Consider the following 55,526-nt stretch of genomic DNA (forward strand, 5'->3'; position numbering starts at 1 on the left):
GATGCCGGCGATTACACCCTCGACGCGCTCATCGCCGGGTCGGGCCGCCCCGGCACGGTACCCCGCCTGATCGTCTGGCCGGAAGGGCTGCTCCAGCAGTTGCTGGAAAACGGCTATCCCGCCTATGTCTATGATCGCCGCTGGCCGGTCGACACCCGCCGCCGCATCGCCAGCATCCTGGGTCCGCGCGACATGGTGATGACCAACGCCACCACGCTGACCTTCAACGCGCGCGGCGATATTGACGGCGCCGGCAACTCGGTACTCGCCATCACGCCGGAGGCGCGGATTGCCGGCCGGTACGACAAGGCGCATCTCGTGCCCTTTGGCGAATATCTGCCCTGGTCCTCGCTGCTGACCCCGCTTGGCCTCGCGCGCCTCGTCCCCGGCGATATCGACTTCGTACCCGGTCGCGGCCCGGCATCGCTCGACTGGCCCGCTTACGGCGCCATCGGTATCCAGGTCTGTTACGAGATTATCTTCTCCGGCGAGGTCGTCGACCGCGCCCATCGCCCGCGCCTGATCTTCAACCCCTCCAACGACGCCTGGTACGGCCGCTGGGGCCCGCCCCAGTTCCTGGCGCAGGCGCAGTTGCGCGCCATCGAGGAGGGATTGCCCGTGGTCCGCGCCACCCCGACCGGCATCTCGGCGATCATCGCCGCAGACGGCCGCGTCGTCGCCCGCATTCCCCATGAGACGGCGGGCGCGGCGGAGGCGCCGATCCCCCCCGCCCTGCCGCCGACACTCTTTGCCCGGCTGGGCAACCTCCTGGCCGCGCTGGTCGCCATCGCCCTGTTCGCCATCGCCGTTGCCATCCGCCGCCGCGGTCGTTAGACGCACATATAAAGCTATCTTTATATCCTTATGAGGACGGGTATGCGCAGTTCCTACATCTTCACCTCCGAATCCGTATCCGAAGGCCATCCCGACAAGGTCGCCGACCAGATTTCCGACGCGATCGTCGACCTGTTCCTCTCCAAGGACCCGGAAGCGCGCATCGCGTGCGAAACGCTGACCACCACCAACAAGGTCGTGCTGGCCGGCGAGATCCGCTGCAAGGGTGTGTTCGAGAACGGCGCCTGGGTCGATGGCGCGCTCGACGAGATCGAGCGTACCGTGCGCGAGACGGTCAAGCGCATCGGTTATGAGCAGGACGGCTTCCACTGGGAAAGCTTCGACTTCTCGAACAACCTCCATGCCCAGTCGGCGCATATCGCGATGGGCGTGGACGAGAGCGGCAACAAGGACGAGGGCGCCGGCGACCAGGGCATCATGTTCGGCTACGCCACCGACGAGACGCCCGGCCTGATGCCCGCCACCCTGTATTACAGCCACAAGATTCTGGAAAAGATGGCCGCCGACCGTCACTCCGGCGCTGCTCCCTTCCTGGAGCCGGACGCCAAGAGCCAGGTGACGCTGCAATATGAACAGGGCGTGCCCGTCCGCGCCACCGCCCTCGTCGTATCGACGCAGCATTCCGCCGACCTGTCGAACCCCGAAGGCCAGGCCAAGCTGCGCGACTACGTCAAGGGCGTCTTTGCCGAGGTTCTGCCCGAGGGCTGGCTGCCGGACGACAAGGCGATCTACGTCAACCCGACCGGCCTCTTTGAAATCGGCGGCCCCGATGGCGACGCCGGCCTGACCGGGCGCAAGATCATCGTCGACACCTATGGCGGTGCCGCGCCGCACGGCGGCGGTGCGTTCTCGGGCAAGGATCCGACCAAGGTCGACCGCTCGGCCGCCTATGTCGCGCGCTATCTCGCCAAGAACGTCGTCGCGGCCGGCCTCGCCAAGCGCTGCACCATCCAGCTCTCCTACGCGATCGGCATCGCCGAGCCGCTGTCGGTCTATGTCGACCTGCACGACACCGGCAATATCGAGGAATCGAAGCTGGAGCATGCGCTGCCCAAGCTCGTTCGCCTGACCCCCAAGGGTATTCGCGAGCATCTGAAGCTGAACGCGCCGATCTATTCGAAGACCGCCGCCTATGGCCATTTCGGCCGCGATGCGGAGGGTGCGCTGTTCACCTGGGAAAAGACCGATCTGGTCGATGCGCTGAAGGCCGAACTGGCCGACTGACCACGGTCCCCGACCGCTGAACGCAAGGGCTCCGACCGCCAGCCGGTCGGGGCCCTTTTGCTATCCGGTCATTTGGCGATGCGCCGCCAGATCCTCGGCGCCCACCGGTCGACGATCAGCCGCGCTGCCCGTTCCGACACCCAGCCGATCGCGCCGCCGACCACGACATCGCTGACATAATGCGTACCCCGCGGCGGTTGCAGGGCGGCGACGACCCCGGCGGCACCCTGCGTCGCCAGCCCCGCCAGCGGCGCGTCGCGGGCAACCGCGTTGGCCACGGCGACGGCGCCCGCCGTATGCCCCGACGGAAAGGAGTTGAGCGGCGGCGTATCCTTCTTGCCCGGCTCGAAGACCGGCTTGCCAATCTTTTCCGCATGGTTCGGCCGCGCCCGGACCACGCTGCGCTTCACTGCGCTCTTGATGCCCGTCGCGATCAGATGCGCGGTCAGCATGCGCGCGCCCGTCCGCGCCAGCACTGGCCGGCGCAGCACGACGCCGGCCACCAGGGTCACGACGGAGATCGCGATCAACGGCGGCTGATCCGCAATCTCGCTGGCGCCCCCCGCCACCCGCACCAACAGGGTATCGCGGTTTTGCGCCACATCGTGCGTCGCCTCGGTATCCGCCTTCAGCAGCGCCTTGCCCGCCTTCTTGGCATCCTTCTTCTTGCCCATCGCCGTCCTTCCCGATGCTGATCGCCGCCCGTCACTGTCCGATCGGCGATGCAACCGCCGGTGCGGCCACTTTGCTCCGGCGCATCATCGGATTAAGGGCGGCGGCCATGAACGATCCCGTTGCCATCCGCCGCCTGTATGGCCGCCGCCAAGGCCACAAGCTTCGCCAGGGCCAGGCCGCCCTGGTCGAGGAATCCTTGCCCACCTTCAGCGTGCCCGAAACCGGCCCCATCGACGCACACACGCTGTTCGGCGACGATCGCCCGATGCAACTGGAGATCGGTTTCGGGGCAGGCGAGCATCTCGCCGGACAGGCCGAGGCGGCGCCTGCCACCGGCTTCATCGGCTGCGAACCCTTCCTGAACGGCGTCGTCGGCGCCCTCGGCCATATTCGCGACCGCGATCTCGCCAATGTCCGGCTGCACATGGGCGATGCGCTGGAGGTGGTCGAGCGCCTGCCCGATGCCAGCCTGGAGCGTGTCTATCTCCTCCACCCCGATCCCTGGCGCAAGGCGCGCCACGCCAAGCGGCGGATGATGAACCACGGCCCGCTCGACGCGATCGCCGCCAAGCTGAAACCCGGCGGCGAGTTCCGCCTCGGCACCGACGATCCTACCTATTGTCGCTGGTCGATGATGGTGATGAACGCGCGCACCGACTTCGTCTGGCAGGCGCAGACCCCGCGCGACTTCCTTGAGCGTCCCGCCGACTGGCCCGAAACCCGCTACGAGCGCAAGGCCCGTCGCCAGGGTCACGAGGTCTGGTATTTCAGGTATATCCGACGCTAGGCTGCGGGTTACAGATGCCCCGCCCCTTGTAGGCTGGGCATTCGACTTCCCGCTGTTTCCTTGATGTTCCCCCCGCTTCCCGCTACGGTGATTGCTACGTGATTGCTGGCGGGGCACGAAATGCCGACGGGAAAGGTCAATAAGAGGACGGTCGATGCGCTCCGCTCGGGGCCGTCGGCCGCGTTCCTGTGGGATGAAGACCTGAAGGGGTTCGGGGTTAAGATTACCCCGGCCGGCGCCCTGTCCTATGTATTCCAGTATCGCATGGGCGGGCGCGAGGCGAAGACCCGCCGCTACTCCATCGGCTCGCATGGCTCACCCTGGACGCCGACGACCGCACGCGCTGAAGCCGAACGGCTGGCGATCCTTGTCGCCCAAGGCACCGACCCGACCGAGGCCGAACAGAAGCGCCGCCGGGAAGCCGTGGACTTGGCGTTCAGCGCCTATGCCGATCGCTTCTATGCGTCCTGCAAGGGCGACGGGTGGCGGGGCTTGGTCGAGCGGTCGCTGCGCCTCCACGTGAAGCCCGTGCTGGGCAAGAAAGCACTGCCAGCAATCACACGCGCCGACGTGGTGGCAATATTCGATGCCATGCCCCCGGACCAGCAAGCCGGCAGGCGCAATGTCTTTGCAATCCTCCGGCGGCTGTTCCGCTGGGCGATCACCCGCGGCGATCTGGAGCGCTCCCCGATGGAGGGTATGGAAGTGCCGCCACCGGTACGAGCGCGCGATCGTTGGTTATCGGACGAAGAATTACGGCGGGTGTGGAATGCCGCCCCCGCGTGCCATCGCTGCTTCGGTCCGATTGTCCGCCTGCTGATTCTGACCGGCCAACGGCGCGAAGAGGTGACGGGGCTCGACTGGAGCGAGATCAATCGGTCAGCGCGGTTGTGGCGCCTACCGGGATCGCGAACCAAAAACGCTGAGCCCAACACCGTCCCACTCAGCGACCTCGCCATTGCCGAGCTGGATGGATTCGCGCGTGGGGAGAAATGGCCGAAACGCGGGCCGGTATTCACCACATCGAAGGGCGGCGCGTTCATCGCGCATTCCAAGGGCAAGGAGAAGCTGGACGCGATCGTTGCAGCCGGCGGTAAAGACGCCCTGCCCCCTTGGCGACTTCATGATCTGCGCCGCACGCTGGCAACCGGCATGCAGCGCTTGGGGGTACGATTCGAGGTGACCGAGGCGATCCTGAACCACGTCGGTGGTTCTCGCTCTGGCGTAGCTGGAATCTACCAGCGACACGATTGGCGGGACGAGAAGCGTGCTGCGCTTAATGCGTGGAGCGAACATCTTCGGCAAATTTTAGCTGAGACCGATGAAACAAACGTGATCCCGCTCGCCACCCGGCGGGCGTGATGCTGGGGCGGCTAGGGTAGCTCCCGAACGGCTGGATTCCGCCCAGTCTGCCGCCCCTTCCACAATGCGGACGCTCTGCGGAGGGCGCGTGTACGACCAAGGACCAAGCCGGAAAGTGCGCCATCCAGGCAAGATGCCGGGAGCGATCAAGCTGAACGAGTGCGTCGAGGATCTGAAGAATCTTTGCAGACGCATGACCGTGACCGATCGTGATCGGGCAACGCCCACTTGGTTCCGTATGTCGCAACTCGTTGCCGGGATGAGCTTTCACAATCCCGACGATCGCGAACCCTATTTGCGAAACCTATACTTGGGGGAAGCTGCTCAACGCATAGTTGAAGCAGGCCTATCTACAGGGACCCTCCCCGTATGGACGGATTTCGATGGCCGATTCGTCGAGATCGATGCCGAAAAGTTTTTCGGCCGCAACATGTGGAACAGCACCCACACCGTGCTGACCGGTAAGTATATCCCCCTCAACGTCTGGGACGACGAACTGCGACGCGATTTCGACCGCGCAGACCTATGGATTTGCGAAGGTGACCTGAGTGCCATTCGCAAGCACCTCTTGGAACACCGCGGTCGCCATTTCGGCAGCGAACTGCCTCAGGAATGGCAGGATTTCGCTGACCATGTGTTCGGTACGTCGACTGATCGTGGTGTGACTGTGTCTCCGAACTCAGCGCTAGGCGAGTGGACATTACCAGAGACGATAATCTGGTTCGCATCCGTGGACGAGGCCGCGGTGGCTGAACAACGGACATCAATAGATCGGTACGTCGGCAGCCGTGCAAACCCATGGCCAGCGATCCGCGTCGGCCTGAGTACGGCAATCGCACAGCGCTTTTGCCAATGCGGCTCTAAGCCGATCGACTGCTGGTGTGAAGACGATGCGAACAAGTCGCTGAAGGCTGCCTGCGTTGCAGGAAAGATTCGTGTCACTGGTGTTCCGGCCGGAGGTGGCGAGCGCCAAGTGGTACCGTTCGAAGCATTCCAAAACGCCGAGCTGATCGTGGAGGATGGCGGAGCACTATACCGTGAGCCGAAGCTGGGGGGCCAGATGCTCTTTCGCGACCTTCGGTTCCCCCGCGACGAAGTACAGAATTTAGAACGCGAGGACTCGAATTCCGCAGTTCCAGCCAGCGTGTCAGATCATAGCGGAGCGCCTGGGCGACCGAGCTCGATGCACATTATTCTGGCCGAGTTCGAGCGCCGCATATCCGCCGGCGAAACATGCCAGCGCGTAAGTCATGAGGCCGCCGAACTCTTCCGTTGGTTCGAAGCTCAGGCGGATTACAGGAAGATGGCGCGGGCGACTGCTAACACGATAGAGAACCAGATACGCGCTCGGTTTCGAACCCTGAAAACCCCATGAAATTATCGACGATGTCAGTTTTCGTGCTCAGTTTTTCGTGATCTGCACCCCTCTCATCATCCTCCCAGCACCCGGACAATCCCGCGGTGCCAGGAGGCACGATGCACAAACTACTCAACACCGACGAAGCCGCGCCGCTGATCGGCGTTAAGCCCAAGACGCTGATGAACTGGCGTGTTCTTGGGGTCGGACCGAGCCATATCCGAGCGGGCCGGAAAGTGGCCTACGACGTCGCCGACATCGAGGCATGGAAGGCGGAACGTCGCGTTCGCTCCACCTCGCAGTCGATCGCGGCGTGATCAGCCATGTCCACAAAGCAGGCGGCACGCGGCCGTAAAACGCGAAAGACCCGCACCGCGCCAACGGTGCAGGTCTCCACGAATTACTTCAACAACAGCACGAACGAGAATAGCCTCACCGAACGTCGAGTTCAACAGGTCATCAGCATGGCCGGTGTTGCACCGTGGTACGCCCGCATCATCGCATCGCTGGCGTTCGGGGCTGCGGCATGATGATGGCAATCCAGGCGAAAGGTGCGCTGCTCGGCATGATCGGCCGACTGGCCGAGGACATGCCCGCGGAATTCGAAACCGGATTTTGGGCCGACGTGGTCGATCCCATCGCGACCATGATCGTGCGCGTGCGCGGCGCCCTGACCGAAGAAGAACGGATGCTGTTGATCGCGGTGGCCGCAAAAGCGCTGAAGGCCGCCAGCGAGGAGCAGGAAGCGCTCAATGAGGCGGCGGCGGTGATCCACCGGGCAGGAGGTGCGGCATGACCGTCGCCACCTTCCCCAACGTCATCGTCCGCGCGCTGGTGGTCGAACAGCTGAACGCTGACCAGTGGCACGTCGTGGTTCAGGGCGCGGAGGTTCCGCGCGGCTCGCTGGAGTCGTGCGGGACGGGCGTCACGTCCTTCGCTGCGGCGGCGGGTGATGCCGTGGAGCTCGCTGAGCTGACCGGCCTGCCTGTGTTCGTCGCCGGGTATCAGGAGGCGGTCCGTCCGCTCAACGCCTTCCCGTCGGACAAGGCGTTCTGGCGGCAGCGGTACCGCCGCCGTTCTTCGCTCGATCACATCCTCTACGGATCGATCGGGGGTGAGGCATGACCGCGGTGCACAAGCTCCAGCCGGGGCTCCAGCGTGCGGTCGTGCTGCGTCAGGTCAACGCCCGCCAGTGGCGTGTCGAGGGCTATGAGCGTCACGCCGGCGGCTGGCGCTATACATGGCTACTGTGTCCGACGACGACGAAGGCGCGTGCCCAGATGGCGGCGCTGACGATCTCGCAGGACATGGGACTGCCGATGGCCGAACAGCCGCTGTGGGAGCAGATGCGCTTCGTCACTGGCACGCTCGGCAGGTCCGCATGGAGGGCTCGCGCATGACCCGCCCCAATGAGGAAATCACCCGCATGATCGCGGACGTGCGCAACCGCTGCTCCGTCTCGTCGATCGCACAGGCCGCAGGCGTCAAGCTGAAGGCTACGTGGGAGGGGTGGTCCGCCTGCTGCCCCTTCCACGAGGACGGGACGCCCAGCTTCACCATCTTCGCCAACGACCGCCGGTTTCAATGTTTCGGCTGCGGGTGTGAAGCCCGGGGCGATGTCATCGATTTCGTGCGGCGGCTGCACGGTGTCGGTCTGCGAGAGGCGATCGCGATCCTCAGTGGCGAGGCGGCATCCGGGCGGGTCTCGCAACCGAAGCCGAACGCCAAGCCCAAGGCCGACACCCAGGCGGCGGCGCTGCGGATCATCGACGGGTCCAAACCGATCGAGGGCACACCGGCGGATGCCTATCTGCGTCACCGTGCCATCACGATGCCCCTGCCGCCGTGCCTGCGGTTCGCGATGCTGGCGCCGCCCAAGAACAGCGCCGTCCTCGAAGCAAACGGCCCTGCACCGATGCCGGCACTCATCGCCATCATCAGCGGGAAGGACGGCAAGCCGGTCGGTATCCAGCGGATCTATCTGACTGGTGACGGCCGCAAGGCCGCGAGCAACGACGGCAAGGTGAAGTTCTCCCTCGGCTCGGTGGCGGCCGGCGCGGTTCGTCTCGGCGATGTCTGCGGCGGCGACGTGGTCACCTCGGGCAGCGTGGAGGACGGTTTGTCCCTCATCCAGATGGGGGCTCCCGCCGTATGGGCCGCGCCCGGGGAAAGCATGCTGCACCGCATGTGGCTGCCCGACGAGGCGCGATCCGTCGTGATCGGCGCCGATGCCGATGCGGAAGGGCGGCGCGCGGCAGACAGGGCGGCAGCGGCCTTCACGATGGCCGGGCGCGAGGTGCGGATCATCTATCCGACCGCGCCCTGCAAAGACTTCAACCAGGAACTTCAGGAGTCGGCAGCATGACCGCTTCTTCATTCGCGAAGCGCGTTGCCGCTGCTGCAATCCACGCTTCGCCCACCCAGATGCCGCCCAACACCGTCGCGGGCACGATCCGGCCGACGATCGCGATCACCGCGGGCGACATGCACAATGTCGCCACCAAGGGCGAGCGGGCGCTGATCATGGCCGGTGCCCCCTTCTACATCCGCGGCGGCTCCATCGTGCGGCCCGTCATCGACGAGGTCAAGGATGCCCGCGGCCTGGCCGTGAGCCTCGCCCGGCTCGTCGAGGTGCAGGACGGTGCCATGTTGGACCATCTCGGCCGTGCGGCGGCATGGGAGAAGTTCGACGGCCGCAAGCAGGCAAACGTCCCCACTGATCCGTCCGCCGCCGTGGCGAAGACGATCCTGTCCCGTGATGGCGAATGGACGTTCCCGCGCCTGGCAGGGGTGATCACCACGCCTACGTTGCGGCCTGACGGCAGCATCCTGAGCGAGGCCGGGTATGACGAGGCGACGCAGTTGGTGCTGCTCAACCCGCCCGTGCTTCCCGCCATGCCCGACGAACCGTCGCGTGACGATGCGGTTCAGGCGCTCGCCACCCTGTCGGCCTTGCTGGCTGACTTCCCCTTTGTGGACGAGGCCAGCCGGTCGGTGGCATTGTCCGCGCTCATCACGCCCGTCGTGCGCGGTGCGATGGCGGTGTCTCCGATGCATGCGGTGACCGCTACTGCACCAGGGTCGGGCAAGAGCTACATCGTCGACATCGCCTCGGCGATCAGCACCGGCGAACGGGCCCCCGTCATGTCGGCGGGGCGGACCGAGGAGGAAACCGAGAAGCGGCTGACCTCCGCGATCCTCGCCGGCCAGGCACTGGTCCCGATCGACAACGTCAACGGCGAACTCGGCGGCGACTTCCTCTGCCAGCTCGTGGAGCGGCCCATGGTCAACGTCCGCCCCCTTGGTACGTCGACGCTCGTCAAGGTGCCCAGTCGCGCCTGCTGCTTCGCCACCGGCAACAACATCCAGTTGGTGGGCGACATGACCCGCCGCGTTGTCCTGTGTTCGCTCGACCCGAACATGGAGCGACCGGAGACGCGGCAGTTCTCGGGCAACCCGTTCGCCGCCGTCATAAAGGATCGTGGCAAGTACATCGGTGCCGCACTCACCATCGTGCGGGCCTATGTCATAGCCGGCTGCCCCGACACGCTGCCCGCGCTGGCGTCGTTCGAAGACTGGTCGCGGCTGGTTCGCTCCGCACTGGTGTGGCTCGGCTGCGTCGATCCCCTCCAGACGATGGAGAAGGCGCGCGCCGAAGATCCGGTCACCAGCGCGCTTAGCGCCCTGTTCAGCGCGTGGTATCAGGCCACCGGGTCGCGGATCCACACTGCGTCCAGCATCAAGGGCGTGACGCAGGAGATGGACCCGTTCCAGAACCTGCTGCACCACGACCTGCGCCAAGCACTCATCGACGTCGCTGACGACCGCCGCGGCGACATCGATACTCGTCGGCTCGGGCGATACCTCGGCAGCTATGCCGGCAGGATCGTCGCAGGCTTCAAACTGGTGGCAGACCATGATGCCCACATGAAGCAGCGGACGTGGCAGGTGGTGAAAGCGGCGTGAGGTTTGCGGGTAGTGCGGGTATCTGCGGGTATTGTCCCAGTCGTCGCGTGGAAACTGTCAGGTGACACTTCCTATAGGGCGGCTGGAAACATACCCGCCGTCACCCGCACTACCCGCAACTCATTTTCCTGCGGGCAGCCTGCGGCTCAGCATGGCGGCGGTAAAGTCGAGGCGGCCACAGCCCTACACAGGGGCATGACCAAGCCCCGTAACCCAACCGAAAAAACGGAGGACGGCCGCTTCAAGCCTGGCAACCCCGGCAAACCCAAGGGTGCGCGGAGCAAAGCGACCCTAGCGGCCGAGGCATTGCTTGACGGTGAGGCAGAGAAGCTGACCCGCGTGGCGATCGACAAAGCGCTGGAGGGCGACCCCGTAGCCATGCGGCTCTGCCTCGAACGGTTGGTTCCGCCTCGCAAGGATCGGCCTCTCGCCTTCAACCTTCCACCGGTCGGAGGCGCAAAAGATCACCCTGCGGTGCTGGGGGCGGTACTGGACGCGGTGGCCGGAGGCGACCTGACCCCGTCTGAGGGCCAGGCATTCGCTGCTCTGATGGAACAGCACCGGCGGGCGATCGAAACAGCCGAGATCGTGGAACGCCTTGAAGCACTGGAAGCACGGGGGGCGAAATGAGGATCGCAGACCGCATTGCCCGGCTGGAACGCGCCGGTGACGCAGACCCGCGCATGACCGAAGCTGAACTCGATGCTGCGGCCGACCGGTACGAAGCCGAGTTGCGACAAGACGGTGTGCCTAGTGGCGGCACGATCACCGGCGCCCTTGCTAGCTGGCGCGAGATGGTCGAGCATACGGGCGAGGCATGGCTCCAGCGCGTCTATGCCGGCATGACGCCAGCGGACCTATACGCATGACCGCGGCTCTGACCCGGCGCTTGGCTGCGCTGGAGGCGAAGCAGCCTCGCCAGAGCGGACGCCGTTTTCTGCTGATGCCGTGGGACATCATACCCGAGCAGCAGGACGGCGACATGATCGGCTACTACAACCTTGTCGCCGCCGGACCGGACGGACCCAAGCGGGTCGACTATCAGCGAACGGGCATCCACCCGAAGGATGATGCGGCTGGGTCGTGGAACCGGCACCTCCACTTCGGGGAGCCGCTTCATGCGTGACTTGTCGCGCCGACTGGCTGCGCTGGAGATGCAGCCGTCCAACCGTGGCTTTCGTCGAGTCGTGATCGTGGCCGAAGGTCAGCCTGCGCCACCGGATAACGAAGACATTCACATCATCCGCATCGCCGGTGTGGAGCGGGACGGGAATGGTGCTTGGGTTCTGCCACGTGACGGACGCGATCCGTTGGCCCATTCGGCACCGCCGTCTGCCTCAGAAGGGATCGGCCGGCATCAACCAAGCTAATGGAACGGGCTCTCCGCCTGATAACGGCGCGCTACGCCACCGACGAAACTCGGTGTGGCGAGACCTGAATTTTTCACCGTCAAGTTCGGGTGTGATTCCCCGCTTTCCCAAAACTCCGACGAGTTCCTCTAGAACCGCGTCCTCCTCCCGAACGAAGCGCGAGGCGAAGCAGCGCCAAACGCTCCAACCGGCCCGCTCCAGCATCCGTTGTCGCGCCATATCCTCAGGCCAGCGATCCGGTCCATGAAAGGCGTCACCATCACATTCGATTGCCAAGCGGCGATCGTCGGCACCTTCAACCACCAAGTCAATCCGCTTGGTTCCGACCCGAACCTGCGTGTCGACGCGATAGCCTCGCTCCACCAGCCTGTCGAACATCGCTTGCTCAAATCCAGATTCACACCGTGCGCGACGATCTTGAACCAGCGTGCTCTCACCCGCGAATGGGGCTTGGAAATGCTCTATCAGGCTACGGCGGAGCTTATCGGATGGACGCAAATCCTCTGCTTGAACCGATCGAACCAAGATCATGCGGTCCCGCGCGCGCGAAGCGGCTACGTTGAAGCGCTGTTCATAGCCGAGCCCCGATAGCCCGGAACTGTCACGATCCGCGACAAGTGACACAAACATGATGTCTCGCTCGTCGCCCTGAAACGCTCCCGGCTCACCGACCCGAATATCGTGCCGGATCATGATTTCTGCGCCCAGCACCTGCTCAATCGCCGCCATGATTGCGCCTGCCTGCTCTTGACCCAGCAACGTGGTGACGCCGATACTGCGTTCGGACATACTTGGATCGGCGGCAATTCGGCCAATCTCATCGACGATGCAGTCGACCTCGGGTGGGTTGATCTTGCCTTTCCGGTACCCGTCCTCAACGAGGATATCGATCAATGGTGGATCGAGGCGCTCGGATGCGGATGGCAAACGAAGCGGTACGAGCTGGTGGCTATAGAACTGCGCCTTCGAATATTCGATGATGGGCGCGACGCAGCGGAAATGCTCCTTGAGCATGATCGCGCCGCCGGCAAAGACCACCGTCCCCAGATCGTAAAGCGAGCGATCCTCGCGCATGGTTGCCCGGTAGTCAGCCACCTGTCCGCCCAAATGCCGTTCGGCTAACATCGAAAGCCGAGCCTCTTGGCGGAAGCCCGCGTCTGGACTGACCTGACGGTCGTCGCCAACAATTAATATCTGCCGCGCACGGAGCAACGCCGGCAGTGCTGCAACAGTCGATTGCGATGCTTCATCGACGATCACCAAGTCGAATAGTCCAAGCTCTGCCGGCAACGACTCCGATACGCGGTAATGGGGCATGATCCAGCACGGCAGCGCGTTCTTGGCTCGATCGGCGGCGGCACGCGCATCAGCGCGGTGGCGACCTGCTCGAATGCCGGTGCCTCTTCCAATCTTGCGCATTGCCTGAGCGTATGCAGCGAGCGCCGAGCGGACCTGATCGGTTGCTTGTTCAGCGAGGCGGCACCAAGTGCGAGTCTCGATCGCCTCTTCATAGGAGCGGCGCAGTCGCTCCTCTAGCCCCGTTCTCTCCTCCGATAATGTGCGTAATCGGCCATGTACGTCTATGCGGTCGATCCACGTCGATAGCCGGCGTAGAGTCCAACGTGTCCGCCAGTCGCCAGGCGTGGCATTGTCTTCGACGCCATCCACAGGTTCATGTCGCAATCGTGACGCCCAGTGGCCGGCCCCACTCCGCTCGATTGCGGCGGTGACTTGACGAATGACTGCGAACGCAGGCTGCAAAGCATGAAGTTCGGCCGCATCGTTGAGGGAGGCAGACCACCGCGCATCGATATCTTCCCGATCGGCGGTCCCTTCGCCAATCATTCCAATGACTGCACGCAGAGCTTGGCCAAACGACCCAGGTACCGCAGCCAGATTATCTCTGACGGCCTGAAGAGACGCACTTGCGGCCTCCAGTCCTAATCGACGGTGGTGCTGGTTCAACACGCGGCGCAGCGCGTCCGTGCCCCCAGCTATGTTTCCGCTCCAGCTCGGCAGAAGGCGGCGGACCTCGGCGTTCGCTTCCTCCTCAGCCGCAATTATCCCACGAATTCGGTCGAGTTGGCCTAGCTGCCGCCGCATCGCATCCGCACCAGCTAGCCCTTGAACATCTACCCGATCTAGTCCGGCATGCACAGCCGCGTGATTCCAGATGGATGCAAGGCGATCAGCGTCGTCCAACGCCCGCACATATCGCTCAACGTCAACCCAAGCGGCTGTGTCAGCCGGCGCGCGCCCCGCAACACGCACCTCCGACAGCCATGCTTTCGTCTGGCGTGCAAAGATGGATTGGAAAAGCCCCATCTCCTCTCCACGCGCAAGCTTAGCCAGTTCATCCCGGAACCCTTGGTCGGAAATTGCGTCGGCTTTGACGGCTACGGGCAGGGTAAGGAAATGGCGGCTCTCGCCGACCATGTGCTCGACCTGTCCCACTAACCCGCTCAAAGCTCCTATTGCGGCATCATCTGGGTCAGACCGGAGCCGGGCGAGCACCGGATTTGACCAGCCTAGTCCTGCATCTGCGATAGCAGCCTGCTGCGTGGCAAACGCGTCAAGCGTCCGCTCTAATGCCTTAAGAGCCTCGACGTCGGTGCCATGTACAAGGTCGGCGTCTGAACTGATTTCGCGGCGAAGCGCCTCCGCCTCGATCAGCGTGTCGTGAAGGGCTAGCACCTGTCCGCTTGACGGCAAGTTGGCTGGTGGAACCGGCAACTCCAAAGCTTCCAGCCTACCGCCAACTTCCTTACGGGCAGTGCGCAACCGCGCAATGGCGTCTTCGTCGAAATCAGGCTCGTGCGCCGACACCACATCAAGTGGATCGACAATCCATCTGCTTCTGTCACCCGCTGCGACCACGCGTCTTGCTGCATCAACAGGCTCAACTAATGCACCGTCAACGAGGGCGGGGGTCATTGCCTGTCGCCCGATCGCGTCAACCTCATGATCAATCGAGGCAAGCGCTCGGTGAAGGCCGTCAATTTGTTTGTCTAGTTCCTGTATTTGCTGCCGAGCCTCGCCGATTCGCGTCCGCTGAAGCCGATCAGCGATGATGTCGACCGATTCTTGGAACTGCTTTAATCCATCGCGGTCGCTTTCCAGTAGACTGACCGCGAGCGGGCGAACCGCCTCAGGTAGTTTGTCACGTAATACCTTGAGCGCGGGTGCCTTCTGGGAGGTAACCAGTACCCGTTTGCCCATGGCGAGATAGTGGCTGACAATGTTGGCGATGGTGTGAGTTTTGCCAGTTCCCGGTGGTCCCTGTACAACTACGCCAGGTCGCGCAGACAGCCGTTGGATGACTTCCACCTGTTCGCGATTGAAAGGCTTTGGGAAAAACAGGTCATCACCTGATCCGTCCGCCGACGTAACGCCGGGTATCGTTGATACCCCCCGCATTGGTGGGTAGCTCTCGTCGGCAACCGACATATCAGGTGCCTGAAGCAGAACGCGGACCGCAGCCGGAATGGCGCTGGCATCACCTAGGGCATCAACGGCGCTACGAAAGCGCCGAAGATCGTCCATCAACTGGGTTGCGCGGCGTGGCCGCTCGAATAGCACCCAGCCATCGTCCACGGTGAGCGTATCACTATCCGGCGCACGGCGATCACCGAGATCAGGCAGGTAGCAGGCATCAGCATGAAGGAGCGCCACCGCGCGGCGCAGCACGGGTGCAAAGCTGGCTTCATCGAATGGAGACAGTCCATTGCCTTCCAATCCGGTAAAGAAACTATCGGCTGTGGCTCGAAAGGCGTTCAACCCATCTGCCTGCAAAAGGTCTAACGCGTCCGTTTCAATTCCGGGTGGCGCCTCGCTACGTGGACGGATCTGGATGGCATGGCTTACTTCATCGAGCGCCAACTCCACTGCTGCTATGAGCAGCGGATAGCGCAAGTCACCAGCGGCCTGCCGCCAACGGGCAATGCCGATACCCCATACTAATTCAACTGGCTGCTCGCCTGCGCCGTCAAGCTGCTGACGGAGAGCGAACAAAGCGTTATAAAGTTCGATCGATGATCGTCGCGGCCGCTCTTCCAGCGCCCACGGATTCCAGCGCTCACGAATATATGCTCCAAGTGCCGCCACCAATTCTTCACGCCGTGGGTGATCTATCAGGCGCATTGTATGAGGACCATCGCCGCTGATCGGTGCATCGAATGAGGATTTGACGGCTGCGTTCTGAGCCTCATCCTTCAACGCAGGAACTTGATTAGGGTCGGTGCCGACGTCGGCCCAAATTTTCAACTCAGCATCGTCAATAGGTGGCGGTGGACAGCGGACCAGTCGCTCCACCGTCATCCACCGATGATCGTCGCCATCGAGCACGTCGAGGTGAACGCCAGGCAATTTGATGGCATCGGCCCGGAAACGTCGAAAACCACGATGATCTGCAACGTCCCAAGCGACGCTAAGCCGATCGCGCTCGGTCGCTTCAACATAGTCAATGAGGCTTTTCAGCCGGCCGCGTTCTGCAAATTCGTTCACCACAGCAAGCTGGCGCAAAGGGCTCCGGCTCGCAAGGTGGAGAGACATGAGCTTCGGGCTGGATTTGGCATTCAATGTGGCCCGGCAGAACTGAAGGAGGATGGTGTTGCGGCTTGGCCGACACGGTCACTGTCTGCATAGTTGGCGTGATCAAGCTGTCCAGCAGGTCCGGATTAGGGAACGGCGAGCAATGCAGAACATGCAGCAGGGCGGCAATGCCCCGATATTAGCATCATGCCCGATGGTTCGGTTTCGCTGGAGCGGAGCCGAAGGCCGTGGCGTTGAAGCAGACGTTTCAGCCTACTTGCTGACCGCCTCCGGCAAAGTCCGCGATGATGGGGATATGATCTTCTACAACCAGCCAGTTGGTGCGGGTGGCGCAATCCGCTTCGATCCTGCCGATCAAGGCAGCTTCAAGCTTGATCTACCTGCGTTACCTGACGCGATTCAAAAGATCGCGTTCTGCCTCACTATCGATGAAGCACAGAGCAAAAGTCACACCCTAGCGCTGCTTGAAGGCGCCGAAGTAGTACTCGCCGATGGCAACACACCCGCGCTGAGCTTTCGCCCATGGCTTGCCGAGGCGACCGAAGCCGCCATGATATTGGCCGAAGCTTACCGTCGGGACGGACAATGGAAATTCCGGGCTGTCGGTCAAGGGTTCAACGGTGGCCTTGCCCCGCTTGCACGATCCTTCGGAATTGATGTGGCTGACGAACCGGTAGAACCATCGCCTCCCGCCGCCCGGCATTTCGAACGTGTTTCGCTCGATGAAGCCGATGATGCTGTAGCCTTAGTTCCCGGCGAGACGGGCTTCGGTGAACTTCTAGCCACCCTTAACTGGTCGCGAGGGCGACGCGGCCGGCAAGAGCAAAACGAGGGCATCGACCTTGATCTCTGCTGCCTCATCGAGATGAATGATGGTCGGAAAGGCGCGGTCCAGGCTATTGGGAATATGCTTGGTGCGTTTGATGTGCCCCCCTTTGTCCTTCTGTGCGGTGACGATCGGACTGGCGGAGACGGTGCTGGCGAGGCGCTGCGCATCAACGGCGAGCATTGGGAAGCGATCAGACGCATCTTAGTCTTCATCAACGTGTACGACGGCGTGCCCGACTGGCAACTCGCTGCTCCGTCGTTGCTTTTGACGATGCCAGGACAGCCCTCCATCGACATTCGCATAGACGCAGGCCGCAATGACCGTCGCATATGCGCAATCGCGCTACTGGAGAACGACCGAGGTAAGTTAACGGCCATGCGGAAGGTTGAATATTTCGCCGATCAACGAGAGCTTGACGAGCGGTTCGGCTGGGGGTTGCGGTGGCAAGCAGGCACCAAGACCTAGCCGTGGCGGCGGTAATCCACTTGCCTATAGGCGGTTACCTCACCAGACGTGCCAGTCCGAACAACGCCTCGCAACGAGACTGGGCTTCAACGCCCGCGCCGGCCAAAGCCCCGTGATTTTCGTGACCGCTACATCGAGATGGGCTGGGATCGCGCCCTGGAGGATCATTACCGCTGCAACTGGCGCTGCATCCGCCGCTGGATTCTAGAAGAGGGCCAGCAGGAATTGAAAGCAGCCCGAGCGAATTACGTTCACCAGCAGCGTCGCCGTCGACGCCGGCATGTGATGGACCGGACTGTGGTGGGTTAGTTGGTCTCGTATTGCTATCAATATTGAAGCTGAACCGGCGACGGGAACGCCAACGAGGTGCCTAACGGCGGTAAAACTCACCAACTTCTACCGGCACAACCGCTTCGAAAAGGAGCCGCCCGTGCACACGTCCATCAATCTCCCGCTTGGTGATGACACCTTCAAGTTCAAGCTGGGGCCAACAGAATTCGCGGCGCTGGAGAGCGGCGGACCTCATCCCGACGGTAACGCTTGGGACCGCAATCGCCGCCCGATCCTGATCGGCGAGGCATATGCCCGCATCTTACAGGGGCGTGCCATTATTGAAGGCAAAAATGAGGGCGTGCCGGGATATGCTGCATTCTCTGCGACGGAGTTGGACACCATCATTGTTATGGGACTGCTCGGTGGTGGCGGCAGCACCGATGGACAGATTACGTGGAAAGAGTACGACGTTTACGCTTGGATGAAGCGGGACGTTTACCCCCTGCCGCTGGTTGATCGCTGGCGAATGGCGTTCCTGATCCTCTCTGCATGCGTCGAAGGTATTCCTTACGACGTGTACCAGCGGACCGCAGCCTGATGGCCCGGCCGTTTACTCAGCGGCTGCGTGGCCTTCCCGCAGCGATCAAGCGCGACGTCGCCCGGATCATGGAGGTCGCGGCGCAAAAGATCGTGGTCGAGGCGCAGATCAGCATTACTGAGGGTGCCGTATCGGGCCGCAATCACGTGCCCTCGACTCCGGGCCAGCCGCCTAATGCTGACACGCATTTTCTGGCAGATAATATCCGGATGCATCGTCGTGCCCCGCTAGACGTCGATATCGTCTCGGAGGCGCCTTACTCGACGGACCTTGAGAACGGCACATCGAAGATGCAGGCGCGCCCCTTCATGCGCCCGGCGATCGAGAAGAAGCGGCGCGAGGTGGCCGACTTCCTTCAGGCCGCGGCGATGGAGGCGATACGCCGCCACCTGCGGGGTAGCGGTCAATGACGACGATCGTCGACCAGACCGTCATTCAGCTTCTAGCTCGAACAGACCGGCTCGAACGGCAGCTGCTTGATGCCCAGCGCGTGCTCGACCGTCGCCTCGGCGGCATGGAGTCACGCGCCTCGCAGTTCTCGGGCAAGTTGAACGCCGCTCTTGGCGCGGTCAGCGTCGCCGCCTTGGCCAAGGAGCTGTCTGGCCTCAGCGATGCTTCCAAACAGATCGAAGCGCAGCTTCAGCTTGCTACGGCGCAGTTCGGCACGTTCGGCAAAGGTCTGGAGGACACCCGGCGTATTGCCCTATCGACCCGCACGTCGCTGGAAGAGACCACAAAACTATACGGCAACTTCATCCGGGCAGCGCAGGATCTGGGCGGCAGTCAAGAGCAAGCCGCGCGTGCCACGGAGACGTTCTCGAAAGGCCTGAAGATCGGCGGCGCTTCGTCTGAGGATGCCGCGAACGCTACCCGTCAGTTCAGCCAATCACTGGCCGGCGGCATCCTGCGCGCCGAAGAGTTCAACTCGGTGGTGGAAGCGTCGCCCCGTGTCGCGCGCCTGTTCGCTCAAGGTCTGGGCACGTCGATCGGCGGGCTGCGGAAGCTGGTGAACGAGGGCAAGGTTTCTGCCCAGCAGCTGTTCGCTGTCCTCAACGATCCTGCGATCTACGCCCAGATTGACGCCGAGTTCAAAAAACTGCCGACGACCTTTGGCGATGCAATGCAGGGGATCGAGAATGCGGCGATCATCACCTTTGGTGGGTTCGATCGAGGCGGCCAGTTCTCCCAGGCGCTGCTCAACTTCCTGTCGGACGGCACTACGACGTTCTCCACCCTGGAAGATGCCGCTGCTGCGTCGGGCATCGAAGCACGAGCCGCGTTCGACGGCCTTAAAGGCGTGTTCGAGCCTCTGCTGACGGAAGCCCAGGGCGTATTTGGGGGTATTCGGTCCGAGGCCAATTACACCCGCGACACGATCGCGTCGCTGCTGGGCGTGGTCGACAGCGTGACAGGCGCCGCTGCCAAGCTGGGCAACGCGATCAACGACACCGGGACCGGAATACGCAACGGCTTCGCTTCGAAGGTGCCGATCCTCGGTGGCCTCCTGATGCGGCAACAGACACCCCGCATCGCGGCCACCAACTTCTCCGGTGACTTCGTTCGCGGCTTCGACTCGTCGACCGAGTACGGACGTGCGCGCGAACACGAGCGCAGGCTGAAGGCATTCCTACCGAACCCCGTCGACGAGAACGGCAACATCCTGCTCAATCCGTTCGCCAAACGGCAAACGACGCGTCCGGTTACGCCAGACGCGAAGAAGGGCAAGACCAAGCGCAGCCCCCTCAACCCTGATACCTTTCCCCAGGAACAGGCGCGGCTGGAAGAGGACATCCTGCGCGCCCGTCAACAGGAAGCTCAGACTGCCGAAGACGCAGCTCGGGTTGAACTCGACCGTGTGGACAACGCCCGGCAGAAGGCAGCCGATCGGATCGACAGCGACAAGCGGCTGACCGACGCGGAGAAGAAGCAGCTTATCGCGTTGAACAGCCTCGCGCAGGCTGCCGAACGCGCCGCTGTCATTCGTCGGCGCGATATTGAGGTGGAGGAACGCACCTCCGCTGCTCTGCGCCGTGAACATCAGTCGGTAGAGGCGCGCAATCGCAACGCCCAGGACACGGTGCGGTCGCAGATCGATCTTGCAGCGACAGCCCGCGATCGGCTGGATCTGGAACAGCGTCTGCTAACCCTCGCTCAGCAGCAGGAGCGTGTAGACCAAGAACAACTCATTGCCGACCGCCAGCGCATCCTCAACGATCCGAACGCGACGCCCGAAGCAAAGGCCGCGGCCCGTTCTGACATTGGCGACGCACAGGCTCGGATTGCCGGGCAGGACGAGCGGTTTGGTAACGAACGGAAGGCGCTCGAACGGCGCTATCAGGGTCCGCTCAGCGATTATGCCGATAGCGTCCGCGGCACCGTCGGAGACATGGATCGCGCGCTTGAAGGCGTCCAGGCCAACGGGCTTCAGTCGCTTGAAGATGGGTTGGCAGACGTTCTGAGCGGCACACGCAGCGTATCAGACGCCTTCTCCGACATGGCGACCAGCATCATTGCTGACATAGCCCGTATCGCCATCCGTCAGGCGGTGATTGCACCGATCCTACAGTCCATGGGTCTGAATGCGGGTGAAACTGGTGCTGGCGGCAGCAACGGGCTTGTAGCCGGTGATGGTGCGAACGGGTTGGGTCGCTTTCTTGGCGGGATCGGTCGGGTGTTCGGTTTCGCAGAGGGGGGCCAAATCCGCGGGGCCGGCACCGGTCGTTCGGACAGCATCCTTGCGCGGGTGTCCAACGGCGAGTTCATCGTGAACGCCGCTTCAGCCGCTAAGCATGGCGCCATGCTGGAAGCAATCAACGCTGACCGTATCCCCCGGTTTGCGGATGGCGGCTTTGTGATGCCGGCTCCTCAGGTAGCCATCCCCACCGGGGCCAACATGCAAGCGGCCCGTGCGCCAATATCTGCGGGCGAACGTCATTTTCACATCAGCGTCGATGCGCGAAATAGCGTCACCCCGACCGGCTTCGCACGTGACCTCAGTAGCCTGATCCTCAATCAGGCGGCCCAGATGGATCAGGCTGCGGCGACACGGGTGGTGAAGGAAATGCCAGGCAAGCTCAGCCGCTATCAAAGATTGGGCACGATTTGACATGCCGAAACCGAGGAAAAAGCCTGCCGATTTCCGCGCTCGATTCATTGAATTGGGATGGGGCGGCATCGTCGCGCACTACGGCACCGACTGGCGTGTGGTGGAACGATGGATGCGAGAAGATGGGAGGGACAGCTTGATTGCTGCCAGATCTGACTTCGTGGCGCGCCGCCGGTTCGTTCATCGGCTCAGCCGACTGATCCGGGAACGCGCACCGATTTCAATCAGAGTTGAAATGGAGAATAGATTATGAGCGATACCCAAGAGCTAGCCGCCAAGGTCGAGGCGCTGACCGCCCGCGTTGCCGAGTTGGAGAAGAACGGGCCGGGACGGATTGCCACTACACCACGACGATTTGCCGCTGACATCATGCAAACGATCAATCGTGTGCAGCGCCTCGGGGCAGCATGAACTACAGCTTGGCCGTTCCTAATCGGGCGGTCACGTCACTCTTTGCAGGAGAGGCCGACGCTTTCCGCTTTTGCGGGATCGCAACCGCCTGCCGTCAGCTTGGGCGGCACCAGCGACTTACCTTCACATGCCGGCCACAAGCTGTCGAACCCGGCTTGCAAGCCTATCGCTTCTGTTGACGAACCCGGCCCTGCGCGTGGGTCAATCGTCGCAAAGCCTTCGCTAGGGACGGCAACAAACCGCCTGTAGCCGTCGTACGCCCCGAGCCTGTTCGTAGAATTCACCTCGCCACAGATGATGCGGCCCTTGTTTCCGTTGGAGGCGGTGGCCTCAACCGATCGCACCTGCTGGAAGCGGGCCGTACTGGCGTCAGGAAGTACCCTCTCCAGCGACCGCCGCGCTTCAACCTCTTCAAGCATACTGGACGATGCCCCGCAGGCTGAGAGCGCAAACCCAGCCAGAATGATGGACCGTGCGATTACTATCATCCGCGATTGGTGCCCCCATTCTTGCGACGTTTCAACGTTCCGTCACCCCCTCAGCCGACGGTGAAGCCGTTTCCACTCATCCTCCGATTCACCCCAACGTGGGAATGTCGGCGCCTTTGGCGTGGGCGAGATCATTGCGGGTCGGCCGCCACATTGCGAGCACCGCAACCAACGCGGGAGGACTTCAAGCGCGGTCGGTTTTCTGTGGAGGAAACACCAGCGCGCAAACCGTTCACGATGGACAACACCAACTCGCCCACAGCTACGGCAGTGACAGGCGAGATTGGCGTCGTGACGGCAGAAGTCGGCCAGCTTCGTAAATGTGGCTCGTCCCACTTCACAGGGGTAGCCGGAGCTGATTGTGGTCGATGATCGGCGTGGGGTTGATCCGTTCGCAGATCGTCAGGGCCAATTCCTTGGCCGCTTGCTCCCGGATGTGTTCGGTTGGGGCAGTCAGACCAACGCGCGCCCATCCCGCCGAGGTGAGCAGCGCATCGGTGATCTGGGTCGGGTCGATGCTGTCCATGCGTGAAATAGAACAAATCAAGAACGATTCGGCAAGGGCTTGTTTACGGGTGCGGCGATAGCGGAGGTTCGATGGGGGGCCGCGCGATATGGAGTCGTTAAAGGTGTTGGCAGGTGCGGCGATAGGCGGCGTGATCGTGGGCGGCGGATCAATTTCGGCTACGCCAGCCGGATGCTAAGCTGAATCCTAGGCAGATACAGCGCAATCGCCGCCCACGCTTCATCTGCCAACCAGAGCAGTGTCACGCCTCGCCCTTGATGATCCACGCGCAAATAAATCAGCAGCGCTCGCGTTGCTTAATCCGCTGATGGAGTGTCAGCCGTAGGATAAGCACGCAATTTTTCCCCAGACCAACACGAAGTGCCTCTGGGTGCGCAGCTGCGCCGATCTGCACAGTTCGAATTGGGCGTCATTTGCCTCGGACCTGGGCAATTTCGGCTTTTGCCGCACTGCGCCTTTTTACGACATGGAAAACTCGCGGACGAGGCACGGATTTGGCGCGCGCGCGTTCAGCGCTCGATGCCTTCGATTACGTCTCCGCCTCAACGCTTCGAAGGTCCATGGGTGCTGATTGCCGCGCTCGCAATCACCTGCGCGTTTGCGAGCTACGGCGTAGGATTTCACTTCGAGGGATTAGCACTTCCGGGACTATCTCTGCTCCTGCTGACGGGGGCTATGATAATCGGCAGGGTTACAGATCGGCCGCGGTTATATGCTGGTGCAAGCGCATTCCTGCTCATGTCGCTTTTCACGATCTTAGGCGTGATACTATCCTATGCCTTAGCGGCACGAGCTGGCGCTTTGTGGGATGGTGACTTCGCCCGCGCCGATCGGTACCTCGGCTTTGATTGGCCTGCCGTACTGACTGCCGCCGATGATGCACCCGTCATGCTTTGGATCGGAGGCGTTGCGTATCATAGCCTTCCGCTACAGATGGTCGTGTGCATTGTCGCGCTGAGTGGGACAGGTAAGGTGGCGACACTTACAACTGCCGTAACTGCAGCGATTATCAGCGGCTTTGTAACCATTCTTGTCTCGGGCCTTATGCCGGGCACGGGATACATCTTCGATCCCACCCAATACACCAATCTTTGGCCATCCGTTGCCTGGATAGAGCGGGAGATGATCGCAGGCCTCCGGGATGGAAGCTGGCGAACGGTGGATCTCACGCAGCTTTGGGGCATTGTGACATTTCCTAGTTACCACGCGACGCTGCCCATCATTTTAGCCTGGGGGCTTCGTGAATTGCCTTGGCTGCGGATCATAGCTCCGATCTGGGCAGGTGTAACGATCATAGCTACCCCCCTCTTCGGCGGACATCATGGCGTTGATGTCATTGCGGGTATAGCGATCGCTCCCATCGCCCTATTCACTGCATCTTCGAACGCTTGGCGGAATCTTCACCTGATCCGTAAGTGGCCCGACGCGGGCAATCCGTATGATACGGTACGAACGGTAACATCGAGACCTGCCAATGTCTTGGATTGAAAAGCTCGCGCTCGTCATAGGCGCGGTCATCGCGATGGAGGCCTTTGCTTGGGCCGTTCACAAGTACATCATGCACGGTTGGGGCTGGGGCTGGCACAAGTCTCATCACGAACCTCATGATAGAAAAATCGAGAAGAACGACCTTTACGCAGTGACGTTCTCCTTGATCGTCATCGCCATGTTCGTCGCAGGTGTGGAGGTCGAACCCTTATGGTGGCTGGCGGTCGGCATCACGATCTATGGCGCCCTCTATGCGATCGTGCACGACGTGCTTGTTCATCACCGGTTTGGCCCTCGGTGGGTTCCACGCCATGGCTACGCAAAGCGTCTCCTGCAGGCGCATCGGCTGCACCATTCGATCAAGGGAAAGGATGGGGGCGTCAGCTTCGGCTTCCTGTTCGCCGAAAGCCCTGCCCGCTTAAAGCGTAGAATCGCAGAACGGGCACACCGATGACTCCAGCCCGCCGGCACATCAACACCAGCCTGCTACTCGCAGGGGCGATCGCTACCGCTTGGTTGCTGATACACCTCGGTTGCATCTTTTTATGGACGTGGAGGCTCGAAACAGTTCCGATAGCCGTGGCAATCATCATGCTGCAAACTTGGCTCAGCACCGGCCTTTTCATCATTGCGCACGACTGCATGCACGGCTCGCTCGCTCCCGGCCGGCGTCGCTTAAATACGATGATAGGTACCATCTGCCTGGCAGCCTATGCCGGTCTGTCCTACCGCGTCTTGTACCCGAAACATAAAGCTCATCATCGAGCGCCCGGAACGTCAGCCGATCCAGATTTCAACGCTGCTGAACCGCGACGTGCGTGGCCATGGTTCGTCTGCTTCTTCATGAACTATTACACGCATGGCCAGATCGTGCGGATCACCGCGGCTGCCATTGTCTACATGCTGTTCGGCGCCTCGCTGGAGAACATAGCTGCGTTCTGGGCAGTACCGGCACTTCTTGCTTTGGCTCAGCTCTTCGTCTTTGGCACCTATCTGCCGCATAGACATGGAGAAGCCGCCTTCGCCGACCGTCACCACGCCAGGAGCAACGATTGGCCAGCCTTGGCATCACTGCTGACCTGCTTTCATTTCGGTGCCTACCACCACGAACACCACCTAAGCCCGGGCACCCCATGGTGGCGGCTGCCTTACATCAGGGCAGCTTCGAAAGTGCCGCATCGACAATGACGGCAGCGCCAGAAGCCCCACCCCCCGCCTCCATCGCGACCGAAAGGCGTGACGCCATATCTCGGTAGGTTGGATCGTGAACCACTTCTTCTAATGCTTTCACCAGTGTCGCAACTGAAAGCCGTTGTGGCGAGATAACACGCGCAACACGGAAGTGGGCAAGGCGGGCTGCGGTCCCAGGCTGCTCGAATGCGATCGGCACCGCTACGATCGGCACCTTGGCCGCCAACGCATCGAGAACAGTGTTGAACCCGCCGTGTAGCACCGCAGCCGAGCAGAGACGGAGCAGCGTCTCTTGCGGCCAAAACGCTCGAACTAATGGGTTTCCCGGAAGAGAAGCCTCCTCTTCCGGCGTCAGGCCGCCACCATGTCCAATGACCGCGCGCGCACCGATCTCGGCACAAGCTTTGGCCATGATAGCAAACAGCTTTTTCCGTGCTCCCTGCAGCGATCCCAACGAGCAGAAGATCAACGGTTTATCGCCGTTAGGAGGATCAATCAAAGGGGCCGGCGAGTTTCGCCAAGGGCTTCCATAATGAAAATTAGGCGGCAAGTTCTGCCGGTCATAGTCGAGTATGCGCGGACATTGCGCGACATAGGCAAGCGGCTGATCAGCATCCTTGATTCCCCATGTCAGCCTACGCCGATGAAGCGTAGAGGCTATCGGGCGCATGAAAAAATGAGAGATGCGGTAGCCCCCGCGATTACGAAACCGTCCGAGCCGATCAGACCGATATCGCCAGCCTACAAATGGCGGCGGCACATTCTCTTCCTCGAGAAGCGGCAAACCTGTGACGCTGATGACGTAAGGAACACCTAGATGCTGTGCGATGATCGGTCCCGAAGGCTCGGCCGAGTCCGCGATTATCGCATCTGCCCCTATCCGCCGCAAAGCATCAGGCGCGAAGTCGAGCAGCCGTGCCGTCATATCGGCCGTACTTGCGATCATCCGCGTCAGGCCAACGGGACCTGTCGCGACAGCCAAGGTCGCAAGATAGTGGTCGAGCAATCCACGTGATGCACCATCTCGCAACGGCTCGAACGTCACAGCGGGAGCGGTCACGTACCTGACGACTTCGGCCGTATGGACGATCACTGGCTGATGACCCATCCCAGACAATTCGGCCGCGAGAACCTGAAGGGGGTTCAGATGTCCTGGGGTGGGCGGCGCTATGATCGCGATCTTACGAGGTCTTGTGCTCACGCGCGCCCTCTTGACCAGAACCGGGTCGGTGTCACCAACTCACGTCTAGGTGCAACCGGTTACAAAGCGCTCGAACAGGATATGCGGTGAATCGCATCGGCGCGCGCCATATGCTCGCTCCGACTAGAGCTGCCGCTGCCAAGCAACATTGCCGAGCACATAAAAGGCTGCCATCGATGAAACTGGAGGCTAACCAATTCATTGGGCGAGTCTAGTAGGACATCGCGGCTGTGCAACGCTCGCCGTCGTTCTCATCCACCCAGTAGATATTCTCTCCGAACGTCTCTTCCTCATAGGGGTAGAGGCGGTCCTCTCGCTGTAAAAGTTGCCCGCGCTTGTCGATCACGGTGATTTAAACGCGATCCAAATGACCGTCCCCTACGTATATCTACTGAATGTGTCAGAGCCCATGCAACGCCGGGTGCGCCGTTTGCTTGCTTAAGCTACTCGCTCAAGCCGTCCAAGCAATCGTTGTAGCGCTGCGGCCGGAACCGCTTCAGAGAACAGAAATCCCTGCAATTCATTGCACCCGGCTTGTTCCAGGAACGCACGTTGCAACCCTGTTTCAACACCCTCGGCGGTTACAATTAGCCCCATTGCATGTCCCAGCCGCACCACAGCGTGAATGATCGCTGCCGCATCTTCGGCCTCACCCAGCCGATGTATGAAGCTGCGATCGATCTTGATCTTGTCGACCTTGAACTTGCTCAAGTAGCTGAGGCTTGAATATCCGGTGCCAAAATCGTCGAGGGCGATGCGAAAACCAGCGCGGCGCAATGCGATCAGCGTCGCGCGCACCACCTCGTCATTGTCCAGCAGGACGCTTTCAGTCACCTCCAGTTCGATTTGCTGCGCACGTGCGCCGGCCGCGCGCACTATCGCGATCAACTCGGCCGCCAGCGTGCGCGAACGGAACTGCACAGGCGAAATGTTGACTGCGACAGACAGGTCCGGCCATGCCACCGCCACTTTACACGCGTCACGCAGTACGCGGCCAGTAAGTGCTCCGATCAGGCCACTTTCCTCTGCGACGTTGACGAAGGCGGCCGGCGCTAGCCATCCCCGACGCGGGTGCTGCCATCTCAGCAACGCCTCGACCCCAATTACGTGGGTGCCACTCCCGTCCATTTGGGGTTGGTAGTAGACGAGCAATTCGCTCTCACGCACGATTGCCGCGCGCAGATCCTCCTCAATTTCGCGGCGCAGCTTTACGCTCTCGTCCATATCGGCAAGGAAAAAGCGGTAGCCATTCCGCCCCTCCGCCTTTGCCCGGTACATCGCAATGTCAGCGGTCCGCATCAATTCGGTACGGTCACCCTGTGCGTCGCGGAAGCATGCGATACCGATGCTGGCGCCGATATGCACGTTCGCACCCAGCACTACGAATGGATCTTGGATCGCGGACACCATCGCGCCGGCGACAGCTTCTACTGCTGTTTCATCGATCCGCGGCCCCAACAGTACAGCGAATTCATCACCCCCCAACCGTGCCACCAGATCGCCCGGCAACACCAGCGCCTCAAGCCGCATTGCCACTTGCCGGATCAGGTGATCGCCGCCGAGGTGGCCGAGGGTGTCGTTCACCTGTTTGAAGCGGTCGAGGTCTATCAATAGCACCGCGCTCACGCCCTCTGGCGCGCCGGAGCCTAGCATTTCGTCGAGTACGGTGGCTAACCGTGCGCGGTTTGCCAGCCCAGTCAGCGTGTCATGATAGGCGAGACGGTGCGCCTGAGCCTCCTTCGCCTGCAACTCGAGATGCGCGACGCGCAACTGGTCGAGCGAGGCGGCGTCCTTGCGCATCAGTCGTCCGACGCCAGTAAGTAGTGCTGCGACCGTCGCCAACAGCCCGGCAAGGACGGCGGCGGCTGTCGGCACCATCGCCTTCCATACGGCCTGTCCGGGCCGATCCGGCCGCCACGCGAGCATACCGACAGGCTTGCCGTCCTCGCCTATCAGTGCAGCGCCGTGTTCCTCTCCGCTTAACCGCCCCACAGTGGCGCGCGCGCCGGCCAGTAGCTGGACCGACGCCAATTGCTGCACGAATGAACGGTCAAGATAGCGGACGCTCAGCAACAGCGGCGCTGGTCCTGGTGGCGCATCGCCATCGCTACCATCGGGGATGATCCGCATGACGCTGACCGCGGCTGGGCGGTCATTGACTGCCACAGTACTGGTGGCGTGGATGGCGCTTGGTGAGGTACGTACGGTCGCATGGTTGGCAAGCGGTTGGCCAGGCAGCCGCTCATGCCGATTCGCTGCGCGCTGCGTTCGCTCGCGGAGGACATCGATCAGCGGTGCGGCTGCGCGGGTATAGATTGCCGCAGCGTGGTGCGGCGACGCCAGCCGCACACCCTCCTGCATCATGTAGACCGGTATGTCGCGGGGCGAGAGAAGGATGTCGACGTCATGCGCAAAAACGTAGTTCAACCACGTGCCCGCATTGATGTCGATCCAGTCCCAGTTCGGCCGCGGCTTGTAGAGTTCGCGCAGCAGCGGACTCCAGATCGCCACTCCGGTCTGGCTCTGCGCCAACTCGTCGAGCGCATCGTCTAAGGCAAGCTGCGCCTCCTGGCTCTGCCGCTTGGCCGAAACCAAGTCCGCCTGCCTTGCCGCGGCATGGAGTGCGTAGAAGACTGTGGCCGTCAGCCCCAGCGCCAGCAACGCCACAGGCAACGCCACTGCGCCGATGAACCGCCACCGCGCGAGCGCGACCCCCTTATACCAATATGTGCGCAAGCTGCTGAACTCCCCGGCAATGCCATGCCGAAAAATCCTCAACATCCCATTGACGGTCGCCGGGTGGCGCTAATCGCCGCGATGAGCAAAGGGTGGAAGCTAAGAAGTGGAAACGCCTCTTCCAATGGCGCAATGGTGGCCGATCATCGCTCCCGTTTGGCACGATGCGCGGCCATCTGCTCCAACAGAACCGTATCCTCACCGAGGCCGGCATTGCCGATCGCGGTCGATATGCCACGCGAGGCCGTCAGGGCGGCCGCCTGCGTTTGCGTCAGCCGCTCCGACTCGACCTGGTCGAGCAACGCCACCAGACCGTCAGCGCGCGACCTGATGTCCGCGATAGCACGAAGCTGATCGGTCACCCGTGCCTGCATCTGACGAGCCTCGGTCAGCAGCCGGTCGGCTTCGCTCGCCTTGCGCCGGGCCTCCATTTCCACGGCTGCGGCCTTCGTCTCTCGCATCTTCAGCGATCGCTCGTGCAGTTCTGCACGGAGCAGGCGCTTGCCCAGCGCCTTCTCGCGTTCATCGAGAGCCGCCCGCTCGCGTTCGGCGCGCTCGGATTGTTCTGCCCACTGTGCGGCCCGAGCCTGTTCCTTCAGGGCGGCTTCCTGTTGGGCCTTCTGTCCCGCCGTCGCTGCCGTGGCTGCCTCACGCATCTTGGTCTCTACCTCCGCCACGACATCGGCATAGGGTCGGTACTTGCGCCCGCTCTTCTGTTCTCCACGGAACAGACCAAGCGGCTCGATCTCCGCGGCATATTCGTTGTGCGCGCGCTGATACTGTCCCGGCCCCGCGATCTCGCGGCCGTTGAGGGTCCAGCGCGGCCCGTCGCTCTGCCGGCGGCCGAACACCTTCTGCACCAGTGGCAGCAGGACCACGTGCAGGTGCGGGGTGAATTCATCGAGATGAAGAACCATCTGGACAATACGCGAGCTGCCCCAGATCTTCTTGGCCGCCAGGTAGGCACGGGCAACCCACTGCCAGAGCCGAGACGTGTGCTCCGCCTCGTCACCTTGCGTGAAGTAGGCGTGCGAGGCGGTCATGATCACCTCATACGCGATGACACCGTTCTTCCGGATGCCGGCGGGATCAATGCCGTGTTCGCACAGCGCCGCTTTCGTGTCGCTGACGAGGTCGGGCGATCCGATGATGTAGACGGGGCCGGGTGCTGCCGGGTCGCAGTGCGGCAGGGGCTCGCTGCGGGCATTGTGCCGCTGGGTTGCGGTCATCCGCTCCCACGTCTTGATGGGGCCACGATTGTCGAACGTCAGGACGCCATAGTGCTTTGCCATGCCACACCTCCCATGTGTGGCTATATGGTCTCAAAGGTGCGGCTAATACGCCATACCCCCCTCTGTCGATTTGTGACTTTTTTGTTGGCGGCGCCGAATCGCTAAGCCTAGTAGCGGTTTCAACGTCTTCGAAACGGCAGTCTACTCGCCAGCCCGCATACGGACGCCCACGCCTCCGGGGGCAGTATCGCCTTCAGCAAGAAACTGCACGCCAGCCGCTTCAAGAACACTCTGTATGGCGCATAGGTTGTTTGCGATCGGCGTGGACCGCTTCGCCTCGAAATTTCTAACCGTTGAAGGTCCGAGCTTGGCAGCGGCGGCCAGCTCCTCCTGAGACATACCAATAAGCGCGCGTCCCGCGCGACACGTGTCAGGGGTCAACATTTCAATGAGATAACGGAATGACGAAAATTGTGCAAGGTAACGGTTTTCGTTTGACCATGCTCATCACACCTGTATAACGGTTTTCGTTACACAGTGAGCCGAGCGGAGGATTAGGCCCCTCCACCCGGCTCTGACCGCAACCGATCTATTGAGGAGATCGACCATGGCTACTGCCGCGCATACCATCCTTGCGCCTGCCGTCCAGACGGCGGACTGCATCACCGTTCCCCAGCCTGCGAACGACACCGCACCTTGCTGGACCACCGACTGCCGCGCCCGCGCCATTCTCGCCAGCATGGCGACGCAGCCCCCAGCCGGTCAGTGGAACCGCACTCGCTACGGCTGTGACCGCGAGGAATTCTGGTCCTTCGTAGGCTTTCGCGTGGAATGCCTGGAGGCGATCCGCTGGGCCTATGGGCACGCTGCGCTGCTGCACATGGACCATACCGGTGAGGGCGAGGCGTTCCATGCCTTCTGCCGCTCGGTCACTGTCACCGCTGCGATCGATGCGATCATCGCCGCCGCCGGTCAGGAGGGCTGATCTGATGACCACCGAAACCACCCGCCGCGGGATCCTCGGGGGCGCTGGCCTCGCTGCTGCTGTGCTTGCCGTGCCGGCTCTGGCGACCACCGCCAATGCCGCTAACGATGTCAGCCACGAACTGACCCGCCTGATGCAAGCGGTTGCCGATGCAGACGCGGAATGCCAGCGCTATGACGAAGGCGTATGTGCCCCCGCAAGCAAGCGGTTTCACACGCTGTGCACTCAGGTGCCGCACGTCACTATTCCGTCGGATCGCGGCAATTACTGGCGGACCAGCAATCCTGACGCCATCAAGGCGGCGCGGCATTACAACAAGTTCGTCGCCCACCACGATGACCGGGCAATTCACCGGGCCCTCCTGGCCGCTCATCTGGAGCGTGAGGAAGCGCTAGACCGCATCCGCCAGCAGACCGGCATTGATGAGCACAATGCCCGCGTCAACGCGCTGTGCGACGCCGTAGCGGAGGCGCAAGAACAGGTCGCGATCTTCCCGTGCGCAACGGCGGCGGACCTGCACGCTAAAATCTCCTTCATGATCGAGAAGGAGATGGAAGATGGCATCCCCCGGCTTGAGCAGATCCTGACCGATGCTGCTCGCCTCGCGAACAAGGAGGGCTGATCGATGGTCGCTGTCGCTTCCCCCATTCGCCAGATGATGGCCGAGATCCAGCACAGCCTTGATGCTAGCGAGCGTCTGGAAAAGCAAACTCCCCCTGCACCCTGCGCGCAGGATCACCAGCAGCACTGGTCGCGCCGGATCGAACATTTGGAAGGCGCTGTGCTGGCCGAGGTGCCGCAATCACTTGGCGATGTCGTAGGCATCCTGAACTGCGCGACTACCTTGGTGGATCGCTTCGACGCGTTTACCGACATGACGGACTGGGAACGCCGTCGCATATTCGAAACCATCAAGGTTGCCGTGGGCAACTGTGTCCCGGTCCTGACGACCGCCGTTGAGGGCACCATCGAGTTGACGCGTAGCGAACTTGCCGAAGCGCGTCGCCTGACCAGCATCGGCCAGCAGCGGGAGGGACGCTGACATGGCAAGCGCTACCCCCCTTTCTGTATCCCGCTTGCTGCTGACCCGCCTCCGCGGGCTGTGGCGCCGGATCGAGCCCGGCCTTCAGATCGATCGCGATAACCTGATTGAACGGTGGGACTGCACCGGCGAGGGGCGCGCGACATGCGTGTCCTTCGAAGGATTCGGCATCACGTTCTCGCTGTTCATCGGCCGAACGCCTCGGTTCGCGCCCCATGAAGCGAGCGACCGGACCAACCAGCTCATCCGCTGGTATGCAGGAGAGGCACAGGCATGACGCCCGCACGCCCCTTCTGCCCCACCGCCTGGCTGCACAACCTCGTCCAGATCGGCGGCGGCTATGCCCTGGCATCCGGTCGCAAGCTGTGGCTGGTCGTGCAGGACTGTCCCGCGGACGAGCTGACGCCGCTCATGGCGCAGATCGTCGGGCACCCCGATCGTGCCGAGGCGCTGAGGATGACCATCGAGCGCCGTCAGAACGGGGAGTCATGCTGATGGGCCACACCGCCATCACGCCGCCGCCGGCTCCAACGAAAGCCATGCCGTGGCGTCGATCGCGCCGGCGGGCATGGCATCGGATGGACCGGCTGGCATCGCCGCACGCCATCCTTGCGGCCATCCCCTCGCTGCCTCGCGCCGAGCTGTCGCGACTCACCCACCGGATGATCGACCGCATGGACGAGATCGACGGCGATCCCGACGCCGAACCGATGCTGGACGACGACGAGGACAGCTACGACCACGAACAGGAGGAAGCGCACCATTAACCCGTTACCGGTTCAGCCGGCACGTCCCCGGCCGATCAAGCACCAGCCCGCCGTTCGCGATCGTCGAGCGGCGGGTTCTCCGCGTGTCCACCGCTTCAAGGACAGCCTTGCGCTGTCGGAGCGGTTCGTGGACGCGGATTGGTGGGAGCCGCTGTACAAGCGGGCATTCCCTACCCTCGCTTCTGCGGTGGCCGTGCGCGAGGACGGATGGGCACAGCGCGGCGGCATAGACCGGCTGCTGACCCTATCCTGCGGGCGGACCTACACGGTGGACGAGAAGGTTCGCATGCACGACTGGCCCGACGTGCTGCTGGAGCGCTGGTCAGACGAGCAACGCCGCGTCCCAGGCTGGATCCAGAAGCCGCTGGCTGCGGACTTCATAGCCTATGCGTTCGTTCCCGCCGGCATGTGTCTGTTACTGCCTGTGGTGCCGCTACAGCGGGCTTGGCGGCAGCATGGGCGGCGGTGGATCGGGTTGTACGGGACGCGGGCGGCGCAGAACCCCGGCTATGTTTCCGTTGGGGTGCCAGTACCGCGGGCAGTGCTGATGCAGGCGATTGTTGAGGCTATGTTCGTCAGCTAGGCGCCCCTTGATTCGGAGCACTATTTAGAAGACGGCATTTGCCGGAGGGGGTATTTGCGCCCAGCGTTGAGCGATACCTGCGCACGCTGCCTTCACCTCATTGAACCGATATACCGAATTGCTAGGCGCAATGTGGCATTCGCCAGTCCAAACGTCGACTACGGCGGTGATCTCTCGATCCGCATCGACATCGGCAAGACCCTGCTGAACCTTTGTGTTTAAGTAGCCCACGGCGATTGCTCCTTGCCAACATGCGGCTTCGGGTGGGAGTGCCTTGCCTTTAGAATACCGCAGAAAGCCCAAACCAATTTTTGGCACGTTGGTCTTCGTTGTGCGCTTCAATATGAAGTGTGGGGTGCATCGCAGTACAAACCCTTCAATATCAAGCGCCGACATCTTATCCCCAGGAAGGACCTCTTGCGCTTTTGCGGGTAGCGATGGCGTTGTTTCAAGGTAACGCTCAAGGTAATCTGCGTTATTTTCCGCCTTGTCGACTTCGAACGGGCTGCCTTGCAAGCCACTCTTCAGGATCGCGATCCGCCGTTCAATCAGGTCGGCGGACCTATCGCCACTTGACAAGTGCTCGATGATTGATTCACGAGCAGCGTCGTGCTGGATCGTTGGAGCAATCGGCGCATATTTCGAACGGGTCAGCAATGTGCGCTTCGCCTGCTCAGATGCAGTCATATAATCCGCCAGCATGCGTATCGACATGCCGGGAGTGAGGCGCAGGTTATGGGTCTTTTTAGTTTCCGGCATCAGAGTTCCTGAAGCTATGGCATCCCTATACTTTACCGGTACATCTTCGACGGGCAAGAGCCTGACATTGGCTCCAATGACGTCTCGGCGCGCCGCAGGGCTTGACCCTCAACCAATCGATTGGGCGGGATACTTTTTGTTCGAAGCATCAAACGATGGGGAACGCGTCATTGCGAGGGTCGATGATGACGACGCAGCGTTCAGCCTCGCTGGTTTGCTAGGAATAGGCTGACAGGCTTTTGCTGTATTGGTCAGCTATGTATTCTCGGTGAAGCCGGTTTACGCGTCGGAAACACCGGCCCCCTCACCTCCATCTGGTCAGCCGGATAGGGACGCTGAAGATCCAGCACGTCCTGATAGCTACCCGTCAGCCAGCGGTCCTGGTCGTCGGGGGCCAGAATCGTAATCATCGCCTTGGGGTGGATCGGGGCCACCAGTTCGTTCGCATCATAGGTGACCATCGCGAAATAGCGGGTGCCGGCGATCTCGCGCCAGAAGCCGGCGATGGCCATGATCGGCTGATCAGTGACCTTGAACCACATCTCGCCTTTGACTGGCCGGCCGCCGCCCACGTCATGCGTGTCGGGCGTCCATTCGCAAAACTCCGTGAGGGGGATCAGGCAGCGATTCTCTGGCTGCTCGGCCAGCCCGCGCCATTGCGGTAACTTCAGATTGCGCACGTTGGTCATCGGCCACGGCGCCTGCCCTGCTGTCACATCCCAGGCCATCACGTCGAGCCCACGCTTGGCACCCTCTGCTCGCACGACATAGGCGCGGGATTTGGGATACAGCTCTTTGGGGTTGAAGCGATTGTCTCGCGGCTTCTCGATCAGCCAGTCTGCGGAGAACCGCTCCAGCAGCGTTTCCGGCTCGCCTGCCATTCTTGCCCGATTACACATCGGCTTCGTCCTTCCACGCCAATTCCGCAGGCCGAACGATCCTCGATCGCCTTCAGGTTCCGTGAACAGGGGCAGTTCGAATTGAGGCCGGGACCATGGTGCTGTCCGTAGGCGACCCGGCCTCAAGAGACATCCATCGCCCACCAGAGCACGCGATCGACTGATGCGTCCTAGAGCCAAGGTATTGCCAAACTATGGCGTTCGCCAGCCGGAATAAGGCAGTCCGGGCCATCTCTGACAGGCGCTGCCCATCTGAAACGGCACGACGCAACGAAGGGCATGCGCGGTGCGGATCGCTCTTTGGCAGGCGCCGGCGCATCACTGCTGCTACCGCCACCGGCGGCCTCTGCTTCGCCATAGCCGCGATCAAGCCTTTACCTCGCTAGCCCAAAACGGCACACCGAAGCGCTTTTTTCAGCTGATCCTTATTGCGGAAGCGCGTCTTTTACTCAGTCAAAATGAACTAACGCTGGTCGAGCCGGGTTGTCAGCCCGAATTAATTTCGATCAGGAATCTGGCATGTGTCACGTCTTAATAATTGAAGATGAACCATTAATTGCAGATATAATAAGCGACATTCTGGCGATCAGCGGAGCCACTTCGTTCGATATAGCGCCCACGCAGCAGCAGGCAGTTGAGCTCGCAGCGCTCAACCGCCCCGCTGTTATCACATCGGATGTTCGCCTGCGCGAGGGTCGGGGACCTCTCGCTGTTGATGAAATCCACGATTCTTGTGGTGCGATCCCAACAATCTTCATCACAGCCATTCCTGATGAATGTGCGTCGTGCGATCACGCCGTCGAAATCATCTCCAAGCCGTTCACATGCCAAGCATTGCAGCAGGCTTTTGCCAAGGCGCAGGCAGCCGGCATGGGAATTTAATCCTACCTGGACGCCGAAGACTTCGATCAGCAGGTAATGAGATGCTGCCGTTAGTGCCGGTGAATCGATCTGCCTGTGCTATTTGAGTGCCTACGTTGCGACACATGGCGAACTTCGACGACACTTTGATCCCGAAAGCGGCGCAGCTTGCAACTTCGTGACGGTGTCTGCCGGAGGGTGTCGTGACCGAGACCTCGCGTTTTACGAACGCGACCTCGCACTGGTCCTGCACCGGCTATACGACACGGCCAATACCGACCACGCAGACGATCGTTCTCACGAGGAGACGACGAGCCGTGCGGTCGTGCTTCAATCTCGATCACAGCTAGCCGAACAACTCGTGACTGCGACATCCTTTATCGTGATAACTCATTGCAACGTTTTGAATGGAGAGCCTGGATGAAGTTGGCCATCGAGATTGTCAGCGTGTGGCTTGTGGTCTCGCTGCCGCTGGGCATTCTGTTCGGCCGCGCAATGGCGGCCGAGCGCTTGTTGATGACGCGCAGTGCTGACTGACGCTCGCATTGGACTGGGTCGTAGCCTCATAGATCTGGAGTGTCCGAAACCGCCCATAAGCGGTCGCGCGGATATTTCGACGACGCGGGGGTGACCGCGTCCTATGAGCCGGTTAGGTGAGAAGGCTAGTGGTGATCGGAAGTCGATCAGCCCAAGGAGAGCCCGTATGCTGTTTCACACCATGGTCGGATCGAACGACATTGAACGGTCGAAGCGCTTCTACGACACGGTGCTCGCGACTTTGGGGGCAGGCGAAGGGAAGCGGAACATCGCCGACAGTGGCCATACGCGGCTGATCTATAATAATGGCAACGGAACCAACTTCATTGTCAGCCAGCCGATTAACGACGAACCGGCAAGTGTCGCCAACGGCAGCACCGTCGCTTTTTCGTGCAACTCGCCTGAACAAGTGAAGCAGCTTCATGATACCGCGGTCGCCAACGGCGGCACCTCGATCGAAGCCCCGCCCGGCCCGCGTAACACGGCATCGCTGGGAACAGTTGAACTTGCCTATTTTCGCGACCCAGACGGCAACAAACTATGCGGAATTCATTTTCCTGCATGATCTGGTCGACACGGGTTCGCTTTTGATCCTAGCGGACCCGGATTTGCGATCGCGCGAGTGTCCGCTTCCCACCCAATCTCAGACATCCAGGTGGGTTAGCGACAGCGGTCGTTTATGAGTTCACGACCCGGGTGATGCGATCTGATCGCGGCCGTATGTAGGCCGCCGCCTTCGCTTGAAGCATGTGCCGCTACTTCGCGAAGTGCGGCAGCAGCAGATTACGCGAAGGGATTGGCTACTGTGTCTGACTGAACGTCGGGCGATTGCTCGACCTTATCCGGCAGATCGCCGCTCTCAAGCTCTTCGCAGAGCGCATCGGCCAACGCCCGAAGCGCCCTCGCCCGCTCCAGCCCAACCTTGTCGCGCGTGATCTCCAGCGAACCGGACAGCATGACGGCCTGGCTGCCGTTCTCCGCGGCGAGCTCACCGATCGAGGTGGAGGCACTGTCATCTGCAAACGGCTTCATCGTCATCTCGTCACCTGTCGCGCTTGGCGCGCTCGCGCCCGAAGTTGGAGAATGCCGGGACCTTGGCCTTGGTTGCAGCAGCAAGGCGGGGGAATGGATCGATGCCGGTCCTGCGGGTCAACTCGGCGATCGATACGACCTGCCAGCGAGGCGCTGCGGTGTTGGTGGCGATCCACGCACCAGCGCCCTGACCCGGCGCATACAGCGCCTTCCAGGTCGAAGTGGGCACCAGCACCCGCCCGTTAAGCGTCTTCAGCCTGGAGCCTTCATATAGCGGTCCGGTCACCACGTACGTGTCGCCCAGCGTGGTAGTCAGGCGGCGGACGTAGTTCTCCAAATCCGCCCAACTGTTGCGGTTCAGCCCGCCAGCTTGGGGCACCATGTTGGCAAGGCTGAAGCTCTCGTAGTCGGATGCAGCGTCCGTCATATCCCCCGACGGCGCCATGTGACCGCGGTCGAAACCGGAGCGGGCATAATCATCCAGACGTGCGCGATCGACGACACGTAGGCGTGTGTCGGGATGGAAACGATTGTCCCGCTGATCGTGCGCCTGAGCCGCTGCAATCGAGCCGCGCGTCAAGTGTTCGGCGGCGTAGAGCGGTGTACGGGTAACGCCGGAATGCAGAACGGCGAAGCGGCTGTTGCACAACTCCCGCGACGAGGGTGCCAGCTTGGCATTCACCAACACCGGAGCCGCACCATCGGCGAAATGCTCGGGGCATTTTGTCGCCGCAATGGCTGGCGCGGCCATCAGCATAACGGAAACCGCAGCAAGAGCAGCGATGCGATGCAGGGTGTTCAAGCGTGTCTCCGATCTGACAGGCGATGCGCGATGACCGCCTCCGCCTGAACGCTCAATGGCTGGCACGCCACGCTTTTACATCGGCGGCAGAAACGTCGTTAGCATAGCACATTGGCGCGTAACCGCCGGCACGATTGTAGGCGCTGCGCCGGCCGCACCGCGAGCCGTTGCGCGCCGAGTTGTAGGGACACGGGCAATTGCCTGGATAGCTGTCGATCGATTCGTCGATGACGCGCTGCTTGACCTGCGCGTCCGTCAGGCGCGCCTTGGCGTCGATGGAGCCCGATAGTGTGGCGCAAGACAGCAGGGCGAGCGCCCACACAAAGGGCTGTGAATGCATGATGGTATTCCCCCGAGGCGGCCCCTCCCTGGCGCCGCATTCACGAATACCGATACAGGCAAAAAATAAACAATTTCGGACGGAATATCCGTTAATATTCCTGACTTAATGGATGAGGCATGTACGCTGCCCTATCCTCCGTGCTCCATTGTATGCGACACGCTCACGACGGGCGCCTCTTGGTTCTCGCAGGCGTCGTCTGTGCAGCAGGGATCTATGCCTCCTTTGCTTTAGCGAAGCACGCCGCCCGCGCGGCAGGACGAACGCGCAGGCATTGGGGCTTGGTGAGCATCGTCGCCAGTGGCGCTACGGCCTGGGCAACCCATTTCATCGTACTCCTCGCCTTCCAGCCAGGTATGCCGGCCGCCTTCGAGCCTCTGCTCACGGCCATCTCGCTGCTTTGCGCGATCGGCGGTATCGGTGCCGGGGTATCAATCTCCATCCGTACGCGCCGTCGAGACCTGCAGTTTGCGTCCGGTTTGATCGTGGGAACAGGCGTAGCGACGCTCCATTACGTGGGGCAGGACGCTTACCTGGTGCAGGGGACGGTTTCCTGGAACCTGTGGCTGGTCATCCCTTCGATCCTAGCCAGCCTCCCAATTTCGGGAGCGGCGATGGTCGCGATCGCTCATCGCAACCGGCAGGTCCGCCTTGCAGCAGCCCCTCTTCTACTCTTTTCCATTGCTCTGCTGCACTTCTGCGGCATGGCGGCGATGTCGCTGCGCTTCAATCCCGCCGCACGATTTCCAGACACCGCCGTCTCGCCGCACGATATTACACCAGTGGTCGCTGGTGTGTCGCTGGCACTAATAGCCCTGGCCCTTCTGGGCTGGCGATTTGATCTGGCGGCCAAAGCCCGCTTACGCCAAGATCGCAGGCGCTTACGCGAATTGGCGGACGTCGCGTTGGAAGGCTTGCTGATTTGCAGCGGCGATCTGATCGTTACCGCAAATAATAGCGTCGAGCGGCTTGCCGGCCACGCATCGGGAACCTTGGCGGGAGGCCTCGTCAGTCAGCTACTACCTCAGATCGATATTGCGCAGCTCCCGGAACGTGAGGAGCGCGAAGGCGAACTCGTGACGGCGGACGGCACAACCATACCGGTTCGCGTTCTGCGTCAAGAAGTTGAGCTAGGACATCGGCTCCAGACGGTAATCGCTGTACGCGACCAGCGGGAACGCCTGCGCACCGAGGCCAAGATGCGGACGCTGGCGTTCCATGATGCCCTTACCGGTCTGCCAAATCGAACCCGCTTCTTCGACCTACTGGCGTTACAGGCCGCATCGCGGCGTAGCGACGATCAGAGCTTTGCCGTGCTGATGCTGGATCTCGATCGGTTCAAGCCGATCAATGACATGTACGGTCACGCAGCTGGAGATGCTGTTCTCACCATAGTCGCCGAACGGCTTAAATCCGTAATCCGTGAACAGGATGTGGTCGCACGATTAGGCGGCGACGAGTTTGCGGTGCTTCAGCCAAACGGATCAGAACCCGGTGCCTCCGAGGCTCTGGCGATGCGAATCATTCAGGCTGTGTCAGGGCGGCCGTTTCCGGTTGGAGGACATCCTGTACATCTTGCCGTGAGCGTCGGGATAGCCCGCGCCCCACAGGACGGCGACGATCCGGCCGAATTGATGAGCCACGCTGATTTGGCGCTCTACGCCGCCAAAGCCGCCGGTAAAGCGACGTATCGCCTATACGATGCCTCGCTCGACGAAAAAATGCGGGTCCGGCAAGCGCTGGAGGCCGGGCTCCGCTCCGCGTTGGAGGAACATCGCCTTGAACTGCACTATCAACCATTAGTCGACGCGAAAACGGGCGCTATTACCTCCGCAGAGGCGCTGGTGCGCTGGCATCATCCCGACCGTGGCTTGATCCCGCCGATTGAATTTATCGACATTGCGGAAGACACAGGCCTAATACTGCCACTGGGCAGATGGGTGCTGGAGACAGCGTGCACGGAAGCGATGACCTGGCCGCATCACATGAGCGTTGCCGTAAATCTCTCACCCGCGCAGTTTCGAGAGCCCGCATTAGTGGACGTGGTGGCAACTGCACTTACCCAATCCGGGCTAGATGCAAGTCGGCTTGAACTGGAAATCACCGAGGGAGTTCTTCTCGATGACGAGCTTCGCACTCTCGAGATATTGACCGAGCTGCGTAATCTTGGCGTCCGCATCTCAATGGACGATTTCGGCACAGGATATTCATCGCTCAGCTACCTCCGCAAGTTCCCGTTCGACAAAATCAAAATTGATCAGTCATTTGTCAGGCAGGTACCCGATGATGAGGAAAGTTCAGCAATCGTGAGGGCTATAATTACCATGGGGTCGTGTCTTGGCATGTCAACAACGGTAGAAGGTGTCGAGACGTGCGATCAATACAACTTTTCAGTTGCCGAAGGCTGCGACGCCATTCAGGGCTATTTGATAAGCAAGCCCCTTACCGGAGGCAACTTCGCCGACCTACTTTTGCGCGAAAGATCTCAGCCAAACCTGATACGAAACTCTATACACTGCGAATGATTAAGCCCGTCCAGCATCAATCCGCTGACAGATTTTTCTTTTAGCATCTATCGTCAGTGCTGCCGTCATTGAGGCGTATGCGACAGCGCCATCAGGCATCGGCTACATACCATCGAAAGCCGACCCCTTAGAATCGCGTCTCCACGTCCCCACATATAGATAATCGCTGTCACCCGCTCGTAAGCGGCAGCGGCTGAGAGACCGTTGCGCTCCCGCTTAAAAGCAGGGATGCACCCATGGACCTCAACTACCTCCTCCACCGACATCAAGTCTCGTTGATGCGCTCGAATGCGGCTGGCTCTCCTGAAGCCCGCCACGCGCACAACGGATTGGTTCGAGGCTATGCTCACCAGATTCGTGAGCTGACCAAATCTTACCGTAGCGGTCTTCAACCGCTGGTAGCCCTCTGATGGGCGCAGCCGACACGAAGCCGCAAAGCCGAACCAAGCGGTTTCGGCCCGACAATGTGAAGCGGATGGAACCGAACGCAATGCGTCGGCAGGCTGCGCTGGCGCAAATCGCGTGGCACCACCTCCGGGACAGCGCCACAGTTATCTGCTTCATGAACCTTCATGATGATGAATTGGGTGCTCGTCCAATCGACGTGGCAATAGCAAGCGACGAAGGCCTCAGCCGCGTTCTCTCGCGCCTTGAGGCAGTCGCCACGACGCAATTCTGACTGCCAGTTTCAACATGCAGCGGCGGCACAAACTCCGCCTTACGACGAAAGTTAGACTATGCGCATACTGACGAGGCTGCTGCGAACATGGTACTGGGCACGGGAGCAGCGGCGCCTCTCCAGTTAATCCTAGCATCCTTGTGAGCGTCAGCACACACCGCCAGGGTTGCCGGCAGCGAGATGATATTAGGGAAGCTCGCCACTAGCGCCGCGGCCTGCGAGAATCTGGCGGCGCCGCATGATAAGCAACGGCGCCACCATACCATCGAAGTCGCTTGAGGGCACAACAGTGACGGCCTGGAAACCGTTAGACCTCCAGCGCAACCAACAGCCTGATCTACATGAGGTTTAGCGGAAGCGTACGATAGCGCACATGGACGGGGCGACGCGCGGGGGAATACGCCGCCCCTAGCACCGGTGCAATTTGAGGGACCCACCGGCGATTCTGCTATGATAAAGTCGCCTACGGTCCAGGAAATCACCGAGGTTAATTAGGGCGGCATGCGTGGGGGCGGCCAAGTTAGGGAGGTGGCCGCCCCGCCACCGAGCACCTTGGGGGGAAGCTCCAGTGGCAGCGGCCAAGCCGCTCGCGCGTAAAATAGTCGGCCTTGTTCGGCTTGGTAGAGGCGAGAAACAGAAGAATGGCCGTGTGCCGCGATAGCTATGCATGCCAGCCGCAGGTGCCAGGGCAGCATGTTGGGAGTTGGGAGCGCCACCCCGGCGAGAGATCACTGCCATACCCTTCGATGCTTGCAATGGATTATAGCAGCCGCAGTGTCTTCAAATGAGCCACGTTGGAGCGGTTCCTGCGCACATGCTGAACAGCTCGAAACGGCGCCACGTGCTTACTCGGTGATTGCTAGCTGCTATCGCGGCCCAAGAATCAATTCAAGCATTGACGGTTTTCTGCGGTTTTTTATGCCTACTAACGTCGAAATTTGGTATTTCCGGTATATCCGCCGCTGATCCACCGGTCCGGGAGGGGGCACCGCGACACGCGCGGTGATCGCCCCTCCCGAATAGTCCCCTACTGCACCGTCGAGTCGGCGATGGCCGGCTCGGCCATTCTGGCGGCTCGACGCTCCGTATCGCGGCGCGTGTCTGAACGTGTATCGGCCTGCCGCAACTGCTGTTTTTCGGCCTGCTTTTCCTCCAGCATCCCGAGCGAGATCGCGCCGCCCAAGGCGGTCAGGCCGCAAATGCCGGTAATGATGTTGATGCCGCGCAGGCCCTTCTTGCCTCGATCCGTCATGCGTCGCCTCCCATTGTCCGATCCGGCCGCATGGTAACCACGCGAAAAAACCCGTTGGTGCACCTAACCATCTAACATCGATCAATATCCCCTGATCGGCCCGGTAAACTGCACGGCTATCGTCCCGGCCACCGCCACTGGCTGCCCACACCGTTGCAAAAGCCCACCCGCGCCCCATCTCTTGTGCAGTGCAGCAAGGTCGCATAGGCCATCCCTGTGCCATGGCTCTTGATGAGGACGCGGCCGATGCGAAAGATTTCCGATACGGTTGGCCGGCTCGCCGCACTGCGCGGCGCCGGTGCGATGAACATGGGGCTGGCGTCCGACAGCAGCCGCCTGACGAGGCTTGATGCGTTCGGCTCCAACCCCGGCGCGCTGCACGGCTATGTCCACATCCCCGCGTCGCTCGCCCCCGACGCCCCGCTCGTCGTCGTCCTGCACGGCTGCACCCAGACCGCCGCCGGCTATGATCTGGGCGCCGGCTGGTCGGACATGGCCGACCGCTACGGCTTCGCGGTGCTGTTTCCGGAGCAGCAGCGGCAGAACAACCCCAATCTCTGCTTCAACTGGTTCAATCCCGAAGACAGCCGTCACGGCACTGGCGAGGCGCTGTCGATCCGCCAGATGATCGCCGCGGTCACCGCCCGACATGCGATCGATCCGGCGCGCATCTTCGTCACCGGCCTGTCCGCCGGCGGGGCGATGGCCTCGGTCATGCTGGCGACCTATCCGGAGGTGTTCGCCGGCGGTGCGATCATCGCCGGCCTGCCCTATGGCAGCGCGACCACCATGCCGCAGGCGTTCGACCGCATGCGCGGCCACGGCATCCCCGGTGAGGACGCGCTGGCCGCACTGGTGCGCGACGCCTCCGACCATGACGGTCCCTGGCCCACCATCTCGATCTGGCACGGCAGCGGGGATGCGACCGTCGCCCCCTCCAACGCCGATGCGATCATCCGCCAATGGCGCTCGCTCCACGGGGCCAATGCGCGACCCGATCGGCAGGAGACGGTGGACGGGTATCCCCGCCGCGTCTGGCATGACGCATCGGGCCGGCCGGTGATCGAGGAATACAGCATCACCGGCATGGGCCACGGCACCCCGCTCGCCGTCGCGGGCGACGATCGCTGCGGACAGGCCGGCGCCTATATGCTCGATGCCAGCATTTCCTCCACCCGCCATATCGGCCGCTTCTGGGGCCTGATCCCCGCCGACGACGTTCGCGAAAGCGGCGCCGCCCGCACGGCGGTGCTGGAGCGGATGCCGGCCCCCGCCCCCCGCACGGCCGAGCACGCCGAACCGGCCGGCGTCGGCGCCAATGTCGGCAAGGTGATCGAGGACGCCTTGCGCGCCGCCGGACTGATGCGATAACGGCAATCCGGATACCGGCCCCCGCCCCTGCGGCGACTGGGCGGCCGGGCCACCGGATCCGGAGCAGCAGAATTGGTCGACAAAAGCTGGGGCGTGCCCGCCGCCTCGCCGGGCTTTCGCATCAGGACGAACGCCAGCCCGGAGGACCGCGCCGCCGAGCGCGCCAGGGCACGCGAAACCCGCGCGCAGGACCGCGTCGACCTGATGGCGCAGCGCCTCGAAGCGCGCGCCGCCAGTCGCCAGGCTGATATCGCCGCGCGCGAACAGGCCCGCGAGGCGCGCCGCGAACAGGAACAGGCGCTCGCCGCCCGCGATCCGCATGCCGCCGCGGCCAGCCGTCGCCGCTCCTCGGGCCGCAAGGATGTCGTGCGCGAACAGCGCGACACGCGAAACTATACGGTCACCGCCGATCCCGATCGCGTCCGCGACATGGTGAAGCGCGGCGCCACCATATCCGGCCTCGCCGATGTGCTGGGCATCACTCCGGCAGAGGTCGAACGCATCCTCGCCGACGCGCGCTGAGCGGCTGTCTGGAAATTGGCGAAAGAGCAATTTCGGGCCGTGCCAGCCCGCTAAATGCGCTCACAGCACATCTCCAAACGGGCTCTGAGCCGCCGGCTACACCCTCGCGCTGCGCCGCCAGCTTTCGGCCATCAGGCGCCCGGCCAGCGCGGACACGCCCGGCGCGCACAACAGCCAGTCGCGCATCGCCGGCCCCGGCTCGCTGCCCAGCGTTTCCTTGTATCCTGAGTCGCCGATGCCCCAGTCCACGTCGCGCACCCCCCGCGCCAGCGCGTCGGCCAGATTGCGATAAACCAGCAACCGGCCCGGGCTCTGCCGCGCGAATTGCGGATCGTAGCTGTTGGCGATCGCGTAGCGCCACGGACCGGCATCCAGGTCGAACGAGAAGGCAGCCGGCGCCCCGTCGATGCGCAGCAACGCCGCGCGCGCCATGCCCGCCAGCACGGGATCGGCCATCGCCCTGCGCCAAAAGGCACCATGCCGCCCCTGCACCGTGAACTTGGCGTCCAGCCCCTCCTGACCGACCCAGCTTCGCGTCTCGATCGCCCCCAGCGCATCGAACCCGGCGGGCCAGTCGTCCCCGGTCAGGAACGACCAGTCCAGCGCACCATGCTCGCCCAGATGCTTTTCAAAGAACCGGTTCTTGCGCAGCGTCGAGTTGCGCGGCCACGCACCGCCTGCCGCCGCATCGGCCATGCGGAAGATCCAGATCGTGCCGATCACCCGGTCGATCGCCGTCCAGCCCGATGCCCGCGCCGCCTCCACCAGCATCGTCACGCCCGAATCGTTATCCGGCACCGGGCCGATTCGGATCGCCCGCCGGTGCCGCGCCAGCAGGGTCAGTGCCGCGCGCGCCACCGCGCCGGTCGCGCGCTCCGCCGTCACCGGTGCCCGAAACGGCCAGTAGGAGCCGGGCACGGCGGCGATGCGCGCCATGCGCGGCCCCACCGGCACCAGCGGCATCGCCAGCACGGGGCGCCCGTCCTCCTCCACCACAAGCGTCGTGGCGGGGCCGCCATATACCGCCACTGCCGAGTCAAACCATTGATATCGCAAAAAACGATGCGTGGCCGGCGCCGCCGCCGCAACCTCGTCGATCGCGGTGGACAGCCCCTCGACCAGCGTCGCCCTCACCCGCGACGTGGTTCCCTCATCTCCGGCAAGGCGCATCGGCATGGTCACGATCGTTCTTTATCCCGTCCGGATCGGCGCATGGCGAGGGTCTATACTGATGCAGGTTACCAACGCCTTTGTGGGCGCATGATGCCGCTTCGGCCTTGTCTCGCACGCGCGACCGCGCCACCTTTGCCCGCGATGCCGACCCTTCCCGCCGTCTCCACCATCGCGCAGACGATCCAGCTGTCGCTCGCGCCCGTCTTCATGCTGGCGGCGATCGGCCAGTTGCTCAATGTGCTTGCCGGGCGGCTCGCCCGCGTCATCGATCGCGCCCGCGCGCTCGAACTGCTGCTCGAACGGGCCGGGGACGAGGCGCACCGCGGCCGCCTGAAATGGGAATTGCGGCTGCTCGACCGGCGCATGTCGATCATCAATGCGGCGCTCTTCATGTCGGTGCTCAGCGCGGTCATGGCCTGCCTCGTCATCGCGCTGCTTTTCGTGGCGAACCTGGGCAAATTCCACATCGGCACCTGGATCGCGCTCGCCTTCATCCTGTCGGTGTCCCTGCTCATCCTGTGCCTGGCCGCCTTCATGATCGAGGTGCGGATCTCGCTGCGCGCCATTCATGTCCGCAAGGAAATCCTGTCGTGACGCCGGCGGTGGAGCGTCGCCTGCTGCAGGTGGCGGTGGCGCTCGCCTGCTGCGTGCCGATCGCGGCGGGGGCGGCGGGCGTGCTGCTCGGCCCCGTCTGGATGGGCCGCCCGCCGCTCGTCCCCGTCGATCTGGACAGCCATGTCCGGTATCTGTCGGGCATATTCCTGGGCGTCGGCGTGGCCTTCACCACCTGCATCCCCGCGATCGAGCGGCAGGGACCCCGCTTCCGCCTGCTCGCCGCGCTCGTCGTCGCCGGCGGCTTTGCCCGGCTCGGCTCGCTGATGGCGGTCGGCGCCCCCTCGCGCGGCCATCTCCTCGGCCTGCTGCTCGAACTCGTCCTCGTCCCCCTCCTCGTCCTCTGGCAATTCCGCGTCGCCCGCCGCTACCGCGCCCCCGCCTCGACACTGGGCGCATAACCCGGTCGCTCCCGCGCCTGCGCCCGCTGCTCATACGCATATCCGGCCTGCAGCACGACCGCATCGCCGTCCCTCGCCGCAACGAACGACAACCCCACCGGCAGGCCCAGCACCAATCCCATCGGCACCGTCAGATGCGGATAGCCTGCGATGGCCGGCCACTGGCTGGCGCTCGGGCCGTTATATTGGTCGCCGTGGACCGGATCGCTCAGCCAGGCCGGGCCATAGCTCGGCTCGACCAGCACACGGGCGCGTGCCTCGCGCAGCATGCCGTCGATCGCGCCCCGCGCCGCCGTCAGCGACTTTGCCCGCGCCGCCTTGTACGCCGGATCGTCCAGCCCGCGCGTCGCCGCCGCCTGCGCGAACAGTTCCTGCTCGAAAAACGGCATCTCCGCTGCCGGCCGCGCCGCATTGAACGCGATCACCTGATCCAGCGTCCGCGCGGTCACGGCGGGCGGCGTGCTGGCCAGATAGGCGTTCAGATCCGCCTTCAACTCGGTCAGCAGCACCACCAACTCCGCCTCGCCGATCCCGTCCATCCTCGGCTCCGTCACCGGCACCAGGATCGCTCCCGCATCCAGCAAAACCTGTAGCGCGGCATCGAACCGCGCCGCCACGGCGCGTGGCATGTCCGGCCGGCGAACGGCGATCCGCACGCCCGACAGCGCCTGGGCGGACAGCCCGGCGGCGAAGTCGCGCGGCACCGCAGCGGCCGTCGCGGGGTCGGCCGGGTCCGCGCCCGCCATCGCGGTCAGCATCACCGCCACGTCGCGCACGCTCCGCGCCATCGGCCCCGGCGTGTCCTGGCTGTGGCTGATCGGCACCACATGCGTGCGGCTGACCAGCCCGATCGACGGCTTCATGCCGACCAGTCCGTTCATCGCCGACGGGCAGACGATCGATCCGTCCGTCTCCGTCCCCACCGCCGCCGCGGCAAAGCTCGCCGCCACCGCCGCACCCGACCCGGAGGACGAACCGCAAGCAGTGCGGTCCAGCGCATAGGGATTTCGCACCAGACCGCCCACCGCGCTCCACCCGCTCATCGACCGGGTCGAGCGGATATTGGCCCATTCGGACAGGTTGGTCTTGCCCAGGATCACCGCCCCCGCCGCACGGAGCCTGGCGACGACCGGTGCATCCCGCCGCGTCAGATTGTCCGCCAGCGCCAGGCTGCCCGCGGTCGTCGGCACCGGGTCCAGCGTCTCGATATTGTCCTTGATCAGGACCGGGATGCCATGCAGGTCACCGCGCACCCGCCCGGCCTTGCGTTCGGCATCCAGCGCCTTGGCCTGCGCCAGCGCATCGGGGTTCAGCGCGATCACCGCGTGCAGCCGCGGCCCCTTGCGATCCATCCGGGCGATCTGCGCCTGATAGGCGCGCACCAGATCGACGCTCGATACGCGCCCCGTGGCCAGCATCGCGCGCAACGCGTCGATCGATTGTTCCTCCACCGCCACTCGCCGCGCCGGCGCGCCCGACGCCATCACTGCCACCGCCAGCGTCGCCGCCAGCCATCTTTGCGCTACCCGCATGGAATTGCCCCCGATTTTCGCGCCATGCTACCGCGCAGGGCGTCCGGCGCAATATGCGGACGGCGGACTTTGCCGGACCCCGAGGGCCCTGACATACGTTGGTCCCATCATCATGCATGAAGGAGCGGGCGTGGCCGCAGTTCTGAAAGTCCTTGCCAAGCTCGTCGCGCTGCTCCTGATCCTCTTCGGCCTTGCGGTCACGATCGTGCCGCGCTTCCTGGACCGCATCTATTATCGCGGCCCCGCCAGCGGCCATTTCGACACCGAACGCTTCTTCAACCCGGACGGCGACGAGGACACGATGCGCGCCCCCGGCGGCGGCGGACGTGCCGGTTTCTTCTGGCGCTACCTGACCGGCAGCGACGACCGGCCGCCATGGCCGGCATCGGTGCGCATCGACCCGGTCGCACCCCCCGACCGGGTGCAGGGCCAGCGCATGGTCGCCACCTGGGTCGGCCATGCCACGGTGCTGGTCCAGACGCAGGGGCTCAACATCCTGACCGATCCGATCTGGGCGGGCACCGCCGGGCCCTTCGGCATGGGCCCATCGCGCGTCGCGCCGCCCGGCATCGCGTTCGATCGCCTGCCCCCGATCGACCTGATCGTCGTCAGCCACAATCATTACGACCATATGGACCTGGATACGCTGCGCCGTCTCTGGCTGCGGGACCGGCCGCGTATCGTCACCAGCCTCGGCAACGACAGCGTCATCGCGCAGGCCGGCGTGCCCGCCACCGCGCTCGACTGGGGGCAGCGCCTCGCCCTGCGCCCCGACATCTCGGTCGTCGTCACCCGCAACCACCATTGGGGCAGCCGCTGGTTCGCCGACCGCAACCGCGCGCTGTGGTCCAGCTTCACCATCACCCTGCCCGGCGGCAACCTGTTCTTTGCGGGCGATACGGGCATGGGCGACGGCCGCTGGCCGGTGGAGGCGGCACAGCTCGGTCCCGTGCGGCTGGCGCTGCTCCCCATCGGCGCGTTCCGCTTCGCGCCGGGCCAGATGGCATCGGGCAGCCATATCGGCCCGGTCGATGCGGTGGAGGTCTATCGCCGGCTCGGCGCCGCCCATGCGATACCGATCCATTGGGGCACGTTCCGCCTCTCCTACGAGGCCTATGACACGCCGCCCGCGCTGCTCGCTGCGTCCATGCGCTGCACCGGCCAGCGCGGCTTCGCCCCCGTGGCGCTCGGTCGCCCGGTCGAGATCGGCCCCTACCGCCCGACCGCGGTGGCGGAGACACCGCGCGACCGGCTGCTCCGCTGCCTCGACGCCGCGGGTGCCGACCGCTTCCGCTAGGACGCCACCCCCGGCTTCAGCAGGTCCAGCACCACCGCCGTCGTCGCCACCGCCCCGGTCACCACCGCAGGCTCGGGCGACACCTTGAACTGCGGGCTGTGGTGCGAGGGGATGGCGGGCCCACCGGCCCTGGCGGCGGCGACGACATCCGCCGGCGTACCGCCGACCGAGAAATAATAGCCGCGCACGCCGCTATCCGGCTGGACGTAATAGGCGAAGTCCTCCGCCCCCATTCCCTTTTGCGTGAACGGCGCAACATGATCCGCGCCCAGCGTCGTTGCCAGCACGGCGTTCAGCCGCCCGGCCAGCGCCGCATCGTTGATCGTCGTCGGCGTTCCCTCGATCACCGTTACCACCGGCATCTTGTCGGCGGGCATGCCGTTCAGCTCGCCCACACCGCGCGCCACGCGGGCGATCCCGGCGACCAGTCGCGCGCGCTCCTCCTCGTCATTGGCGCGCACCGTCACCTGCAACCGGGCTTGGTCGGAGATGATATTGTGCTTCAGGCCGGCATGAAAGGATCCGACCGTGATCACCCCCGGCCGCAACGGCTGCTGCTCGCGACTGATCAGGCCTTGCAGCGCGATCACCAGTTGCGACGCCATATAGACCGGATCCTTGCCCATATGCGGACTGGCGCCGTGCGCACCGATGCCTGGCACGGTGATGTCGACCGAATCCGACGACGAATACTGGATGCCCTCGGCCGCGGAAACGGTGCCCGCCGCACGCTCCGCATCCACATGGAATGCCACGGCATATTGCGGCTTGGGGAACCGCGCATACAGCCCGTCCTTCAGCATCGCCTTCGCCCCGCCCACGCGCTCCTCCGCCGGCTGCACGACGAACACCACCGTCCCCCGCCACCTGTCCCTCAACGCCGCCAGCCGCCGCGCCGTCCCCACCATCGCCGTGACATGCACATCATGCCCACACGCATGCATCACCGGCGCCTCCACGCCATCGACACCCACCTGACGCACCGTGCTGGCATTGGGCAGCCCCGACTTCTCCTCCACCGGAAGGCCGTCCATGTCGGCACGCACCAGTACCACCGGCCCCGCACCGTTTCGCAGCACGCCGACCACCCCGGTGCCGCCCACCTTCTCCGTCACCTGCATCCCCGCCACCCGGCGCAGCTCCGCCGCCATCCGCGCCGCCGTTTTCTCCTCCTTGAACGACAGCTCCGGATTTCGGTGAAACCAGTCCCACAAGCCCTTCAGGTCGCGATCGTAATCCGCCTTCACGGCCGCGGCATAATCCGGCTCGGCCATGGCCGGCGTCGCGAGGGCGAGCAGCGTGGCGGTGGCACAAAGATGACGCATGATGTCCCCCGTGATCGATGACGATCGTCAGCGTAGCGCGCGCAAGCCGGCGTGCAATCCTCCGCTACAACCGTTAAGGGTCGATTCGTGAACCGATATCGGAAACGCTTCTGGCTCCTTGCCTCGGGCGTCGCGGCGCTGGCTGGCTATCTCGATGCCGTCGGCTTCCTCACCCTGAACGGCCTGTTTGTCTCCTTCATGAGCGGCAATTCGACGCAGCTTGCGGTCGATCTCGTCCTTGGCGGCCCGATGGCGGCGGTCGCAGCCGGACTGGTCGGCGCGTTTGTCGGCGGCGTGATCGCCGGTGCGCTGGCCGCGCGTGTGGCGGGCCGGGCGCGAAAGCCGGTGGTCCTGCTGCTGGTCACCATCCTGCTTGCCGTCGCCGCCCCGCTGAACGCACCGTCCGCCGTCTTCGTCATGGCCGCGGCGATGGGTGCCGCCAACGGCGTGTTTCAGCGTGACGGCGAGGTCAGCATCGGCGTCACCTACATGACCGGCACGCTGGTCAAGCTGGGCCAGCGGCTCGCCGCCGCGATCACCGGCGGCGCACGCTGGGCATGGACTCCGCATCTGCTGTTGTGGAGCGCGCTTGTCACAGGGGCCGCACTGGGCACGCTCGCGCATCTCCATGCCGGCCCCCATGCCTTGTGGCTGGCCACCGCCGCAGCGCTGATCCTCACGGTCGCCGCCGCCCTGACCGATCGCCGCGCCTGAACTTGCAGGGCTCGAAACCGTTTACGTGGGCACAGGTGACGAAACGAGAACAAAGCCCCATATCCCCGCCATGGCCATCCAGATCCGCACGACCCTAGAAGAGCCGGAAACCGGCCCCGCCTTCGTCCCCCATCGCCCCAGCCGCCCGGAAAAGGCGGAGGGCGGGCGCCGCCTCGAGTTGGTGACCGACTACACCCCCAGCGGCGACCAGCCCACCGCCATTGCCGAACTGGTGGCGGCGGCACGGGCCGGCGAGAAGGATCAGGTGCTGCTCGGCGTCACCGGCTCCGGCAAGACCTTCACCATGGCCAAGACGATCGAGGCGTTGCAGCGCCCCGCGCTGATCCTCGCCCCCAACAAGATCCTGGCCGCGCAGTTGTACGGAGAGTTCAAGAACTTCTTCCCGAACAACGCGGTCGAATATTTCGTCAGCTATTACGACTATTACCAGCCCGAAGCCTATGTGCCGCGGTCCGACACCTATATCGAGAAGGAATCCTCGATCAACGAGTCGATCGACCGCATGCGTCACTCGGCCACGCGTGCGTTGCTGGAGCGGGACGACGTCATCATCGTCGCTTCGGTGTCGTGCCTGTACGGCATCGGTTCGGTCGAGACCTATTCGGCGATGATCTTCGACCTGAAGAAAGGGCAAAGCGTCGATCAGCGCGAAATCGTGCGCAAGCTCGTCGCACTGCAATACAAGCGCAACGATGCGGCCTTTCAGCGCGGCAATTTCCGCGTGAAGGGCGACACGCTGGAACTCTTCCCGTCGCATTATGAAGATTCGGCGTGGCGCATCTCCTTCTTCGGCGACGAGATCGAGGAGATCACCGAATTCGATCCGCTCACCGGCAAGAAGGTCGCGAACCTCAACTCCGTGCGCGTCTATGCGAACTCGCACTATGTCACCCCCGGCCCGACGATGAAGCAGGCGGCCGAGGCGATCCGCCACGAATTGTCCGAGCGGCTGAAGGAATTGGAAGCGGAGGGAAAGCTGCTCGAACACCAGCGGCTCGAACAGCGTACCAACTTCGACCTCGAAATGATCGCGGCGACCGGCAGTTGCAACGGCATCGAGAATTACAGCCGCTTCCTGACCGGCCGCCTGCCCGGCGAGCCGCCACCGACCCTGTTCGAATATCTGCCCGAAAACGCCGTGCTGTTCGTCGACGAGAGCCATGTCACCATCGGCCAGATTAACGGCATGTCGCGAGGGGACCATCGTCGCAAGATCACGCTGGCCGAATATGGCTTCCGTCTGCCCTCGGCGATCGACAACCGGCCGCTGCGTTTCAACGAATGGGATGCGATGCGCCCGCAAACCGTGTGCGTGTCGGCCACGCCGGGCAGTTGGGAGATGGAGCAGACGAGCGGCGTCTTTGCCGAACAGGTGATCCGCCCTACCGGCCTGATCGATCCGCCGATCGAGATCAAGCCGGTCGAGGAACAGGTACAGGACCTGATCGTCGAGGTTCGCAAGACCACCGAGCGGGGGTACCGCACGCTTGTCACCACGCTGACCAAGCGGATGGCGGAGGACCTGACCGAATATATGCACGAGGCGGGGATCAAGGTCCGTTACATGCACTCCGACGTCGAGACGCTGGAGCGTATCGAACTGATCCGCGATCTGCGCCTGGGCGTCTATGACGCGCTTATCGGCATCAACCTGCTGCGTGAGGGACTGGATATTCCCGAATGCGGGCTGGTCGCGATCCTGGACGCCGACAAGGAGGGGTTCCTGCGGTCGGAAACCTCGCTCATCCAGACGATCGGCCGCGCCGCCCGCAACGTCGATGGTCGCGTGATCCTGTATGCGGATCGCATAACCGGCTCGATGGAACGCGCGATGAGCGAAACCGCGCGGCGCCGGGAAAAGCAGATGGCCTATAATGCCGAACACGGCATCACGCCCGCGACCGTACGCAAGAATATCGGCGACATCATCGCGCATGTCGCCTCGGGCGATCAGGTGACCGTGCCGATCGACGACGAGCGTTCGCACATGGTCGGCCACAATCTGCGGGCCTATATCGAGGAACTCGAAAAGAAGATGCGCAAGGCCGCTGCCGACCTCGAATTCGAGGAGGCCGGTCGCCTGCGCGACGAGATCCGTCAGTTGGAGAACGAGGAGCTGGGCCTGCCCGTCCACGAACAAAAGGCCCCGATCATGGGCCGCTCCAACGAAGGCAAGCCGGGTACCCGCAAGACGCGGTTCGGCAAGAGCAAGAAATTCGCCAGCGGCCGGCGGGCGTGATGCTTAAGGGGCGGCACGATGCAAATCGTACCGCCCCCCGTCATCGCTCTACTTATTCGATCGACACATTCTCGCTGCCGACACTGTAATAGCTTGCGACGCGGTCGGCATAGGCCTGGTCGAATACGGGCGCGTTGTTCGACCAGCTCGGGCCGCCTTCCAGCAGGCGGCGGTCGATGGTGATGACGTACTGGTCGCGCACCGAGTCGAACTGGAGGAGCGAGAAGGGGACGGGGTAGAAGCTCTTGCCCATGCCGAGGAACCCGCCCAGCGACAGGACCGCATGCGTCACCTTGCCGCTGCGCTTGTGGACCATGAACGAATATACGGTGCCCACCGTATCGCCGTCCCGGCTTTCCACTTTCATCGTATGCGCCACATTGGCCTGAACGAGCAGCAGCGTAGGGGTATCGGCGGTGTCGGACATAGGGGTCTCCATTGATCCAGGTTGAACCCGTCGCCCCGCAGCGCGGTTCCGTCGCAACGGGCCCGCCCGGAAAGGTTGAGCCGCCCTCCTGCCTCGCCCATAGAGCGGGCATGCGCTTCGCCTCTTTGCTCCGCCTGA

The 55,526-nt window shown here is 63.0% G+C and carries 58 protein-coding genes; 41 read left to right on the plus strand and 17 right to left on the minus strand.

All coding sequences use genetic code 11. The features are described from left to right. Together lnt and metK are read left to right on the plus strand one after the other, a co-directional pair. The coding region (gene lnt / locus OXR08_RS08950) for an apolipoprotein N-acyltransferase (RefSeq protein ID WP_267349362.1) at positions 1-834 on the plus strand (834 nt) is incomplete at its 5' end. A gap of 42 nt (positions 835-876) precedes the next feature. Beyond that, positions 877-2,079, plus strand: a complete 1,203-nt coding sequence (gene metK / locus OXR08_RS08955; protein WP_267349363.1) for a methionine adenosyltransferase — start codon at positions 877-879, stop codon at positions 2,077-2,079. Positions 2,080-2,147: 68 nt separating this feature from the next. On the opposite strand, the gene OXR08_RS08960 is transcribed toward metK, so the two are convergent. Next, a complete protein-coding gene (locus tag OXR08_RS08960) occupies positions 2,148-2,753 on the minus strand; it encodes a phosphatase PAP2 family protein (RefSeq protein ID WP_267349364.1) in 606 nt (201 codons plus the stop codon). A gap of 107 nt (positions 2,754-2,860) precedes the next feature. On the opposite strand from OXR08_RS08960, the gene trmB reads away from it, so the two are divergent. The 13 genes from trmB (at position 2,861) to OXR08_RS09025 (ending at position 11,352) form a co-directional block, all read left to right on the plus strand. Then, positions 2,861-3,541, plus strand: coding sequence for a tRNA (guanosine(46)-N7)-methyltransferase TrmB (gene trmB / locus OXR08_RS08965; RefSeq protein WP_267349365.1), 681 nt, complete (start codon positions 2,861-2,863; stop codon positions 3,539-3,541). A gap of 120 nt (positions 3,542-3,661) precedes the next feature. Next, positions 3,662-4,903 carry a site-specific integrase gene (locus OXR08_RS08970; protein ID WP_267349366.1) on the plus strand — a complete coding sequence of 414 codons (1,242 nt, stop codon included), beginning with the start codon at positions 3,662-3,664 and terminating at the stop codon, positions 4,901-4,903. A gap of 133 nt (positions 4,904-5,036) precedes the next feature. Beyond that, a complete protein-coding gene (locus OXR08_RS08975; RefSeq protein ID WP_267349367.1) occupies positions 5,037-6,278 on the plus strand; it encodes a hypothetical protein in 1,242 nt (413 codons plus the stop codon). Positions 6,279-6,379: 101 nt separating this feature from the next. Next, positions 6,380-6,577 carry a helix-turn-helix domain-containing protein gene (locus OXR08_RS08980; protein ID WP_267349368.1) on the plus strand — a complete coding sequence of 66 codons (198 nt, stop codon included), beginning with the start codon at positions 6,380-6,382 and terminating at the stop codon, positions 6,575-6,577. Between the two features lie 6 nt (positions 6,578-6,583). Continuing rightward, positions 6,584-6,790, plus strand: a complete 207-nt coding sequence (locus OXR08_RS08985) for a hypothetical protein (RefSeq protein WP_267349369.1) — start codon at positions 6,584-6,586, stop codon at positions 6,788-6,790. Between the two features lie 2 nt (positions 6,791-6,792). Continuing rightward, positions 6,793-7,056 carry a hypothetical protein gene (locus OXR08_RS08990; RefSeq protein WP_267349370.1) on the plus strand — a complete coding sequence of 88 codons (264 nt, stop codon included), beginning with the start codon at positions 6,793-6,795 and terminating at the stop codon, positions 7,054-7,056. Then, positions 7,053-7,385: a hypothetical protein gene (locus OXR08_RS08995; protein ID WP_267349371.1), complete on the plus strand. Its 333-nt coding sequence runs from the start codon at positions 7,053-7,055 to the stop codon at positions 7,383-7,385. The genes OXR08_RS08990 and OXR08_RS08995 overlap by 4 nt, the downstream gene beginning before the upstream one ends. Next, positions 7,382-7,660 carry a hypothetical protein gene (locus OXR08_RS09000; RefSeq protein ID WP_267349372.1) on the plus strand — a complete coding sequence of 93 codons (279 nt, stop codon included), beginning with the start codon at positions 7,382-7,384 and terminating at the stop codon, positions 7,658-7,660. The genes OXR08_RS08995 and OXR08_RS09000 overlap by 4 nt, the downstream gene beginning before the upstream one ends. After that, complete coding sequence (locus tag OXR08_RS09005; protein WP_267349373.1) at positions 7,657-8,625, plus strand: CHC2 zinc finger domain-containing protein; 969 nt, start codon at positions 7,657-7,659, stop codon at positions 8,623-8,625. Before OXR08_RS09000 ends, OXR08_RS09005 begins: the two co-directional genes overlap by 4 nt. Continuing rightward, positions 8,622-10,226 (plus strand): hypothetical protein, encoded by a 1,605-nt coding sequence (locus OXR08_RS09010; RefSeq protein ID WP_267349374.1) that lies wholly within the window; start codon positions 8,622-8,624, stop codon positions 10,224-10,226. Before OXR08_RS09005 ends, OXR08_RS09010 begins: the two co-directional genes overlap by 4 nt. A gap of 195 nt (positions 10,227-10,421) precedes the next feature. Then, complete coding sequence (locus OXR08_RS09015) at positions 10,422-10,856, plus strand: DUF5681 domain-containing protein (RefSeq protein ID WP_267349375.1); 435 nt, start codon at positions 10,422-10,424, stop codon at positions 10,854-10,856. After that, complete coding sequence (locus OXR08_RS09020; RefSeq protein ID WP_267349376.1) at positions 10,853-11,095, plus strand: hypothetical protein; 243 nt, start codon at positions 10,853-10,855, stop codon at positions 11,093-11,095. Before OXR08_RS09015 ends, OXR08_RS09020 begins: the two co-directional genes overlap by 4 nt. Continuing rightward, positions 11,092-11,352: a hypothetical protein gene (locus OXR08_RS09025; protein WP_267349377.1), complete on the plus strand. Its 261-nt coding sequence runs from the start codon at positions 11,092-11,094 to the stop codon at positions 11,350-11,352. Before OXR08_RS09020 ends, OXR08_RS09025 begins: the two co-directional genes overlap by 4 nt. Before the next feature lie 211 nt (positions 11,353-11,563). On the opposite strand, the gene OXR08_RS09030 is transcribed toward OXR08_RS09025, so the two are convergent. Next, on the minus strand, positions 11,564-16,099 hold the full coding sequence (locus OXR08_RS09030) for an AAA domain-containing protein (protein ID WP_267349378.1): 4,536 nt from the start codon (positions 16,097-16,099) through the stop codon (positions 11,564-11,566). A gap of 190 nt (positions 16,100-16,289) precedes the next feature. Between OXR08_RS09030 and OXR08_RS09035 the strand changes: the two genes are divergently transcribed. The 5 genes from OXR08_RS09035 (at position 16,290) to OXR08_RS09055 (ending at position 21,829) form a co-directional block, all read left to right on the plus strand. Next, positions 16,290-17,441: a TerD family protein gene (locus OXR08_RS09035; RefSeq protein ID WP_267349379.1), complete on the plus strand. Its 1,152-nt coding sequence runs from the start codon at positions 16,290-16,292 to the stop codon at positions 17,439-17,441. A 430-nt stretch (positions 17,442-17,871) separates the two neighbouring features. Then, entirely contained in the window at positions 17,872-18,312 is a 441-nt protein-coding gene (locus tag OXR08_RS09040) for a hypothetical protein (protein ID WP_267349380.1), read from the plus strand. Further along, entirely contained in the window at positions 18,312-18,722 is a 411-nt protein-coding gene (locus OXR08_RS09045; RefSeq protein WP_267349381.1) for an HK97-gp10 family putative phage morphogenesis protein, read from the plus strand. The genes OXR08_RS09040 and OXR08_RS09045 overlap by 1 nt, the downstream gene beginning before the upstream one ends. Continuing rightward, on the plus strand, positions 18,719-21,418 hold the full coding sequence (locus OXR08_RS09050) for a tape measure protein (protein ID WP_267349382.1): 2,700 nt from the start codon (positions 18,719-18,721) through the stop codon (positions 21,416-21,418). The genes OXR08_RS09045 and OXR08_RS09050 overlap by 4 nt, the downstream gene beginning before the upstream one ends. Before the next feature lie 249 nt (positions 21,419-21,667). Beyond that, positions 21,668-21,829, plus strand: coding sequence for a hypothetical protein (locus OXR08_RS09055; RefSeq protein ID WP_267349383.1), 162 nt, complete (start codon positions 21,668-21,670; stop codon positions 21,827-21,829). 825 nt (positions 21,830-22,654) lie between these two features. Here the strand turns inward: OXR08_RS09055 and OXR08_RS09060 are convergent. Further along, complete coding sequence (locus OXR08_RS09060) at positions 22,655-22,843, minus strand: DUF6771 family protein (RefSeq protein ID WP_267349384.1); 189 nt, start codon at positions 22,841-22,843, stop codon at positions 22,655-22,657. A 564-nt stretch (positions 22,844-23,407) separates the two neighbouring features. Here OXR08_RS09060 and OXR08_RS09065 point away from each other — a divergent pair. The 3 genes from OXR08_RS09065 (at position 23,408) to OXR08_RS09075 (ending at position 25,519) form a co-directional block, all read left to right on the plus strand. Next, entirely contained in the window at positions 23,408-24,331 is a 924-nt protein-coding gene (locus OXR08_RS09065) for a phosphatase PAP2 family protein (RefSeq protein WP_267349385.1), read from the plus strand. Continuing rightward, complete coding sequence (locus OXR08_RS09070; protein WP_267349386.1) at positions 24,318-24,785, plus strand: sterol desaturase family protein; 468 nt, start codon at positions 24,318-24,320, stop codon at positions 24,783-24,785. The genes OXR08_RS09065 and OXR08_RS09070 overlap by 14 nt, the downstream gene beginning before the upstream one ends. Before the next feature lie 125 nt (positions 24,786-24,910). Next, complete coding sequence (locus OXR08_RS09075) at positions 24,911-25,519, plus strand: fatty acid desaturase (protein ID WP_267349387.1); 609 nt, start codon at positions 24,911-24,913, stop codon at positions 25,517-25,519. Here OXR08_RS09075 and OXR08_RS09080 read toward each other — a convergent pair. The 4 genes from OXR08_RS09080 to OXR08_RS09095 all read right to left on the minus strand — a co-directional run bounded on the left by OXR08_RS09080 (position 25,485) and on the right by OXR08_RS09095 (position 30,751). Then, complete coding sequence (locus OXR08_RS09080; protein ID WP_346731893.1) at positions 25,485-26,582, minus strand: glycosyltransferase; 1,098 nt, start codon at positions 26,580-26,582, stop codon at positions 25,485-25,487. The two genes, OXR08_RS09075 and OXR08_RS09080, sit on opposite strands and share 35 nt — an antisense overlap. 352 nt (positions 26,583-26,934) lie before the next feature. After that, complete coding sequence (locus OXR08_RS09085) at positions 26,935-27,069, minus strand: hypothetical protein (protein ID WP_267349389.1); 135 nt, start codon at positions 27,067-27,069, stop codon at positions 26,935-26,937. 92 nt (positions 27,070-27,161) lie between these two features. After that, entirely contained in the window at positions 27,162-29,504 is a 2,343-nt protein-coding gene (locus OXR08_RS09090; protein ID WP_267349390.1) for an EAL domain-containing protein, read from the minus strand. A gap of 98 nt (positions 29,505-29,602) precedes the next feature. After that, entirely contained in the window at positions 29,603-30,751 is a 1,149-nt protein-coding gene (locus OXR08_RS09095) for a plasmid recombination protein (RefSeq protein WP_267349391.1), read from the minus strand. A 547-nt stretch (positions 30,752-31,298) separates the two neighbouring features. Between OXR08_RS09095 and OXR08_RS09100 the strand changes: the two genes are divergently transcribed. The 7 genes from OXR08_RS09100 (at position 31,299) to OXR08_RS09130 (ending at position 34,068) form a co-directional block, all read left to right on the plus strand. Next, entirely contained in the window at positions 31,299-31,676 is a 378-nt protein-coding gene (locus OXR08_RS09100) for a hypothetical protein (RefSeq protein ID WP_267349392.1), read from the plus strand. Positions 31,677-31,680: 4 nt separating this feature from the next. Beyond that, positions 31,681-32,298 (plus strand): hypothetical protein, encoded by a 618-nt coding sequence (locus tag OXR08_RS09105; RefSeq protein ID WP_267349393.1) that lies wholly within the window; start codon positions 31,681-31,683, stop codon positions 32,296-32,298. 3 nt (positions 32,299-32,301) lie between these two features. Then, a complete protein-coding gene (locus OXR08_RS09110; RefSeq protein WP_267349394.1) occupies positions 32,302-32,718 on the plus strand; it encodes a hypothetical protein in 417 nt (138 codons plus the stop codon). A gap of 34 nt (positions 32,719-32,752) precedes the next feature. Continuing rightward, the gene (locus OXR08_RS09115) at positions 32,753-32,995 is read left to right on the plus strand and encodes a hypothetical protein (protein WP_267349395.1); all 243 of its coding nucleotides are present in this window, start codon (positions 32,753-32,755) and stop codon (positions 32,993-32,995) included. Continuing rightward, on the plus strand, positions 32,992-33,213 hold the full coding sequence (locus tag OXR08_RS09120) for a hypothetical protein (protein WP_267349396.1): 222 nt from the start codon (positions 32,992-32,994) through the stop codon (positions 33,211-33,213). Before OXR08_RS09115 ends, OXR08_RS09120 begins: the two co-directional genes overlap by 4 nt. After that, entirely contained in the window at positions 33,213-33,485 is a 273-nt protein-coding gene (locus OXR08_RS09125) for a hypothetical protein (RefSeq protein ID WP_267349397.1), read from the plus strand. Before OXR08_RS09120 ends, OXR08_RS09125 begins: the two co-directional genes overlap by 1 nt. A gap of 127 nt (positions 33,486-33,612) precedes the next feature. Beyond that, entirely contained in the window at positions 33,613-34,068 is a 456-nt protein-coding gene (locus tag OXR08_RS09130; protein ID WP_267349398.1) for a hypothetical protein, read from the plus strand. Between the two features lie 24 nt (positions 34,069-34,092). Here OXR08_RS09130 and OXR08_RS09135 read toward each other — a convergent pair whose 3' ends face one another. Together OXR08_RS09135 and OXR08_RS09140 are read right to left on the minus strand one after the other, a co-directional pair. Further along, entirely contained in the window at positions 34,093-34,827 is a 735-nt protein-coding gene (locus tag OXR08_RS09135) for a hypothetical protein (RefSeq protein WP_267349399.1), read from the minus strand. Between the two features lie 251 nt (positions 34,828-35,078). Continuing rightward, positions 35,079-35,726, minus strand: coding sequence for an SOS response-associated peptidase family protein (locus OXR08_RS09140; protein WP_267349400.1), 648 nt, complete (start codon positions 35,724-35,726; stop codon positions 35,079-35,081). A 519-nt stretch (positions 35,727-36,245) separates the two neighbouring features. On the opposite strand from OXR08_RS09140, the gene OXR08_RS09145 reads away from it, so the two are divergent. Beyond that, complete coding sequence (locus OXR08_RS09145) at positions 36,246-36,608, plus strand: response regulator (protein ID WP_267349401.1); 363 nt, start codon at positions 36,246-36,248, stop codon at positions 36,606-36,608. A gap of 682 nt (positions 36,609-37,290) precedes the next feature. Beyond that, a complete protein-coding gene (locus OXR08_RS09150) occupies positions 37,291-37,689 on the plus strand; it encodes a VOC family protein (protein ID WP_112381244.1) in 399 nt (132 codons plus the stop codon). A gap of 218 nt (positions 37,690-37,907) precedes the next feature. Here OXR08_RS09150 and OXR08_RS09155 read toward each other — a convergent pair whose 3' ends face one another. From OXR08_RS09155 to OXR08_RS09165, 3 genes are read right to left on the minus strand one after another with little or no spacing between them, the layout of a single operon-like run. Continuing rightward, positions 37,908-38,162 carry a hypothetical protein gene (locus tag OXR08_RS09155; protein WP_112381245.1) on the minus strand — a complete coding sequence of 85 codons (255 nt, stop codon included), beginning with the start codon at positions 38,160-38,162 and terminating at the stop codon, positions 37,908-37,910. A gap of 4 nt (positions 38,163-38,166) precedes the next feature. Then, a complete protein-coding gene (locus tag OXR08_RS09160) occupies positions 38,167-38,958 on the minus strand; it encodes a DNA/RNA non-specific endonuclease (RefSeq protein WP_267349402.1) in 792 nt (263 codons plus the stop codon). Positions 38,959-39,010: 52 nt separating this feature from the next. Further along, positions 39,011-39,298: a hypothetical protein gene (locus OXR08_RS09165; RefSeq protein ID WP_240313362.1), complete on the minus strand. Its 288-nt coding sequence runs from the start codon at positions 39,296-39,298 to the stop codon at positions 39,011-39,013. A 284-nt stretch (positions 39,299-39,582) separates the two neighbouring features. Between OXR08_RS09165 and OXR08_RS09170 the strand changes: the two genes are divergently transcribed. Continuing rightward, on the plus strand, positions 39,583-41,823 hold the full coding sequence (locus tag OXR08_RS09170) for an EAL domain-containing protein (RefSeq protein WP_267349403.1): 2,241 nt from the start codon (positions 39,583-39,585) through the stop codon (positions 41,821-41,823). Between the two features lie 409 nt (positions 41,824-42,232). Next, positions 42,233-42,502, plus strand: coding sequence for a hypothetical protein (locus OXR08_RS09175; protein WP_112381248.1), 270 nt, complete (start codon positions 42,233-42,235; stop codon positions 42,500-42,502). 1,027 nt (positions 42,503-43,529) lie between these two features. On the opposite strand, the gene OXR08_RS09180 is transcribed toward OXR08_RS09175, so the two are convergent. Then, entirely contained in the window at positions 43,530-43,754 is a 225-nt protein-coding gene (locus tag OXR08_RS09180) for a hypothetical protein (protein ID WP_112381249.1), read from the minus strand. Between the two features lie 246 nt (positions 43,755-44,000). Between OXR08_RS09180 and OXR08_RS09185 the strand changes: the two genes are divergently transcribed. Continuing rightward, positions 44,001-45,125 (plus strand): PHB depolymerase family esterase, encoded by a 1,125-nt coding sequence (locus tag OXR08_RS09185; protein ID WP_267349404.1) that lies wholly within the window; start codon positions 44,001-44,003, stop codon positions 45,123-45,125. Positions 45,126-45,197: 72 nt separating this feature from the next. Further along, a complete protein-coding gene (locus OXR08_RS09190) occupies positions 45,198-45,647 on the plus strand; it encodes a hypothetical protein (RefSeq protein WP_267349405.1) in 450 nt (149 codons plus the stop codon). 96 nt (positions 45,648-45,743) lie between these two features. Here the strand turns inward: OXR08_RS09190 and OXR08_RS09195 are convergent, their stop codons facing one another. Further along, positions 45,744-46,823: a GNAT family N-acetyltransferase gene (locus tag OXR08_RS09195; RefSeq protein WP_267349412.1), complete on the minus strand. Its 1,080-nt coding sequence runs from the start codon at positions 46,821-46,823 to the stop codon at positions 45,744-45,746. Positions 46,824-46,961: 138 nt separating this feature from the next. Between OXR08_RS09195 and OXR08_RS09200 the strand changes: the two genes are divergently transcribed. After that, a complete protein-coding gene (locus OXR08_RS09200; protein ID WP_112381252.1) occupies positions 46,962-47,414 on the plus strand; it encodes a DUF2721 domain-containing protein in 453 nt (150 codons plus the stop codon). Further along, positions 47,411-47,833 carry a DUF4345 domain-containing protein gene (locus OXR08_RS09205; RefSeq protein WP_267349406.1) on the plus strand — a complete coding sequence of 141 codons (423 nt, stop codon included), beginning with the start codon at positions 47,411-47,413 and terminating at the stop codon, positions 47,831-47,833. Before OXR08_RS09200 ends, OXR08_RS09205 begins: the two co-directional genes overlap by 4 nt. Here OXR08_RS09205 and OXR08_RS09210 read toward each other — a convergent pair. Then, positions 47,800-49,365: an amidase gene (locus OXR08_RS09210; RefSeq protein ID WP_267349407.1), complete on the minus strand. Its 1,566-nt coding sequence runs from the start codon at positions 49,363-49,365 to the stop codon at positions 47,800-47,802. The genes OXR08_RS09205 and OXR08_RS09210 overlap by 34 nt on opposite strands. A 112-nt stretch (positions 49,366-49,477) precedes the next feature. Here OXR08_RS09210 and OXR08_RS09215 point away from each other — a divergent pair, with 112 nt between their 5' ends. Beyond that, on the plus strand, positions 49,478-50,662 hold the full coding sequence (locus OXR08_RS09215; protein ID WP_267349408.1) for an MBL fold metallo-hydrolase: 1,185 nt from the start codon (positions 49,478-49,480) through the stop codon (positions 50,660-50,662). On the opposite strand, the gene OXR08_RS09220 is transcribed toward OXR08_RS09215, so the two are convergent. Then, a complete protein-coding gene (locus tag OXR08_RS09220; protein ID WP_267349409.1) occupies positions 50,659-51,987 on the minus strand; it encodes an amidohydrolase in 1,329 nt (442 codons plus the stop codon). The two genes, OXR08_RS09215 and OXR08_RS09220, sit on opposite strands and share 4 nt — an antisense overlap. An 87-nt stretch (positions 51,988-52,074) precedes the next feature. Here OXR08_RS09220 and OXR08_RS09225 point away from each other — a divergent pair, with 87 nt between their 5' ends. Together OXR08_RS09225 and uvrB are read left to right on the plus strand one after the other, a co-directional pair. Next, on the plus strand, positions 52,075-52,701 hold the full coding sequence (locus tag OXR08_RS09225; protein WP_267349410.1) for a DUF1275 family protein: 627 nt from the start codon (positions 52,075-52,077) through the stop codon (positions 52,699-52,701). 70 nt (positions 52,702-52,771) lie between these two features. Then, positions 52,772-54,961 (plus strand): excinuclease ABC subunit UvrB, encoded by a 2,190-nt coding sequence (gene uvrB / locus OXR08_RS09230; RefSeq protein WP_267349411.1) that lies wholly within the window; start codon positions 52,772-52,774, stop codon positions 54,959-54,961. Between the two features lie 52 nt (positions 54,962-55,013). Here the strand turns inward: uvrB and OXR08_RS09235 are convergent, their stop codons facing one another. Then, positions 55,014-55,388 carry a PRC-barrel domain-containing protein gene (locus OXR08_RS09235; protein WP_112381259.1) on the minus strand — a complete coding sequence of 125 codons (375 nt, stop codon included), beginning with the start codon at positions 55,386-55,388 and terminating at the stop codon, positions 55,014-55,016. Positions 55,389-55,526 lie beyond the last annotated feature (138 nt).

The organism is Sphingomonas sp. GM_Shp_2, from assembly GCF_026540875.1.
In the GTDB taxonomy this organism is placed as follows: Bacteria; Pseudomonadota; Alphaproteobacteria; order Sphingomonadales; family Sphingomonadaceae; genus Sphingomonas; species Sphingomonas carotinifaciens.

Excerpts from the sequence above, each read along its gene's own strand:
- metK (WP_267349363.1), top strand. The coding sequence starts at position 877 with ATGCGCAGTTCCTACATCTTCACCTCCGAATCCGTATCCGAAGGCCAT.
- OXR08_RS08960 (WP_267349364.1), bottom strand. The coding sequence starts at position 2,753 with ATGGGCAAGAAGAAGGATGCCAAGAAGGCGGGCAAGGCGCTGCTGAAG.
- trmB (WP_267349365.1), top strand. The coding sequence starts at position 2,861 with ATGAACGATCCCGTTGCCATCCGCCGCCTGTATGGCCGCCGCCAAGGC.
- OXR08_RS08970 (WP_267349366.1), top strand. The coding sequence starts at position 3,662 with ATGCCGACGGGAAAGGTCAATAAGAGGACGGTCGATGCGCTCCGCTCG.
- OXR08_RS08975 (WP_267349367.1), top strand. The coding sequence starts at position 5,037 with ATGCCGGGAGCGATCAAGCTGAACGAGTGCGTCGAGGATCTGAAGAAT.
- OXR08_RS08980 (WP_267349368.1), top strand. The coding sequence starts at position 6,380 with ATGCACAAACTACTCAACACCGACGAAGCCGCGCCGCTGATCGGCGTT.
- OXR08_RS08985 (WP_267349369.1), top strand. The coding sequence starts at position 6,584 with ATGTCCACAAAGCAGGCGGCACGCGGCCGTAAAACGCGAAAGACCCGC.
- OXR08_RS08990 (WP_267349370.1), top strand. The coding sequence starts at position 6,793 with ATGGCAATCCAGGCGAAAGGTGCGCTGCTCGGCATGATCGGCCGACTG.
- OXR08_RS08995 (WP_267349371.1), top strand. The coding sequence starts at position 7,053 with ATGACCGTCGCCACCTTCCCCAACGTCATCGTCCGCGCGCTGGTGGTC.
- OXR08_RS09000 (WP_267349372.1), top strand. The coding sequence starts at position 7,382 with ATGACCGCGGTGCACAAGCTCCAGCCGGGGCTCCAGCGTGCGGTCGTG.
- OXR08_RS09005 (WP_267349373.1), top strand. The coding sequence starts at position 7,657 with ATGACCCGCCCCAATGAGGAAATCACCCGCATGATCGCGGACGTGCGC.
- OXR08_RS09010 (WP_267349374.1), top strand. The coding sequence starts at position 8,622 with ATGACCGCTTCTTCATTCGCGAAGCGCGTTGCCGCTGCTGCAATCCAC.
- OXR08_RS09015 (WP_267349375.1), top strand. The coding sequence starts at position 10,422 with ATGACCAAGCCCCGTAACCCAACCGAAAAAACGGAGGACGGCCGCTTC.
- OXR08_RS09020 (WP_267349376.1), top strand. The coding sequence starts at position 10,853 with ATGAGGATCGCAGACCGCATTGCCCGGCTGGAACGCGCCGGTGACGCA.
- OXR08_RS09025 (WP_267349377.1), top strand. The coding sequence starts at position 11,092 with ATGACCGCGGCTCTGACCCGGCGCTTGGCTGCGCTGGAGGCGAAGCAG.
- OXR08_RS09035 (WP_267349379.1), top strand. The coding sequence starts at position 16,290 with ATGCAGAACATGCAGCAGGGCGGCAATGCCCCGATATTAGCATCATGC.
- OXR08_RS09045 (WP_267349381.1), top strand. The coding sequence starts at position 18,312 with ATGGCCCGGCCGTTTACTCAGCGGCTGCGTGGCCTTCCCGCAGCGATC.
- OXR08_RS09050 (WP_267349382.1), top strand. The coding sequence starts at position 18,719 with ATGACGACGATCGTCGACCAGACCGTCATTCAGCTTCTAGCTCGAACA.
- OXR08_RS09055 (WP_267349383.1), top strand. The coding sequence starts at position 21,668 with ATGAGCGATACCCAAGAGCTAGCCGCCAAGGTCGAGGCGCTGACCGCC.
- OXR08_RS09060 (WP_267349384.1), bottom strand. The coding sequence starts at position 22,843 with ATGGACAGCATCGACCCGACCCAGATCACCGATGCGCTGCTCACCTCG.
- OXR08_RS09070 (WP_267349386.1), top strand. The coding sequence starts at position 24,318 with ATGTCTTGGATTGAAAAGCTCGCGCTCGTCATAGGCGCGGTCATCGCG.
- OXR08_RS09090 (WP_267349390.1), bottom strand. The coding sequence starts at position 29,504 with ATGTTGAGGATTTTTCGGCATGGCATTGCCGGGGAGTTCAGCAGCTTG.
- OXR08_RS09095 (WP_267349391.1), bottom strand. The coding sequence starts at position 30,751 with ATGGCAAAGCACTATGGCGTCCTGACGTTCGACAATCGTGGCCCCATC.
- OXR08_RS09100 (WP_267349392.1), top strand. The coding sequence starts at position 31,299 with ATGGCTACTGCCGCGCATACCATCCTTGCGCCTGCCGTCCAGACGGCG.
- OXR08_RS09105 (WP_267349393.1), top strand. The coding sequence starts at position 31,681 with ATGACCACCGAAACCACCCGCCGCGGGATCCTCGGGGGCGCTGGCCTC.
- OXR08_RS09110 (WP_267349394.1), top strand. The coding sequence starts at position 32,302 with ATGGTCGCTGTCGCTTCCCCCATTCGCCAGATGATGGCCGAGATCCAG.
- OXR08_RS09120 (WP_267349396.1), top strand. The coding sequence starts at position 32,992 with ATGACGCCCGCACGCCCCTTCTGCCCCACCGCCTGGCTGCACAACCTC.
- OXR08_RS09125 (WP_267349397.1), top strand. The coding sequence starts at position 33,213 with ATGGGCCACACCGCCATCACGCCGCCGCCGGCTCCAACGAAAGCCATG.
- OXR08_RS09135 (WP_267349399.1), bottom strand. The coding sequence starts at position 34,827 with ATGCCGGAAACTAAAAAGACCCATAACCTGCGCCTCACTCCCGGCATG.
- OXR08_RS09140 (WP_267349400.1), bottom strand. The coding sequence starts at position 35,726 with ATGTGTAATCGGGCAAGAATGGCAGGCGAGCCGGAAACGCTGCTGGAG.
- OXR08_RS09145 (WP_267349401.1), top strand. The coding sequence starts at position 36,246 with ATGTGTCACGTCTTAATAATTGAAGATGAACCATTAATTGCAGATATA.
- OXR08_RS09150 (WP_112381244.1), top strand. The coding sequence starts at position 37,291 with ATGCTGTTTCACACCATGGTCGGATCGAACGACATTGAACGGTCGAAG.
- OXR08_RS09155 (WP_112381245.1), bottom strand. The coding sequence starts at position 38,162 with ATGACGATGAAGCCGTTTGCAGATGACAGTGCCTCCACCTCGATCGGT.
- OXR08_RS09165 (WP_240313362.1), bottom strand. The coding sequence starts at position 39,298 with ATGCATTCACAGCCCTTTGTGTGGGCGCTCGCCCTGCTGTCTTGCGCC.
- OXR08_RS09175 (WP_112381248.1), top strand. The coding sequence starts at position 42,233 with ATGGGCGCAGCCGACACGAAGCCGCAAAGCCGAACCAAGCGGTTTCGG.
- OXR08_RS09180 (WP_112381249.1), bottom strand. The coding sequence starts at position 43,754 with ATGACGGATCGAGGCAAGAAGGGCCTGCGCGGCATCAACATCATTACC.
- OXR08_RS09185 (WP_267349404.1), top strand. The coding sequence starts at position 44,001 with ATGCGAAAGATTTCCGATACGGTTGGCCGGCTCGCCGCACTGCGCGGC.
- OXR08_RS09195 (WP_267349412.1), bottom strand. The coding sequence starts at position 46,823 with ATGCCGATGCGCCTTGCCGGAGATGAGGGAACCACGTCGCGGGTGAGG.
- OXR08_RS09200 (WP_112381252.1), top strand. The coding sequence starts at position 46,962 with ATGCCGACCCTTCCCGCCGTCTCCACCATCGCGCAGACGATCCAGCTG.
- OXR08_RS09210 (WP_267349407.1), bottom strand. The coding sequence starts at position 49,365 with ATGCGGGTAGCGCAAAGATGGCTGGCGGCGACGCTGGCGGTGGCAGTG.
- OXR08_RS09215 (WP_267349408.1), top strand. The coding sequence starts at position 49,478 with ATGCATGAAGGAGCGGGCGTGGCCGCAGTTCTGAAAGTCCTTGCCAAG.
- OXR08_RS09220 (WP_267349409.1), bottom strand. The coding sequence starts at position 51,987 with ATGCGTCATCTTTGTGCCACCGCCACGCTGCTCGCCCTCGCGACGCCG.
- uvrB (WP_267349411.1), top strand. The coding sequence starts at position 52,772 with ATGGCCATCCAGATCCGCACGACCCTAGAAGAGCCGGAAACCGGCCCC.
- OXR08_RS09235 (WP_112381259.1), bottom strand. The coding sequence starts at position 55,388 with ATGTCCGACACCGCCGATACCCCTACGCTGCTGCTCGTTCAGGCCAAT.